Origin of the sequence: Pedobacter sp. N23S346, assembly GCF_048515415.1 — a bacterium.
Classification (GTDB): Bacteria; Bacteroidota; Bacteroidia; order Sphingobacteriales; family Sphingobacteriaceae; genus Pedobacter.
In genome coordinates, this window is sequence record NZ_JBLYEE010000013.1 from 115,344 (window position 1) to 160,922 (window position 45,579).

Sequence of the window (45,579 nt, forward strand, 5' to 3'; positions counted from 1 at the left end):
TGCTCTTTCTTCATCAATAGGAAAGAAATTCATTATGGGTATTACAGGTATATTCCTGATACTCTTTTTAATTGTACACTGCGGTATTAACGCATTAATTTTTATTAACGATGGCGGTTTAACCTTCAATGTTGGAGCCCACTTTATGGCAACCAACTGGATCATCAGAGCTGGTGAAATTGTATTATTTATCGGTTTATTAGCTCATATTTTTCAGGCGTTAAGACTAACGCTACAAAATCAAAAAGCAAGACCAGAAAAATATGCAGTTTATGATGGCAAGGCAAATAGTAAATGGTATAGCCGTTCTATGGGATTATTAGGTACACTATTGCTGATCTTCTTAGTGGTTCACTTGAAAGACTTTTGGGTAGTATCGCGTTTTACCGGAATCCCAACAGTTGATGCGAATGGGCATGAAGATTTGTATGCTGTGATGAAAGATAAGTTCCAAGACCCGGTACGTGTAATCGTTTATATTTTAGCTATGTTTTCTCTGTGCTACCACTTATTACATGGTTTCGCTTCGGCTTTCCAAACGATGGGTTGGAATCACTCCAAATATAACGGTATCATTAAAGGCGCAGGTGTTTGGTATTCGATCATCATTTCGATTCTATTTGCCTTAATGCCAATAGCAGTTTATACCGGTTTAATTAATTAGTTTTTAGCACAAAAGAGATATGTCAGATATTAATTCAAATATACCAGAAGGCGAATTAACCAATAAATGGACAAAGTTTAAGTCTTCGGTGCCGTTGGTTAATCCATCGAACAAAAGAACTATTGAAATAATTATTGTTGGTTCAGGTTTAGCAGGTGCTTCAGCAGCAGCTACTTTAGCCGAAATGGGTTATAAAGTTAAATGTTTTTGTTTTCAGGATTCACCTCGTAGAGCACATTCTATTGCTGCTCAGGGTGGAATCAACGCAGCAAAAAATTATCAGAACGATGGCGATAGTACTTATCGCTTGTTCTATGATACGATAAAAGGTGGCGATTACCGTTCCCGCGAAGCCAATGTGCATCGCTTGGCTGAGGTAAGTGTTAACATTATTGATCAATGTGTTGCTCAAGGTGTTCCTTTAGCGCGTGAATATGGTGGCTTATTAGATAATCGTTCATTCGGTGGTACGCAAGTTCAGCGAACATTCTATGCTGCGGGGCAAACAGGTCAGCAACTATTACTAGGTGCGTATTCTGCTTTAGAACGCCAGATTGGTATGGGTAAAGTAGAAATGTATACCCGTCACGAAATGCTTGAGGTGGTTAAAATCGATGGCAAAGCCCGTGGTATTATTGCACGTAACTTAATCACTGGTGAAATCGAGCGTCACTTCGGCCATGCAGTTGTATTAGGAACAGGTGGTTACGGAAACGTATTCTATCTTTCTACCAACGCAATGGGAAGTAACGTTACGGCTGCATGGAAAGCGCATAAACAAGGTGCTTACTTTGCAAACCCTTGCTATACACAAATTCACCCAACCTGTATTCCGGTTTCTGGGGATCATCAGTCTAAATTAACTTTGATGTCAGAGTCGTTACGTAACGATGGAAGAATCTGGGTGCCTAAAAAGAAAGATGATAACCGTAAAGCTTCGGAAATTCCGGAAGATGAAAGAGATTATTATTTAGAACGTCGTTATCCTGCTTTCGGTAATTTGGTTCCACGTGATGTTGCATCGCGTGCTGCTAAAGAACGTTGTGATGCTGGTTATGGTGTAGGTAAATCTAAATTAGCTGTTTATCTTGATTTTAAAGCAAATACAGAACGTTACGGTAAAATAGAGGCCTCTAAATCGGGTATTCATAATCCGGATAAAGAAACTTGTATGCGCCTGGGTACTGAAGTAATCAAAGCGAAATACGGTAACCTTTTTGACATGTATGCGCAGATTACAGGAGAAAATCCTTACGAAACACCAATGCGTATCTATCCTGCAGTTCACTATACAATGGGCGGACTTTGGGTAGATTATAACCTGATGACTAGCGTTGAAGGCTTGTACTGTACGGGTGAGGCTAACTTCTCCGATCACGGAGCTAATCGTTTAGGCGCATCTGCTTTAATGCAGGGCTTAGCAGATGGTTACTTCGTTTTACCTTATACCATTGGTGCTTATTTATCGAAAGAAATTTCTGTAAAAGCAATTTCTACAGATCATCCTGCATTTGTTGAGGCTGAAGAAAGAGCAAAGGGCATTTTAAATACTTTGATTAATATTAAAGGAACGAAGTCTGTAGATCATTTCCATAAACGTTTAGGTCACATTATGTGGGAGAAATGCGGTATGGCCCGTAGCGAGAAAGGCTTGAATGAAGCTATCGCAGAAATCAGGGCGTTACGTGCTGAATTCTGGAGCAATGTTCGTGTACCTGGATCAGCAGATGAGTTAAATACAGAGCTGGAAAAAGCAGGCCGTGTAGCAGATTTCATCGAACTAGGGGAACTAATGTGTATTGATGCATTAAACCGTAATGAAAGTTGTGGTGGTCACTTCCGTGAAGAATATCAAACTGAAGAAGGTGAAGCTTTACGTGATGATGAAAACTATGCATACGTAGCCGCCTGGGAATTTAAAGAAGGTGTAAACTTTGAGCTTCATAAAGAAGAGCTGAATTTTGAAAACATTAAAGTAGCACAAAGAAGTTATAAATAGTGGCAATAAATAAGTATTAAGATTTAAGTATCAAGACGGTTAACAATCTTGATACTTAATACTCACTACTCGATACTAATAGTTGATACTTAAATCTCAATATCATGAGTACAGGAAATATGAACTTAACGCTAAAAGTTTGGCGTCAAAAAAATAACAATACCAAAGGTGCTTTGGTAGATTATAAATTAGCAGATATTTCTCCAGATATGTCTTTCCTGGAGATGTTCGATGTGTTAAACGAAGATTTGATTACCAAGGGTGAAGAACCTGTGGTATTCGATCACGATTGTCGCGAAGGGATTTGCGGAATGTGTTCAATGTTCATCAATGGTCGTCCGCATGGACCAAAAGACTTGGTTACCACTTGCCAGTTACACATGCGTTCTTTCAAGGATGGCGATACTATTGTTGTTGAGCCATGGAGAGCAGCAGCTTTTCCGGTAGTAAAAGATTTAACTGTAGATCGTTCTGCCTTCGATAGAGTTATTGCCGCAGGTGGATTCATTTCGGTAAATACGGGTAATGCGCAAGATGCTAATGCCTTGCCTATTCCAAAAATGCAGGCAGATGCAGCTTTCGAGGCAGCAGCTTGTATCGGATGTGGTGCTTGTGTGGCGACATGTAAGAATGCTTCAGCTATGTTATTTGTGTCAGCTAAGATTTCACAACTGGCCAGATTGCCTCAAGGGCAGCCTGAACGTTACCGTCGCGTACAGAGCATGGTGGCACAAATGGATGCAGAAGGTTTTGGTAACTGTACCAATACCGGAGCCTGTGAAGCTGAATGTCCTAAAGGCATTTCATTAGAAAATATTGCCTTAATGAACCGTGATTTTGCAAGTGCAAAATTCATTTCAGAAGAAGCACTTTAAAAATATACTGTGCATTCAGTTTAATAACTGAATCTTAAGCCTCAGACCTAGTTTGGGGCTTTTTTATTTTCTCTAAAACTGCGCTGCACAGTTATTCCAAAATCCTATGAAGCTGTTTAAATTTCCTGAATGACGATCAACTTGCGAAATTCTTCAGCGCACAGGATTTTGAAATTTCGTAAGCTGATAAATTATAATTTAGACAGCTTCTAACAAATTAATGTTTGTAATAAATTGGTACTATGAAACGTTAATAATGTAGTTCTCAAAACATAATGAAAGCTATAGGATATCAATCGAAACGTTTCATTTCGAAAAGCTAACGAAATATAAGTTTGCCAATTTGCAATATTCTTATGTTAGCATATCAAAAAAATTCTTTTTGAAAATTATATTTTGTAAAATTTGCATATACATTAAAAAATTTATAAATTTAGTCTTCCGAGACAGGAGAGAAAACATAAAACCCCGGCTATTTTTTAGCAGGGGTTTTGTGGTTAATGTGTTTTTGAGTTTGTTAATTTTCCTAATATGTTTAGCTCAGGGTAAAGTTGATAGCCATTTGATATTTTGTTGTGACTGGCCGACCGTCGTTTAGGCCTGGGTCCCATCGTGGTGTGGATTTTAATACGCGTAAGGCTTCATTATCTGTTTCTTTAGAAAGCCCTTTCATTACTTCGATATCTGTTAATGTGCCATCTTTCTGAACATTGAATGAAAGGTAAACTTTTCCTTCTATTCCATCTTTTTTAGCTTTAGCTGGATATTTCAAATTCTTCGCTAAGTAAGCGTACATTTTGGTTTGTCCTCCAGGGTATTCCGGATATCTGTTCATAGGCTTTGTAAGATTTGCTTTTTGATCAGCACCATTATTATTCAGATTGAAATTTACATTAATGTTGTACTTCACCCTTACCGGCTTGCCGTCGATTAATCCTGGATTCCATTTTGGTGATTTTTCAAGCACTCTTTTTGCTTCAGCATCAGTTTCCTTGCTCAAACCACGGGTTATTTCAACATCAGTTAATTTACCATCCTTTTCTACGATAAAAGAAACAAATACCTTTCCCGCTGTTTTGTCTTTTACTGCCTGGGCAGGGTATTTAATTTCGCCACCAAGGTATTTATAAAAGTTAGCGATGCCACCGGGGTACATCGGTTGTTTTTCTACAGATACAAAGTCATAAACCTTTTGTGCTTGTGCCGAAATACTAAGCAAGGCAATGCCTGTTAGGGCTAAAAATAGCTTTCTCATAATGATATTTTTTATATAGTTAAGGATTAATTAATTCTTTTCTGGATTTACCTTTTTGCCTTTAGTGGTAATTAAGATCACGCCGTTTTTGCCTTTATCTTTATAAAGCGAGGTAGCAGAAGCATCTTTCAAAATAGTAACTGATTCAATTTTATTTTGATCCATTGTATCGATATTCGTAGTCTCTTTCCCATCTACAACATATAACGGTTTAGCTTTTGGATCAGAATCTTTTTGAAGTAAGTTCCTGGTTATAATGGTGGGTCTTTTGTTCGGTTGAAACTTAAAAATGTTTATCGCACCATCAATCTTGCCAGTATCTATTTCTTTGTTGGAAATTCCAACTAGCGGATTTTTAGTTTTAATCTCAATCACGCCGTTATTGCCATCGGCACCATACTTTCCTATGGCAGAAATATCTTTCAAAATGTTTATCGATTCTATATTTTTTGGGTCAATGCTGCTCGCGGCAACCAAACCCCTCAAATATTGTATGTTTCCGTCAATTACAATTAATGGTTCAGTTGATTTTTGACTGTAAGGCTGCTCAATAGTTAATGAGGATGTTTTAACCGTATCCGTTTTTTGTGCTTTGGTATGCAGGGCGAAAGCCAAAGTAAATACCACCAATAATATCTTTTTCATTTTCTATAATTTTATTTAGAATCTTTTACCAATCTGATCAAATGTTGATTTTTTTTCTATTGTCAATTCAGCTCTTTCCGGATTTCTGAACAGACCACTTTTGATCTTTTTAGTGGTAATAAGTATTACGCCATTTGTTGCCTGTAAACCATAAAGGCTTGTTGCCGAATTATCTTTTAATACAGTTACAGATTCAATATCATTTGGATTAACCGTATTTAAAATCTTATTATCTGTTGCTTTCACGCCGTCGATAATTAAAAGACCGTTGAAATTGCTTAAATCTGTTAGGGATTTGGATGGTTTCAAATTTATTTTTGTGGGTTGATCAATTTTTGATTTGTCTACAGTAGGTGTTAAAGTAAAGTTCACATTAAGATTATACTTTACCCTTACTGGTTTATCTTCTGCAATTCCAGGGTTCCATTTAGGTGAATCTTTTATTACTCTAATGGCTTCTTCGTCTGTTCCGCTGCCTAATCCTCTCGTCACCTGGATATCTGATAATTGACCATTCTTTTCTACAATAAAACTCAAAAACACTTTTCCGCTAACATTATTATCTACGGCCATTTTTGGGTATTTGATATTTTTCCCCAGGTATTCATAAAATTTGGTAATTCCTCCGGGAAATTCAGGTTGTTTATCAATTGAAACAAAGTCATACACTTTTTCCGTATTATCGGTTGACCCGGGTCTTGAATACCCTACCACAGTAATTTCAGATAATTTTTGATAACCCGGTAGGACCATCGCTTTCGTGTTTTTAATTTTGGCCTCGTTACCTGAAAGTTTAAATCCCACTTTTAAACTATATTTACCATTTGGCAAATCTTTAAAGTTTTTGAACGACAATAGCGCTTTCATTACCTCTTCATCGCAACCATCGCCCAAATCTAAAACCGTACTTACATTAATTACTTTATTGTTTTGAAGCGTAAACTTGATTTGGGTATTGCCTTGCAAGTTATTTTTCTGTGCTTCGGAAGGATACTTTATAGATCTCCCCATAAAGCGATAAAAGGAACTCCAGTTTCCTTCAACTTTTTCAGTTGAAGGACCAATAATACTTTTTGAAGATTCTCCATCAGTCAATTCAGGCGCTGTTATTACCATATCCTTAACAATTTCTATAGGTTTTTCTAAAGGAATTTGATCGGAGAGGGCCATCAGTTTCTTATTTTTCCGAATGGTTGCTGAAGAGAAAATGATAAGTATTGCAAATAGTGGAATGAATACACCATATTTCATGATGGCTGTCTTTTTAGATTTCTCTTTTTGCAACATGAAAATTCTTTTTTTGATGAGCGATTTATCGAAAAAGCCATTTGTTAAACTATTCGGAGAGATACCAAAAGACTGGCTTAAAATCAGCAGGGCATATTCGGCTTTATCACCTTGAAATTCTGCAGCTTGCTGATCTGCTAAAAATTCATGAATGTTTTTTATTGATTTTTTATATAAATATATGATTGGATTAATCCAGGTTAAGATGCCCAATACCTCAAAAAATAAAATATCTACCGTATGCCACTGTTTAATATGAACATCTTCATGCACGTCTATAACATTCGCTAATGGTAGGTTTTTATCTATAATTTTTCTGCTAAAAAATGAAAATGCTGAACCAGATTTAGCTGTATTAATTAATTTTTTTACTGCAAATAAATTAAACATCAGCCTCCCCAGGAAAAACAAAATACCAGCGCAATAAATGAAAACAAAGGCATTTGCCCAGTTTAAAACAGATTCATCGTCCGTTACTATCGTTGCTTGTTGCAAAACAGCATCCCAATTTACGGATGTATAAACTTTTTTAGCAGCCTCTTGCTCCGTAATCCATTCCAAGCGGATAAAAGGTATGCACAAGGACAATACTCCAGCAGCTACTAAATAAATGCGATTCAGGATGAAATAGGTCTCTCTATCTAATAGTAATTTATAAAATCCATAAAATACGATCAGATATAAGTTTACCTGTAGGAGGTAGTGGGCAAAACTCATTTTGGATTCCGTTTAATGTTATTGATCATTTTCAAAATCTCATCTACATCACTTAAATCCAATTTTTCCTCTTTAACAAAGAAAGAAAACATGCTTTCAACCGAATTTTCAAAGTAATTGCCAAGAAGTTTCTCCGTAGCATGGCGCTTATATTCTTCTTTGCTAATTAAAGGATAGTATTGATGTGCTTTTCCAAAGGCTTCATGACCAATGAAACCTTTAGTTTCAAGAATACGGATAATGGTTGAGACGGTATTATAGGCAGGTTTAGGTATTGGTAACTCATCTATAACATCTTTAACAAATGCTTTTTCCAATTGCCACAGCACCTGCATAATCTGTTCTTCGGCTTTGGTTAAATCTTTAATTTCCATAATAATTTTAAAATAAGTACGGATCAACAATGGTTGCCGTAACTAAAATTAAAACTAATTATTTAGTTATCCAAATAATTTATGAAAATAAATAGATGTTATTCTAAACGAACTATATGGTAATCAGCTTGTTTTTGATTGCATAAACCACTAAGCCCGTGCGGGATTTGATGTTTAATTTAGCGAAAAGTGATTCGCGGTAGTTATCAACCGTACGCGGACTAACATTCATTAAGTCTGCAATTTCTCTATAAGTTAGTTCACTACTGCAATGCTGTAAAAATGTTAATTCTCTTGCACTGAAAACAGGTTTAGTATCACCGTCTTTAAGCGCTACAAGAAGCCGACCAGAAACCAGATCATTAACATAAAAACCTTTTTCAACGATCGCTTTAATTGCTATAAGTAGGTCAATAGGTGTAGACTCTTTTAGCATATACCCGCCAGCGCCCGCCTTTAACATCCCTATGATTGCCTTTTCATCTTCGAGCATGCTTAAAGCTAGTATTTTAACGTCCGGATAGTTATCTTTGGTCCATTTTGTAGCTGCAAAGCCATCCATTACAGGCATGCTGATGTCCATTAAGATCAGTTGTACATCGGGATGATTTTTAATCTTTTGTTGTAAATCCAGACCATGAATTCCTTCAAATACAACTTCAATTTCATCAAATTCATCTAATAAACTTGCCAAACCTGAACGGAAAAGTGTATGATCATCAACGATAGCAATAGAGATAGACTGAGCGGGCATGATTAAGGATAGGGGATTTCGATTAATATAATTGTACCGTTATTTGGTGACGAATTTAATATTAATTTTCCATTGATTATTTCTATTCTTTTGTAGATAGAATTTAATCCCATTCCGGCTCTTGATGTTGTATTTTTTTCATAATCGAAACCAATGCCATTTTCTTTGATGTTGAGATGAAGTATTTTATCCTCATAAAAAGCATCGAAGGTTATTGCTGTTGCATTGGCATGTTTTATAATATTATTAATGATTTCCTGCAACAGGCGCAGAATAATAAGGTCTTTATCCGGCGATCTTTCAGCCACATTAATAAGGCCATTATTGTTTTCTATTTCATAGGCTCCTGTTTTGTTTAGCCAGTTGATTTCCTGATCAATCGCATATCCTATACCATTTTCAACAATCTGTTCCCCATGCAACAGCTTTGCCAACTCCCGAATTTCTTTTATTGATTTATTAATTAAAGTGAGCGAATTTCCTATTTTTTTTTCTGCCTTTTCGCTATCATTCAAGTTTACCGAATTGAGTGTTAAAGTTGTTAAGCTGAGCAATTGGCCGATATTATCATGTAATTCAGTGGCTATAGTTTGCATGGTTTGATCCTGTACTTCAATCCTGGCCTGCAAAATTTCTGATTCGAACTTTTGCTGCATGTGCTGCTTTTCTAAGTGATGGTTTTTTTTATGCCTCGCGTAAGACCTGATGTAGAGAATCAGAAATAGCGGCATTAATAAAAAGATCAGTGTTGTGATTACAATTAAGATTGCAATTTGCGTTGTTTGGCTCTGCATATGTAGCTGTAAATCCAGTTACTGTAAAGAATGGCATTGGTAATGTAATAAATAAATAAGCGAAGCGGAATATGTTCGAATACCTTGATCTTAAAAAGATCGTAGGTAAGATTAGTCGCCGTACTGCCAAAATAGTAGAACAATACGCCGTTAACCCACCAGAATTCCGGATGATGTTTAAGATCCAGCGTTTCCTCGTCATTCAAAAGTTTGTAATAATAATAAAGGCAATATAGTACAAATATAACGGACATTACATTAACCGTATTATCGTTGAAGATGTCGTTGTAAGCATGGATTCCATTTTTGAAGGTGAAAATGGCAAAAATGATAAAACAGATGCCAAGGCCAGAAAAAATTATTGGCCTTGGATCCATGTATTTTTTTAGACAATAATACATCCCATAAGAAATAAATGTGATTTCAAATAGTAAAAATGTATTATATAACCCCAAATTATGATGATGTAGAAGTGCCAGATATGCCCCTCTTGCTTCTGTAGATAGTGCAATAACCAGGTAGGCAATATTAATCTTCCAGAAAGAGATTTTATCTTTAAGAAGAAAGAATAATGCTGCAATCAGACAAATTATTTCGGCAATAATGATAGGGTTAAAAAAATTCATACCCTATAATTCAGCTCCATCACACATTGAAGGGCAAAGTGTGCCTCTGTTTTCTATATCAGTAAGATCATCCTCATGGTCTTTTGTGGCTGCGCCAAGGTGGTTGGTGTTTCCAGCGGAAAAAGTTGGAACAAGTAGGACGGTGTTACGCCCCCTATGTGATTCTGGAATCTCACTCCAGGATTCTTCTACGTATTTAGCAAAGTAAATCCGTAAGCCATCGTGTTTACCCTCTTTGATTTTTTCGGCCATTTCCAGAATTTGTTCTGCCGGGAACCAAACTGCTTTGGTATAGGAATGTGCATTCGTATTGGTAGCTTCTACGCCAAATGCTTCGACCATTTTTCGTGCTACGTTTACATTAATAGGCTCAAATTCATTTGCTTTTTCCATAATAAATTATTAATTGGTTTATTTCCCTAAAGTCGTGATTTAGATATTAACAGGCAAGAGGGATTTTGACTTTCGATACCGTAAAAACACCTTTTAATTTAGGGTGTTTTCCACTACTCATAAATCGGTAGAGCTGCTTACTTTTGGATTATAGAAACCGTATAACATAATTGCAGATATGATAAACAACCTACCAGTTAAAGAAAACAGCAGTTTGATAACTGATCGGGAAGTGGAAATTGTACGTCTTTTATCAAACGGTTATAACAGCAAAGAAATTGGCGATATGCTTTTTATTAGTGAGCATACCGTAAATACACATAGAAGAAACATGGTAAGAAAACTTGATTTACGCAATTCTTATCAGCTCATTGTATGGGCCTTCAAACAAAGAATTTTGTCCTTTTAATAAGGAATAACGCTCTCCCTTTAACGCAACTCTCTCTCTCTAAACAACAAAGCCTGCCTTTTGATAATCAGTTATCAAAAATGCAGGCTTTTGTGTTTTCAGGGTTTTTATTAACTCGAATAAGATAGAAAGTAATTTATGAAGCTAAAGGAGCTGAATAAATGCTGCAATGTTTCCCGAAGCTTATTTAATACTTTTTTTAATCACAATGAAATAGCCCAAAATAAAAAGCACGGCTGCATAAATTAAGCTGGTGTAGATTTCCTGTGTGAAGATTGGAAAGGTTGATGGGTCTGTAGCCGATTTACTGCTATTTAAAACTAAGGCAGGATGGCTGTAAGGAATTAAGTAGGCATATTTCCATCCAACATTCCCTGTGATGATCCCCATAATTGTACCTACAAATCCAATCCCCATTGGTTTTAAAAAATCTCCCCAAAGCAGACTTAATAGAAACTGAATGGATAAAATTCCCAGGGAGGATAAAAAGAGTTTGGTATAGAATTTAATTAATATCAATGATGGATCGTACTGATCAAAGTTATACTTTGGCACCAGTAGTTGTAATAAATGCCCGAATGCAAAAGTAAGACTGGCGAATAGCAGCAGCGATAGAAATATGAGGATTACCGCATAGATATACTTTGCTGCGTAAATGGAGAATTTATGGAGTGGTTGTGCAAAGAGCGATTTCCATGTATCATTTTTATGCTCAATGTTGTTTACCGAAAACGCCATAAAAATTACGTAAAATGGTAAAATTAATATACCCATTACGCCAAGTGCCGAGCCTATGTAACGAATCCAAAGGATCATTGGTGGTTGGTGCAGGCCTAGTATTTTTTCTGAACTACTATAAAAGCCAAAAGTGATTAATCCGCAGATGATGAGCGGCAGTAGGATTGATGCCCAAAATGCAAGTGTTTTTCTGGATTTATAAAATTCTGAGTAGATTGAAATATATAAAGAGCGCATTTTAGTTTGTTTTAGTGATATCGAGGAATAGGTTTTCGAGATCTTTTCTTTGTTGTGAAAGGCTGGTTACTGTAAAGCCGTTTTGTATCAGTAGGGTATTAATTATTCCGCTTTCTGTTTGAGATACAAACGGAATACTAATTTTTGAATCGGTTTTGGTTACGATTTCGTATCCTTTCTCCTTGATCAGAATTGAAGCATCTTCAATATTGTTTACTTCAATTTCAAGCAAAGGTTTATTGAGGAGTTGTAACTCCTGAATGGTGCCCTGAAAAAGTAATTGTCCTTTGTTAATGATGCCTACGTGGGTAGCGGTTCTTTCTATTTCAGCTAAAAGATGGCTGGAAACCAATATCGTTTTATGGTGTTTCGTGGTGAGCTCGATCATCAGGTTTCTAATCTCGATGATGCCGTTTGGGTCTAAACCATTTGTGGGTTCATCTAAAAGGAGCAACTCAGGGTCTGAAACTAAAGCCAGGGCAATACCCAGACGCTGTTTCATACCTAAGGAATATTTATTTGATTTTTTGTCTGCAGCATCTGTTAAACCAACTAGCGCCAACATTTCATCGGCTTTACTTTTTTTGATACCTAAAAGCAAACAGCGGTTAATTAAGTTTTCCTTTCCGCTGAGGTGGCTGTAAATTGCAGGTTGCTCTACTAAGGAGCCCACACGTTTAAGGATAGCAATGCGATTACTGTTGATTTCTTTACCGAAAATGAAAACCCGATCGGCAGGAGATTTCAATAAGTTTAACAGAATTTTTATGGTAGTAGTTTTTCCAGCTCCATTAGGGCCAAGAAAGCCATAAATGCTTCCTTTTGGAACCTGTAGAGATAAATCTTTAACAATGGCCTGGTGGCCAAAATTAAAATTCAGTCCAACGGTTTCTATTGCAAAACTGCTCATTATCCTATTTGAAAATAGCGGTAGCCTGTTTCACAATAGAAGTAGAAGTTTTAGCTGGTTTTACCACAATCTCAGCATCATTTTGATTCGTGTTAACGGTAAGCGTTAAAATGATCATCATAAAAACTGGCAATAATAAAAGTAAGAATGGCGAGGTGTTGGCTAATTTTTTCATAACAGTTAGTTTAATTTGAGCGGTTGTGAAAGTTTCATCAGTAATTACTGTTTGATTTGTGAAATTGATTGCTGATGAATTTTTCATGGTTGTTTTGTTTTGATGATTCAAAGAAACTGAAGAAAAGCAAGCTGCTAAAATCTATTATACCAAGTGTTCAAGATTCTAGATCAACGGGTAATTTTGGCGTTGGTCGATAAATTTTGGCGTTTGGGCCGTTCGTAGAAAAAAAAAGCCAGTTGGTAGATTGTGTTGGGTTAAAAAGGAAACTTTATTTACTTTGGATGCACAGATCGAAGCATTGATCCGGTTTGACATAAGCTACAAATAATGACAAAAAGCAAAGGACCAATTATACTGCATGCAGTGTATTGGGTATTTATAGTAATCATCATTGCATTAAATATCTTTTTTGATTCTGAAACCAGTAATATCAAGCATTTTTTATTATCGCTTGTATTGTTCGGGATCATTAATGTTTCACTTTTCTACATCAATTACCTTATTTTAATTCCTCAATTTATTAAGCACAAAAAAAAATATTTCCTTTATATTTTTATCTTCCTGTTGCTCCTCGGTGTAACTGCATTTATAAAAACGGCAGTGGCGGTTTTGAATCCGAAGGATATGATGGAGTATATGATGGAAGGCAAGCGAAAAACAATATCTGCCGACAAGTATTTTGTTGGACAATTGTTTTTGTGTGGTTTTTTCCTGGTTTCCAGTTGTTTAATTAAAATTGCGGCAGATTGGTTTGCTAATGAACGCATTCAACGCAATCTGGAAAGCGAACGCAGGGAAATGGAACTTCAATTTTTAAAGTCGCAGCTAAATCCTCATTTTCTTTTTAATTCACTGAATAATATTTATTCGCTGGCTTATCAAAAATCTGATAAAACTGCAGATGCGATTATGAAACTTTCGGAGATTATGCGCTACATGATTTACGAAAGCAATACGCCAACAGTATCTTTAAGCAAGGAAGTTGATTACCTAACCAATTACATTGATTTACAAAAAATCAGGTTTAAGGATGGTGCCTACATCGAACTCATATTAAACGGAGAAATAGATGATCAAAAGATTGTTCCATTGATGTTGATTTCTTTTGTAGAGAATGCTTTCAAACACGGTGTGGTTAACGACCCTGAGCACCCGGTTAAAATTAACATCATAGCCAATCAGAAAATACTTCATTTCAGCGTAATTAATAAGAAAAACAATCAGAATAAAGATGCACAGGGTGGAGTGGGTTTAACCAATGTAGAAAGAAGATTACAATTGGTTTATCCAGACAGATATAAATTAAATGTTGTAAATTCGGCTACTCATTACACCTGCGAACTGATGATTGATATTTAATTCGGGAACCAAAAACCAGCGAATTTTATTGAAATTATTGATTAAAACAATAAACCTACAATGAACTTAAACTGTATTGTTGTTGATGATGAGCCATTAGCGCTCGATATTCTGCAAGATTATATTTCTAAAGTACCCTTTTTAAATTTTGTTAAAAGGTGCGAAAATCCAATAGAAGCTTTGCAAATTGTTCAGGCCGGGGGTATTGACCTGGTTTTTCTGGATATTCAAATGCCAGAATTAACGGGGATTCAGTTCCTGAAGATTGCAGGAAACAAGTGCCATTATATTTTAACTACTGCTTACCCACAATATGCTTTAGAAAGTTACGACCTTAACGTTTCTGATTACCTTTTGAAGCCAATTGCCTTCGATCGTTTTTATAAAGCCGTAGAAAAAGTTCATAATCAGTTTAAGCCGGTTGAAGCACCTGCGAGTGTCGCCCAGCCTATCGTTACACCCGCACCATTTTCGGCTCCTGCAAATCCGGTTCAGGATTATATTTTTGTAAAAACGGAACATAAAATTCAAAAAATTTATTTGCACGATATCCTTTTCATCGAAGGATTGAAAGACTATATTTCTATTTTTACGAAAGCTGAGCGCATTATTACGCTTCAGAGTATGAAGAAGATGGAAGAAGCATTACCCCAAAGTCAGTTTATCCGTGTGCATAAATCTTATATTGTAGCCGTAGATAAAATTGAAAGTATCGAACGCAGCAGAATCACCATTAACCAGAAAATTATTCCGGTTGGAGATACTTATCGTGATGAGTTTTTCAAGGTAATTGGGAATAAGAATATTTAGTTTGGAGTCTGAAGTCAATAGTATCAAGTCCAAAGTCTAGAATAACAATAGGTCTCGATACCTAATACGTTAGTCTTGATACCTGATACTTTAATCTTGATACTTTCTTCTTGATACTTCTATTGCCCAAGCACCTTTCTGATTTCCGTTTCTACTGCCAAAGTAATTTCGTTTCCTGTTTTATCGCTGGGCTCTAAAGGCTTTAATACGGTCCATCTTAAGGCGTGCCCGGTGGTGAGCGGGAACATTCCAAAACGAACTATTTTCCATGAATTTTCAATTGCTATCGGTACAATCAGTGCATTTGGCACGGCCTTCAATATTGTAGCAATTCCACCAAACTGGAATGTTTTAACCCTTCCATCTTTGGCCCTGGTACCTTCCGGGAATATAACGGTACTCCAGTTGTTTTCTTTCATCCTGCGACCAAGCTTAATGATTTCAGAAATCGCTTGTTTATTGTCTTTTCTGTTGATGTTCGCGCCGCCGCCTAATCTTAGGTTTATGGAAATGGATGGAATGCCTTTGGTAAGCTCTATTTTAGAAATAAACTTTGCACTATGTTTTCTCAAAAACCAGATCAGGGAAGGGATATCATACATGCTCTGATGGTTGGCAGCGAAGATGATTGGTCGATCTGTAGGGAGATTGAAATCGTTTTTAAAAGTAACCGAATTCAATAAAAATACCTGACAATAAGTGAGAAAGAAATTTAGGATATCAACCGAAACCTTATGTGCCTTATAGCCGAAAAATTTATAGCAAACCCACTGTATGGGGTGGAAAATACAAAGCGTTAAGCCAAAGAAAAAATAAAAAACAGGACTTAAAATATATCCGATCAGCTTGCTCATTGATTAAATTATTAATGCGGCAAAGATAATCATTAGATTTCGCCGTTTAAAATCATGAGTTTTACTTTCATAATCGCGGCAACACTTACCGAATCGGTAATTTCGCCCTTTGCCACCAGTTGATAAACATCTTCGAAAGGCAACTTTTTAACAACCAGTTGCTCGGTTTCTTCGGGCATTGCTATGCCCTGAATCAGGTTTGTGGCGAGGTAAATAATATTCAGCTCATCGCTTACAGAATTAGAGAGGTGCATGCGCTGAATTTCCTTCCAGTTTTTAGCGCTTAAGCCGGTTTCTTCTAAAAGTTCTCTTCTGGCACTTTCAAGTGGATCTTCATGAAACGGTCCACCGCCTTCCGGAATCTCCCAGCTGTATGCTTTCAGTGGGAAACGATACTGTCCAACTAGCCAGGTGTTTTTTTCTTCGTCAAGTGGTAAAATGCCAATAGCAAAGTTTTTAAAATGGACTTCACCATAAATCCCGGTACCACCAGATGGATTAATGACCTGATGCTCGGTAACCCGAATCCAATTATTATCGTATTTAACTTCGCTTTCTAATGTTGTCCAGGGGTTTTGATCTTCCATCGTGCAAGATAATAAATATCATTTTCACACTCCATATTTAAACAAAAAAGGCGTTTCGATATTCGAAACGCCTCGCTGTATTAGAATGATCCCTCATCAGGTCGATTTTCCTGCTGATCGTCTTTTTTCTGTTTCTTTACGTTACTAAATGTGGTTTTTCCGAAGCGGTAAGAGAAAGTTAAATTACCCATGGTTCCCTGCATCTGGCGTTCAAAATCTACAATCGTAAAATCGTCTTCAGTAGTCATACTCCACCTCCTGGTATTAAATACATCCCTCACATTAAAACTTAATGAAGCCTTTTTGTTCGGGAAGTCGTATTTTGCACCACCATCAATTCCGTACATCGCATTGCGTTTCCCTTGCGCCATTACTTCTGGAGCGCGGTAATCGCCACGAACTTGAACTGATACGTTTTTAACCACAGTTAAATTTGCGGTTACGTTTCCATTCCAGCTGAAGCCGTTGCTTGGTTTAATGTTGAATCTTTCATCGCCATCAAATTTCGCCTGGTAAAGGTTTACGTTGGTAGTGAAGTTTAATGCCTTTACCAAATCAAAACGGCCAATTAACTCTAAACCACTATTAATCTGGCGTGATAAATTCTGAGGTGTGGTGGTGATAATTCCATTAACTGGCGAGCTTCTTACCCTTTGAATAACATCATTGGTTTGGCGGAAATATAAGCTGGAAGTTAAGGTTACTTTTTTCCAGTATTTGCTATATCCTAACTCAAAGGAGTGTACATCCTCTGGCAATAGGTTCGGATTACCACCTCTGTAATTGAACGGTTCTGAAACATCCAGGAATGGATTGGTATCCCACGGGCGCGGACGGTTTACACGACGGGTATAGCTGAGCTGAACTTGATTATCGCCTTTGAGTTTCTGTGTTAAAAATACACTTGGATACAATCTTTTGTAGCGAATATTTCCTTCACTAGAAGTTAATACATTGTTGGTATAGCCATCTAAGTGGGTGTCTAAACGCGCATCCTCTGCTCTTAAACCCAATTGATACCCAAAATCTTTAATTTGATTCTGATAGTTCACATAAAGGGCATGCACCTGGTCTTTGCTATTAAAATTATTGATCAGTTTGTTGTTTTCTATATAAACGCTGGTGTTTGTTAAAATAGAGTCTGCATATTGGTTGTTATCAGCTAAGCGAATCTGGCTGCGGTAGCCGGCCTCCACTTTACCCGCTTTGCCAACAGGTACGCTATAATCTGTTTGGATATTGTAGTTTGAGTTATCGCCCCTATTAAAAACACGTTGCAAACTTAAGTTTTCGTTAATCGGAACATTGTTTCTATTGGTTGTAGTGGTACTGTAAGTTTGATCGTTATTGTTATCTCCATTTGAATAACCAAAATTAAAAGTCAATTCTTCTTTAGGTTTTTTAAACTTCTGTACGTAATCCAAATTTAAATCATAACTGCTTCCATAGCCATCATTTAAATTGGTTCTGTTGCTCAAAGAAACAGGTGTTTGTGCACGGTTCAATTGTCTGATATCCAATAATTCATTTCGCTCATTTTCTCTTGAATTGAAACCACCAGATAAACTGATTACGCTTTTAGGTGCCAGGTAATAATCTAACCCAGCCTTGGCATTATGCCCTTTCTCCAAAGTATTTGAAGTGGTTGCCTGATTGGCAAACGCAGTTCTTGCAGAGTCACCTTTATAGGTAATGTCCTGAAAACCTCCACCAATCCTGTTTCCGTAGCGGTAGCTATAATTTCCGTAAAGATTTACCTTACTGTTTTGGAAACTTAAATTGGTATTCGCATTGTAATTGTCGCGGTTACCGGCAGTTATGGCGGCAGATCCATTAAAACCTAATTTGGTATTTTTCTTTAATACAATGTTGATAATTCCGGATTGGCCTTCTGCATCATATTTGGCAGATGGATTGGTAATCACCTCCACACTTTCGATGGAGCTGGCTGGGATTGAAGCTAAAATCTGCGCCACATTTCCTCCGGCAATTAAAGAAGGTTTGCCATCAATCAAAACCCTTACACCTGTAGAACCACGCAAACTTACATTACCATCCATGTCGGTAGAAACAGAAGGAACATTTTGCAATAAATCAGTTGCCGAGCCACCTTCACTAATCACACTTTGATCTACAGAAAATACTTTTTTATCAATGCCCATCTGCATGCCTTGCTTCTGGCCGGTTACCGTTACCTCGCTTAAAATATTCCCTTTAGCCGCGTTCATCTTAATGTCGCCGAAGTTTAAAGTGCCTGTTGCTGCGGTAATGGCAATGTTATCTCTTACCATGGTTTGATACCCAACAAAACTGATTTTGAAGGTGAAGTTTCCTTTTGGTAAATCAGTCATCACAAATGCACCATTAACATCTGTTTGGGCTATTTTTACATTCTTGGCGGTGGTTTTATCAATTAAAACTGCAGTTGCAAATGGAATGGTTTCTTGTGTTTTAGCATCTTTTAGCGTGCCGGTTATTTTCGCTTTGTTACCAGTTTGGGCAAAAAGATTAAAGGTTAAACTTAAAAGTAGGAGGATTATGGGAATCGTTCGCGATTGTAAAAGTCTCATTAAAAATTAAAATTTGTGTGTGTTTTGTAAAGGGAGACAAAGTAACGGCAACTTAGTTTAATTAGCGAGGCGTAACTATTTTATTACAGCCGTTTTAGCGTAATATTTTTGTGAGTTTTTTTGATGCTGAAAGGTTTAAATAAATAAGGCCTCTATGGGGGTAGAAGCCCTACAGAAAATGTTACTTTTGTTTGAATTTAAAAGTTTCGAAAATAAATTTACAAATGAAAAAAATATTAATTGTTGACGATTTACACCCGGTTTTTAAGGAACGGGCTATTGAAATGGGTTATGTGGTTGATGATGAACCTCAGATTACGCGTCAGCAAACGCTTGAAAGAATTAAAGATTACGTTGGAATCGCCGTGCGGACAAAGTTTAGAATTGACGCTGAAATTTTTGCTGCTGCACCGAATTTGAAGTTTGTAGCCCGAGCGGGTGCTGGCTTAGATAATATAGATGATAAAATTGCCTTTGAAAGGAACATCGAACTGATGAATGCACCGGAGGGGAATTGTGATGCGGTTGGAGAGCATGCTACTGGATTGTTATTGTCATTAATGAACAACTTTCGCAGGGCAGATCAGGAAATTAGAAACGGGGTATGGGATCGTGAAGGCAATCGGGGTTATGAGTTGAAAGGTAAAAAGGTAGGGATTATAGGTTACGGCTTTATGGGACAAAGTTTTGCGAAAAAACTGGCTGGCTTTGAAGTGGATGTAATGGCTTATGATAAATATAAAACTGGTTTTAGTGATGCTTTTGCCCGTGAAGTAAGCATGGAAGAGATCGTTAAACATAGCGATGTGCTTAGTTTGCACGTTCCTTTAACCGCAGAAACGAAATTGATGGTAGATGATGAATATTTCTTTCACTTTAAAAAACCAATCTTCTTTATTAATACGGCAAGAGGGGAAATTGTGAGTATTCAAGCGGTATTAAATGCCATCAAATCGGGGAAAATTTTAGGTGCTGGTTTGGATGTACTGCAAACTGAAAAATTCCCTGCATTAGGCGAACAAGGTTGGTACAATGATTTAAAAACTAATGATAAAGTACTATTAACACCGCATGTAGGTGGCTGGACGTTTGATTCTTACCGGAAGATTTCGGAAGTACTTGCGGATAAGTTACAGGGCTTTTCTTGAGAGGGATTTGAAGGAATTATGGTAGAGCGATAAAATCGCTGTTTTCATTCATCCTCATGATGTACGTTCTAATTCTAAATTAAAAAGAGTTTGGATTCCTTTTTAAGAATTCAGACCAAAATTCCTAAATTGGATTACAAAATCTAACTAAATTATATCATGCCGAAAGATCATTTATATTCAACAACCATTACCTGGACGGGCAATAAAGGCTCAGGGACAATGGATTATCGCTCTTACGATCGCGATTATATTATCACTGTAGATGGAAAAGCCGATATTTTGGGTTCATCAGATTCTGCTTTTTTAGGTGATAAATCTAAATATAATCCTGAGGATTTGCTTTTATCGTCCATTTCGAGTTGCCATATGCTTTGGTATTTGCATCTGTGTTCTAAAAATGAAATTATAGTAATTGATTATAAGGATAAGGCCGTTGGAATAATGGAGGAACTGGCCGATGGCAGTGGCAAATTTAAAGAAGTTACCTTGCATCCCGAGGTTTTAATCGCGGATAAGGCTCATTTTGAACTTGCAGAATCGCTACATAAAGAAGCCAATAAAATGTGTTTTATTGCCAACTCACTTAATTTTCTTGTTAAACACGAAGCGACTTTCAAAGCGGAGAACAATTAGCCGTTTAAGCAGGGAATAGGGAAATGGAAATAGAGAATAGAAAGTTGGCAGTTTTCAATTTGAAAACTGCCAACCTTAAAGTGCTAACTATTTTACAACATAAACATTGTCTTTTGGTGTTGCATCTACGTAAATGCCATTATCCAGCGTAACTGATGTGATTTTCTTTGCCGATGGTATATTGATCACCACTTCTTTTTGATTGACTTTCCAAACTGAAGGTGTTTGATGAATGGTTTCTTTTTTACCATCTGCATAAATTACCACCACATCAAAAGGAATGGCGAAACCACCAATATTTTTAACGGTAACTAGCGATTTTCCTTTAGCAGCAGCCACTTTTCCAATGGCTAAATCCAGGTAATTATTGGTGAAAAACCAGTTCTGAAAAAACCAGTTTAAGTTTTGTCCTGAACCTGAATTCATTGAGTTAAAGTAATCCCACGGAATAGGATGTTTGCCATTCCAGGTGTTCATGTAATGATGCAATGCTTTTTTAAAAGTTGCATCGCCCAGCATATCTTTCAAAGCCAGGTAAGATAAAGATGCTTTTCCGTAAGAATTATTACCATAACCTGCACCAGAAACCTGATCAGACATAGAAATCACGGGCTGATCTTCTTCCGCTGATTTGTCATTGATGTAGTTGTTTACTCTGAATTTTTTGTAAAAATCATCTGCGGCCTGTTTGCCATGTTCTGCAATGCCGATTAAATATTCAAAGGTAGTTGCCCAACCTTCATCCATATAAGCATAACGCGTTTCGTTAATGCCCATGTAGAAGGGAAAATAAGTATGTGCTACTTCGTGATCTTGTACGAGTTGGGCAAAAACAGGATCTCCAAAGTTGGAATCATTCACCATCATCGGATATTCCATATCTGCAAAACCCTGGAAAGCGATTGTTTTAACATAAGGGTACGGAATGCCAGGCCAGTTATTTGAAAACCATGATAAGGCATTGATATTGTATTTAACAGAGTTTATAAAATCTTTTCCGGTTGATGGATTATAAGCCGCCTGTGCACTCGCCCTTCGGCCAGTTTTAGCATCAACGATTACACTTCCGCCATCCCAAACGTAGTGATTGCTTAAGGCAAAAGTAACATCTGTAATGTGATCTACTTTAAACTTCCAGGTATTCCAATCTTGTTGAGTGGTTACTTTTCCAGTTTTTAACTCCTCTTCTGTAGCAATGTGAACAACCTCATCCGTGTTGTATGATTTTTTTAAGCGTGCAGCAATTTCTGGCTGAAGCACTTCATCAGGATTTAAAAAATCGCCAGTGGCATAAACCACATAATTTTTCGGTGCCTTTACGGAGAAAACATAATCGTTGAAGTCGTTGTAAAATTCGGCTCTATCGGTGTGTGGAATCCGGTCCCAGCCATTATAATCATCATAAACGGAAATGCGGGGGTAACTGTAAGCCACGAAAAATGAATTAGGGTCAATCTGTCCTTCGCGACCACTTTCTTTTGATAAAGGATAATCCCAGGCAATTTTAACCGTAATTTTAGATTTAGGGTTTAAAGGCTTTTTCAATTTTACACTGCCAATCGTACCCCAGTTTTTCGAATCAACTTTGTAGGTTTCGCCATCTACAGCAAACGAAGAGATATTAAGTCCGCTGGATAAAAAATCTTCGCTAACAGCTCCACTACGTGGTGAAGTTGGCTTATGTAAATTATTTACAAAACGGATAGCCAGCGTTTTTAAAGTATCGTTACTGTTGTTGCTGTAAATAATTTCTTCCTGTCCGCTTACTGTTTTGGTTTCGGCATCTACTTTAATATCCATGTTATATTTTCCATGGTTTTGCCAGTAATTGGGGCCGGGTTGACCACTCACTGATCGCGTTCCTTTTGCGTAAGCTACTTTTATGTTTCGGGGCATATAAAGCTCTTGCGCTGAGAGTGTATAACTGCCCAAACCAATAAGCAGGGCAATAGAAAATAATTTTTTCATTTTTTTAGAATAATTTTAGCTAAAAGTAAAAAATAATGAAGGAATTATTAAATGAAAGAATGATTCGATTAAATGTGTGATATGTTGCCCGGATAAGTTATCAACGATAGGATCTAATACATTCAGTATCTATGTGAAAAGATAAACATCCTGCGTATTGATGAGCCTTATAGTTTTTGAGATCAGCGTCATAACAGAATCCTGTATATCCTAAATCATAAAAATCCTGCGTATTTATTTGCTTTTGTAATTTTCAGATTTTATCTTCGTTATAATTGAAGCAAGACTATGTAGAAACCAACTATGTAGTCTTGTTTGTTTTTTATAGCGTTTGAAAAAAAATTAATAGAGCAATGACAGAGGTAACGTACTATACACAAGAGGGATTAGATAAATTAAGAGAGGAAGTTCATTATCTAACAACCACAGGGCGTCAGCTAATATCTAAAGCAATTGCTGAAGCAAGAGATAAAGGTGATTTATCGGAGAATGCAGAATATGATGCCGCGAAAGAGGCACAAGGCTTGCATGAGGCGAAAATTTCCAAATTAAAAAACACACTGGCGAATGCGCGCTTAATTGATGAATCGAAATTGGATTTAACAAAAGTGTTGGCATTGTCTATCGTAAAAATCAAAAATGTAAAGAATGGTGCAACCATGACTTATCAATTGGTTGCCGAAACTGAAGCAGATTTAAAAACTGGAAAAATTTCAGTAAAATCGCCGATTGCTCAAGGTTTATTGGGTAAATCTGTTGGCGAATTTGCCGAAATTGAAGTGCCGGCAGGTAAAATGCAATTTGAAGTTTTAGAAATATCCAGATAAAAACGTTACGAGTTGTGGGTTGCGGGTTGTAAGACCAGACCTTTAACTTATAACTCACAACCTACAACTTACTTATGACTATCTTTTCAAAAATTGTTGCCGGCGAAATCAGCGCACATGTTGTAGCTGAAACGGTAGAATATTTAGCTTTTTTAGATGTTCAGCCTTTAACTGCTGGCCATGTCTTAGTGATTCCAAAAATTGAAGCGGATTACATTTTTGATATGGATGAAGATCTGTTTGTTGGCCTTTGGATGTTCGCTAAAATTGTAGCTAAAGGTGTTAAGACTGCCTTTCCATGTAAAAAAGTAGGTGTGGCTGTAATTGGTCTGGAAGTGCCACATGCGCATATTCACCTCATACCAATGAATACGGTAGGGGATATGAATTTTAGCAAAGAGAAGCTGAGCCCAACTCAGGAAGAGCTGGCTGAAGCTGCGGAAAAAATAAGACAGGCTTTGTTGGAAGAGTAATGATAACTCCCTGGTCGGTGATGTATCGAACAGTGTCGAAGAATAGTTAATTAAGTTGGCTGGTGTGTCACCAGCCAAAGGTTGAAATTTAACCTGGTTGGTGAGCCACCAACCAGGAAATATAATAAAAGAAAAATTATACCAATTCTGCTAAAGCTTCTTTACTGAAACCTTTCAATTCATCTGTACGGTTGTTTTTAATTTTTTCTACCCAGTTTGCATCGGATAATAACGGACGGCCCACAGCAATTAAATCAAAATCACCACGATCCATTCTACGCACCAATTCATCTAAGGAACTTGGTTGTGAACTCTGTCCGGCAAATGCGCCAAAGAAATCTCCATCTAATCCAACTGAACCCACAGAAATAGTGGCTTTGCCAGTGATTTTCTTCGCCCAGCCTGCGAAATTTAAATCTGATCCTTCAAATTCTGGTTCCCAGAAACGACGTTGTGAACAATGCAAAATGTCGACCCCGGCATCTACTAACGGCGTTAACCATTGCTCCATTTCGGCTTCATTCTTTGCTAATTTGAAATCATAAGCAGCAGGTTTGAATTGTGATAATCGAATAATTAAAGCAAAATCTTCACCTACACGTTTACGGGTTTCTTTAATTACTTCAACAGCGAAGCGTGTCCTTTCTGCAAGGGTTTTACCGCCGTAAATGTCTGTACGGTTATTGGTTGCATCCCAGAAAAACTGATCAATTAAGTATTGGTGTGCGCCATGAATTTCAACAGTATCAAAACCTAAAGCCTTTGCATCAGCAGCAGCCTGACCAAAAGCTGCGATGGTATCTGCAATAGCAGCATCTGTCATCGGTACGCCGTTTTCAAACCCCGGGCTATTTAAGGAAGATGGACCTTCAAAAGGTGTACTTGGTACCCAACCAGAAGCATGATTGGCATGAATGCCCTGGTGCCAGATTTGCGGTCCCATTTGTGCGCCAGCGGCATGAACATCGTCAATCACTTTTTGCCATCCAGCCAAAGCCTGATCGCCATAAAAGTGTGGGATATCAGGGTCTGCAGAGGAAGATGGACGGTTAATTACTGTTCCTTCAGATAAAATTAATCCTACTTCTCCGGCAGCTCTTTTTGCATAATATTCTGCAACGGCATCGGTTGGAACGCCCCCGGGAGAGAAAGATCTCGTCATGGGTGCCATTACAATTCTATTTTTGGTGTTTAATGTTTTTAAGCTAAAAGGCTTAAATAAACTATCTGTATTCATATATTTCTGTTTTTATAATTCTGTACTAATGATTTGATTTAACATTTTGATTCCTTCTTCACTGCGTTTGTAATAAGTCCATTGACCCACACGGGTAGCACAAACCAGATTGGCACGCTGTAAAATGGAAAGGTATTCGGAGATGGTACTTTGTGATAAACCTGCCTTCATTTGAATCTGACCAACGCATACGCCCACATTTTCAAAATCAGGATTAAGTTGTTCGGGGAAGTTTGTAGCTGGTTCTTTAAGCCAGTTTAAAATCTGCAAACGGGTTTTGTTCGATAAGGCTTTAAAGATTTCTACTTGATCCATGATACAAATGTATATCGACTTTTCCCGATATGCCAATTATAAGAATGAAGTTTACAATTCTGTGTAAATGCTTGATTGATTTTTCTAATGCATAGATATTTTTAAATACTTCAACTATCTGAAAAATAAGATGCTTGATTGGCTGTTGATGATCAAAATTTGATCATGTTCTAAAAATGATCATGATCAAATTTTGATCATAAAAAAATAATTGTTACTATTGCTATGCATTGGGCATAGCGGTTTAATATACTAAGATATATGAACAATCAGGTCTTTAATTCTAAAGGTGCTGAAATTGAGATTGAAGCTTTCCATCCAGGAGAGTTTTTATTAGAAGAAATTGAAGCTAGACAAATCCTAAAGAAAGATTTTGCGAAAGCTTTAGAAATTCTTCCTAATAACTTAAGCCAGATCTTTGTTGGCAAAAGAAATATTTCCGCACAACTTGCAATAAAAATTGGCAAAATTTTAGAAACCAGTGCCGAATACTGGTATGGAATGCAGACGGCTTTTGATTTACAAAAGGCTAAAATGGAAGAAAAGGAAAAGGAATATGCGTAAAAAATAGTTTTACGGATAATTTATCTTGGTCTATACATTCTTACTGAAGAAGAAATACTTTAATTTAGTTATTCGTCTTTAGATAGGCTACCATTTGTTGATTTGTTTCCTGTAATCGCCATTAAACTGACGAAGTTCTCCTTTCGCACACAGGCTGGCTAAACTTAGTAAGTTGATTTGGCATTTAAAACTGACGAAGTTTCCCCTTCGCTATAGGCCAGCTAAACTTCGTAAGTTGATTTGCTTTTATAATGAGTGCCAGGTAAAACAAGAAATACCAAAAAAATCTTTAAAAAAAAGAACGGGGATAAATCATACCGACCTATCCCCGTCATCTAAATTAACGCTCTCATATACATAAACAGCCAAAAAGATGTTTTATTATATGGAGGTGAAAATTTTTTTTATTTTTTTGCTGCAGGCTTCTTAGTTGCTGCTTTTGGTTTATTAATTTCAGCTGAAGCATCTTCTGCTTTCTCAACTTTCTTCTTAGCCGGTGCTTTAGTTTTTTTCACTTCAGCAACTGGCTCTTCTATCGTTTCAGCTTTTTTCTTAGCTGGTGCTTTTGTTTTCTTTACTTCGGCAACCGGCTCTTCCACTGCTTCAATTTTCTTTTTCGCTGGAGCTTTTGCTTTTTTAGGTGCTTCAGTTTCTTCAGCTGCCTCAGCTTCTTTTTTTGCTGTTACTTTTGGTTTCTCTACTTTAGTTTCTGGTACCTTTACCACTTCTTCTTTTACTTCAGCAGCTTTTGGTGCATCTGCATTTTGTAAGTAGTTGGCTAAAACTTGTTTCAAATAAATCTCTGGCTTAGGCATGTTGATGATAGAACCCTTTTCTTTATCCTGAGATTGCTTGATGTAAGCTGATTTAATCTTTCCCCAATCTTTAGAGTAAAGTCTGATAAACATTTCAACAAATTGTTCATCTGTATATTTTTTAGGCAACCTACCCAGCACTGCCTGAATTTTTTCTTCTTTTTTATGTAATACCGCCATCGATTTTATTTTGTGCAAAGATAGCCTAAAATTATCATTTATAATTTTTACGAATTTTGTAGACTCAAAGGTTACAATTTTAAAGATGTTTATAAATTAAATCTAATAAGATGTTGCTGCAATATGATCCGCTAAATCCCCTTATTTCTTCCAGCCTTCCTTCATCTTTTTATAAGCTTTTCTGCTTACTTTGGATTTCTTTTTCGAGCGAGATTTTCCTTTCTTTTTGCGGGCATTGATGTTGTTAACAAGAGAATTTTTTACTCCAAGTTTATTTTTCTTCGAGCTTCCTTTTTTCTTTTTATCCTTCTTTTTGCTACCTTTTTCTTTTTTCTTCGTCGGTTTTTTCTTTTTCTCTTTTGCCATGATCTGTATTAGGTTAGTACACCATCATAACCATCAATCTTAAAGAAATGTTCGGAAGTAAAGAAAGATTCACTTCAAGAAGCTTGTAAACAAGAAAAGTTGATCTTCAGCGGTATCGCTTTAAATCAACTTACGAAATTTTCAAAGCCTGAGCGCTGAAGAATTTCGTAAGTTTTGAAGATAGTACAATAAAAGTTTCGAGGTATTCCCCCAAACAAAGGCCACCAAAACTTCGCAAGTTGATTTTTATTTATGAAACTTAAACTGCTTCTAAAAATAGCGAACTATTTAAATACTGTTTTTATGGCATCTCCAACTTCATGTCCGGCAGCTGCCTTAAAATCAAAGCCCAATAGCATAGATATGGTTTGCGCCAGTTGTTTGTGGTAAATTGTTGTTGGTGTTTTTAATTCGCCGGTTGGAGGTGTGTCCGGACCTAAAACCGCAAACCAGGTATTTTCAGAGCCTTTAACATCCGTTCCATGGCTACGCCACTGATCTATAGGAACATCGCCACGGCCATGATCGCAGGTGATGAGCAATGTGGTGTTGTTTTTATAAAATGGATCTGCCTGGATCATTTCCCATAAATTTTTGATGTAGTCATCCTCCTGTTTGGCCCGATCGAGATAAAATTTATAGTTACCTGCATGTGCCATATCATCAGTTTCATCAAAAGCAATATACGTTACCCTTGGTTTATATTGTTTAATGTATTCCTTACTAAATTCATAGGTAATGAAATCAAGCCTGGTAGAATCGCCAAGGTAATGTGGTACATGGTGTTGAAGTTCGTTCAGGTACTTTAATCTGGCATTGGCATCAGCATTCTTTAAATCTGCATAGCCAGAATATACCGGTAAGCCTGAACGGGTGGTATTTAAGATTTGTGGAAAGCGCTCCCATGATGAAAACGTAACTACTTTATCTTCAAACCCTTTTTGCTTGTTCAGGAATTCCAATACATTCATATTCGGGTTGGCAACGGCATCATTGGTATTCATTTTCACATCAGGAAAGCCTGTGAAAATTTCATTATATCCTGGATAAGAGAAATGATAAGGATTGGATAACTCTTCTTTATTGCCCAGGTCTCTGTTTCCATAAATTTGTCCTTGTTTGGCCAGGGTGTTCCATAAAAATGGAAAGAGCAATTTTCTCCTGTCCTCCAAAGATGCAGTCCAGTATTTTTTTCTCACTTCATTCTTGTCTTCGGTGTATTTGGAATTAATCATGGCAGAATCTGCTCCCCTGAATACTTCCTGCCAGCGCATTCCATCAAGGGTAATGATGATCAGGTTTTTTGTTTTTTTGGTTTGCGCAAAGCAAGATGTTGCTCCAATGGTTAAGGCAAAAATTAATATCAGCTTTTTCATAATAGTGGTGTAATAAAGGCAAGGCCAATAGTTAGCCCTGCCTGAATAGATCTTATTTTAAAATCCACATGATGCCATTGATGTCATCATTGCCATTAAACTGGCTGGTAATTGCTGCCTGATAATTTTTAGCATTGGCAGTGCGCTCTGCTGAAGGATATTTGAAGCGCTGTGCGATACGATTTCCATTTCCTGTTCCAGGTCCTGTTGTAAAAGCAGGAACCCCGGTGCGGCGGTACGTAAAGTAAGATTCTAAACCAGAGTGCCTGAATAATGCCAGGTATTTCTGTTGTAAAATCTGTGTGATGCCGTTAGCACCAGCAGTATATTTTACAGCCGCCTGGTTGTAGTAGGTATTGAAATCCACAGGGATAATAAAGGTGTCGTAATTGGAGGCGTTCGTTACATTTGTTGATCCCGGACGGTAAAAATAGGCAGTATAGTTACCACTTTCAGGAATGCCATAAGCACTCATGGAAGCTTTTATCCCCGCTATATAGTATGTTTCCGCATTTCCGGCTGCCCAGCCTCTGTTAATGCCTTCGGCAATGTTGAGCATGAGTTCTGCATAACCAATTTGTATACTTGGCTCACCGGTGTAAGTGGAATAAAAACGTTTACGGTTGATGAACGAATATTTCTGTAAACCTGCATTGTTGTACATCACACCCAAATCCAATCCTGCATCAGCGCCAACAAAAGAAGCAAAATCTGTAGCGCTTTGCTTGGCGTTATCTACTAAATCTCTTGAAGGTTCGGCAGTGGCGTAAACCCTTGGGTCTCTAAGGCGGGTAAGCAAACTGATGTAAGTTGCAGATGAATTTTTTCTCGATCCGCTCTGCCCGAAATTATTCGGATTTTGAGGATAAAAATTATTCGGTGCCACAAAGGTGTATTGCAGGTTATCGGCTCCACTCGTCATTAAAGGATATTTAGCTGGATTGCTAATGATGCTTGCAAACTGAGTAGCTACGTTTAAATCGGTATCTGATGTTTTTTTGCTTAATTGGAGTAATAGTCTGATTCGTAAAGCATTTACCGTTTTTTGCCACTTACTTAAATCATTATTGAAATAGATATCGTTGCTTAGCGTTGCACCTACACCAGTACCAAAGTTAGCAGGGTTTTTGATTAACTGATCCAGGTCGCTGTTAGCACTTTCCAGCCAGGCTAGCGACTGCTGCATCACGGTTTTTTGTGAATCGTATACCGGCTCCAGCGCATCCAGCCCATTTAAGGCCTGCGTCATTGGGATATCGCCCATCTCCATGCTCATTTTACTGAAGAAATAGGCCTTGAAGAATTTACCTAATGCCTCGTATGGATTGATGCTGGCTCCACCAGTGGCAGCAGCACGTTTTTCCATTTCAACTACGTTTTTAAGCGCAGTGTAATAGTCGTCGCCGCCACCTAAATCGTATCGGTTGTTACCATAATAATCGTAATTGTTCAGGTAATATTGGCTATACGTTTCTTTTGAGCCATCTGGCAGATCTGGTAAATTGTTTAATACACCATTAAACAGGAGGGATGCAGAAACGGCATTTGGCTTATTGGTGTTTTCAGTGAGGTCTTCAAAACTTTTTTTACAACCCGTTGCCAGGATGATTAGCATCAGGGGCAGCAGGTATATATTGACTATTTTTTTCATGATCTTTCGTGTTATCAAGGTTAGAAGGAAACGTTAAGGTTAATACCAAAGCTGCGGACAGTTGGTGATTGTAAACCGGTTGATGCCGTTGCATAGTTATACTGATCAAGATCTACATCCTTAAAACGTTTATCTTTATAGAAGTACAATAAGTTTCGGCCGTAAAGGGAGAAGGATGCTTTTCTGATAAAGGTTTTCTCCAGAAGTTCTTTAGAAAACTCGTATCCAAGGGTAACTTCACGCAGCTTGGTGAATGTTTTACTCATCAGGTTCGCCTCATCAACATTATAATATTTACTCACATAATCCTGTACAAAGGCAACCTGGGTGTTTGGCGCATATTGTAAAGCGGAATAATTAAGCACTGCGCCCGTGTTGGAATCGTAGTTGATCGAAGTGCCATTGGATATTACCACACCTTCTCCAACGTAACTGCCATTATAACCCGCCTTACCGAAGTTTGACCAATCCTGGTATCTTGCAGCGCCCAATGCGCCTTCAGCGGTTTCTGCATTAGCGCCTCCACGCATGGTTTTGTTGTGCATATAATCTACAATTACCCCACCTACATTGCCATCAAACTGTACCCCGAGGCTCAGGTTTTTATATTGGAATTTATTGTAAATACTCCAGTTGAATTTACCAATTTCATTGCCTAAAAATTGTGCAGTTGGGTTAACCAGTGGCTTGCCTGCTGCATCGTTAATGATTTTTCCTTCCGGCGTTCTTACAAATGCACTTCCATATAATTTATCTGTGCGGTCTCCCGCTTTAAAGAATGTGGCATAAATGCTTTGTCCTTGAGGAAGCTCTTTATAAACTTCTTTATATGTAGAAATATTGGTTAAAATGTTCCAGCTAAAGCCATCTGGTTTCTTGAAAACATCACCACTTAATGAACCTTCGTATCCTGTTTTTTTGGTTTTAAGTGCATTCAGGTATTCGATGGTATAACCTGTTGCTGTTGAAATGGCATTCGGTAAAATTCTTGGTCCATCAATGTATTGGAAAGCTGTTCCGCTAAAGGTTAACCTGTTTTTCAGAAACCTGATGTCAAAGCCTTCTTCATAGTTTACCCGGGTTGATGTTTTGATACCATTCTGGTATAAATAATCAGAAGCGTAACCTGCAGTTTGACTGTTATATGGTTTGCTGGTGGCGTAAGAAGTATTTAATGAATAATCAGGGCCATTGTATGGTGAACTATAAGTAGTACCATAACCCAATGGATTATTAAATAATGAAGGACCAGTGCTTCCACCAAAAGCAGTAATTGAACTAAATGGGGCAGGGCCTATGGTAGTAGAAGTTGCATCAGAGCGGATATTTGAATATGATGCCCTTACTTTTAAGAAGCTGATGAATTCGGGCATTTTAATGTAATCCGATACCACAGAGGCTAACGATAAACTCGGATAAAAATAAGTGGTAGGCACCTGAAAAGCAGAAGATTTATCTAAACGACCGGTACTGGAAATGGTTGCGTATTTGCCAAGACTTAAATCTAATGAGTAATACGCACTTAATACGCGCATGCCAGAATTGAAACTGGTTGACTGGATTGGGTTTTTGGAGTTGCTAAAGGCGTAAACTTCAGGGACATTCAGATAATCTGTTGATGTCCAGCTCGAATTGTAAGACATATTACGCATGTTTCCACCAATTAAACCAGAGATGTTGAAGAACTTTTTAATGGTATAATCATAATTCAACATCAATTCTGTATTGTTGTCAAACAAGTCGCGGCGGTCTTCACGGTAATCACCTTCATTGCCTTCACGTCCGTAAGGGTGAGCAGAAAAAGGCATTTTCTCGGTACGCAGGATGTTGTAAGTATCAATCTGTGAACGTATGGTGGCATTCAGGTTGGTATTGATTTTGTAATTGGCCAAAAGGTATCCGGTGGTATTCGTTTTACGATGACCACGGGTCCATTCTTTTACCATAAACCATGGATTGTGGTAACGGGTGTATTCTGCAAATTGCTGCTGAATACCTTCTTTACCAGGTTGCCAGATGGCTTTAATGTCTGGCGCATTCACATCCCAATCTGCACCCGTCCAAATGGCCAGGTTATAGATTAAGCTGTTCGGGCCATATTGTACATCTGGAAAATTATCAGTGGTTTGACGGTTAAAATTAATGTTACCTTCAAATTTCCAGCGTGGGCTTGGGTTAAATGAAGCGTACATATTGGCATTGGCAATGTCCAGGTATTGTTCCGGGATATAGCTATCCTGGTGTTGTTGCGAAGCAGAAAAACGGATGGTGTGATTTTCGCCGTTGGAGGTTAAGGCAATATTATTATTGGTTTGAACCCCTGTGCGTAAAAAGTTATTCAGGTTATTTGCACCACGTGCCGTGTAAGGTGTTGGCTGGCGTACGCCGTTTACAATAGGGCTATCGTACTGGGCAATTAATTGACCGTTAAAGAAGGGTCCCCAGATATCATAATCAGCATCCACACCGCCCGGTGCACCACCTTTACCATCAACAAACTGATAAAAAGTATTTTCACCTGCACCATAAGCACGCTGTACTCTTGGGAAAGCTAAAAAGCCCTTGTTAATTACGGTACTGCTATTCACATCAATGGTTAAGCCTTTTTTGTTTTTGTTACCTTTTTTTGTGGTGATGAGGATTGCACCATAAGATGCCCTGTTGCCATAAAGCGCCGCGGCTGCCGGGCCTTTTAGTACGGTGTAAGTTTCGATATCATCCGGACTGATATTATAAGTGTCCGTATTAATTGGAAAACCATCCACTACGTATAAGGAAATGGTATTTCCACGGATGGCTACATTGGGTGCGCCAAGCAATTCGGCCGAAGGGCCTACTGATAATCCGGCCACTTTACCAATTAAGCCCGTTACCGGATTTGGATCGCGGGCAAGGGTGAGGTCTTCTCCTTGTACCGTAGAAACTGCATAACCGATTTTACGGTTATCCTTTTTTACACCTAAAGCCGTCACCACTACTTCATTAAGTGTTTGGTTATTTCCTTTTAAGGTAATGGTAAGGGGATCGGTAGTGTTTTCAAGAATAACTTCCTGACTGGTAAAGCCTACAAATTGAAACTGAAGCGTTTGCCCGGTGTTAGCGGTTAGGATAAAACGCCCGTAATTATCTGTAGTTGTTCCGTTTTTAGAACCTTTGATCATTACACTTACACCGGGAAGAGGCTGATTGGTCTCATCATTCACGGTGCCTGAGATCTTGGTTTGCGCCAGTAAAATTAGCGGAGAAAGGAAGCACATCACCAGGAGTACAAGCCTTTTTAAATTGGGGTAAAAAGCATCCATAATTGCCAAATAATTTGAGTTAAGATTATTTGGCAATACTAAACTTTGTTTATTATTTGTAAACTAATTTTAAGTTAATTAAACTTTAAAAATTTGTTCACTTATCGTTAATAGTTTTTGGTTTTGGTAACTAAACCAATACAATTAAGTTAAAATGATTTAACACTGTGGCAATAATATTCACTTTTATCAACTCAAATGTTTAATTGCCATAGCCTTAAGACTTTGTAAGTTATCTATAGGGATTGCTGTTAATTTGGCTTCATCATCCCAGAAACGCATGCGGATAATGATATCAATATCCGGATCTTCTTCAAACACCGTAGCTTCCTGCGCAGTCATAGGCCCGCCCTGAAAGCCTAAGGTAATGCGGCTGGCCGGAGAGAGCTTATCATAATATTCAGGATATTTATAAGTGAGGTAGCGCTTGGCAATTACGTGGCCATTTACCAGTTTGGCCAAACGGGGAGAGAAACCACGCGCCAGCAAATAATCTGCTCCGATCTGCTCGTGATTTACATTACCCATGCCATTCATGCTTCCTACCTCGGAACTGGCGGCGCATAAATGTCCGATATCATGAAAAAATGCCGCAAGTACCACTTCATCATCATAGCCTTCTGACAGGGCCAGACTCGCCGCCTGCGACATGTGTTCGAGCTGGGAAACGGGTTCTCCGATGTAATCATCATTTCCATGCGCTTCATATAAAGCAAACACTTCGTTAACTATAACCTCGGGACTTATTGGTTTTTCTATCATTTAATATTAAAAATGCAAATAAAAATAATTCATGTTAGGTAAGAATTAAGTTTTTGTGATCTCCTCGCTAATCCCTAAAATATCTTAAAAGCCTTGCCATGCTAGAATTTATTCTCTAATTTCCGCCTTTACCAAAAATCAGATCAATGGAAGATGATGTACTGATCCAGATCAGTAACCGTATTAAAGACAGGCGCCGCGAAAAGAATATTACTGTTCAGGAACTGGCTATCAGGGCGAATGTAAGTAAGGGATTAATTTCGCAGATTGAAAATAGCCGTACTGTACCTTCGTTAATTGTGTTAATCGATATTATTAAATCTTTGGAAATTGATTTAAACGTATTCTTTAAAGATATAAAATACAATGGCAGGAATTTTCCGCTTCTCATCCGCAGAAAGGAAGACTACGAGCATTTTGAAAAAGAAGATGCTGCTGGTTTTAGTTACCAACGTATATTTACCCAATCCATTAAAAAATCTACCGTAGATGTGGTCATTCTGGAACTTGAGCCTGATGCACAAAGGCCACAGATCCAAACTGAAGCTTTTGAGTACAAATATATACTTAGTGGTACTGTTGATTATCATTTTGGGGAGGATATATATCAATTAAAGCAAGGTGATTCGATGCTGTTTGACGGCCGGATGCCACATACACCAAAAAATTCTGGGAAGGAGAAAGCCAGCATGCTGGTGATTTATTTCTTTGAAGAAAACAGCTAAATTTAAATATATCTTAACATTAAGGTAGTTTTGTAATAATAAACTAAGTTTACTTTTGCTAAACAAAATGTTTTAGCAATGTCCATTAAACTTGTAGTGTTCGATATGGCCGGTACCACGGTCAAAGATGAAAATAAAGTTACGCAAACTTTTAAAAATGCCTTGCAGGAGTATGGTTATGATGTTTCTGATCAGATTATCAATCCTTTAATGGGTTATAAAAAGATTGTGGCGATTACCAAAATGCTTCACTTGTATGAAGCTGATCTCTCCAAGATTACGTCAGATCTTATTCATCAGATCCATGAAACCTTCGTGCGCCTGATGATTGAATACTATCAGCAAGCTGACTTTCTGGAAGCCTTACCAAATGCAGAATCTACCTTATTATCCTTAAAAAAGGCAGGTATTCAGATTGGAATTAATACTGGTTTTTCGAAAGACATTGCAGAAGTTATTATCAAAAGACTGGAATGGCGGGAGAAAGGTGTATTTGATTTTTTAGTTTGCTCGGATGAAGTTGCTGAAGGACGCCCAAATCCTGGAATGATTAACCGTTTGAGGCAACTTGCCGGTATTTCTGAAGTGGATGAAGTGGCGAAGGTTGGCGATACCGAAGTTGATATCCGTGAGGGACAGAACGCAGGTTGCAAATATGTAATTGCAGTAACCACCGGCGCATTTACCCGTGCCGAGCTGGAGCCTTATCACCCAACGCATATTATTGATGACATTGCTGATGTGCTCAACATCGTTTTATAAATAAAAGCTATGGGCTTAGCAAAAATTTTAAGGGCAAAAATAGCCAATTGGCCTTATGCACTTACTGCATTTATATCTGCTTTCGCTGCTTTTGGTGCGTATTCTTCTATGTATGCCTTCCGCAAAGCCTTTGCTGCGGGTACTTATTCCGGCCAACAATATCTTCACATAGATTATAAAGTTTGGCTGGTTATTTTTCAGATAGTGGGCTATACGTTAAGCAAATTTTATGGTATCCGTTTTATTGCCGAACTAAATGGCAAAAATAGGGGAGTAACGATACTTTTACTGGTAGGAATCTCCTGGTTGGCGTTGCTTGGGTTTGCACTCGTTCCGGCTCCATACAATATGATTTTTTTATTTGTGAATGGCTTTCCATTGGGGTTAATATGGGGCCTGGTATTCGGCTACCTGGAGGGGCGCCGCTCTACCGAATTTATGGCGGCCGTATTGTCCATTAGCCTGATATTTGGTTCTGGTTTCGTCAAAACGGTTGGTCAAACGCTCCTTCATGCCTACCATGTAAATGAATACATGATGCCGTTTTTAACCGGAGCATTGTTTGTAATCCCCATCATATTTTTTGTGCTCGTGCTCGAACTGATGCCGTTACCAACTGAGCAGGATAAACTGATGCGTACCGAGCGTAAACCGATGACTGCTTTGGAAAGGAAACAATTTATCAGCCGATTCCTTCCCGGAATTATCCTAACGTTAGTAATCTATGTATTGCTTACTGTGATGCGTGACATCCGGGATAATTTTGAAGTAGAGATCTGGAATAGCCTGGGAATTACCGATAAGAATATTTATGCAAAAATAGATAGCCGCATTTCTATCATTGTACTTGTGGCCATGAGCTTACTTTTTCTGATTAAAAGAAATTTAAGAGCTTTCAGTATTATCCACCTGTTAATTATCGGCGGATGCATTTTAATTGGAGCATCTACCATCTTGTTCAGTTTACATATGATTGGCCCTGTAGCCTGGATGACTATGGCTGGCTTGGGGCTTTATCTCGGCTACGTGCCTTATAATGCCATCTTTTTTGAACGCATGATTGCTACCTTTCACTATAAAAGTAATGTTGGCTTTGTGATGTACCTGGCCGATTCTCTTGGTTACCTGGCTAGTGTAAGCGTATTAATCGTTAAAGAATTCGGAAAGCCAGCTATTAGCTGGGGCAACTTTTTTAAAGAGGGCGTTATATTGGTTGCCGTGATTGGAAGTATTTGCGGCACCTTATCCTTAATCTATTTTTTCCTGTCTGCTCGTAAAATCAGTATACGGGAGAAAACTCAGTTAAAATTTTCTACTATATGAATAAACCATCTGCCATCGTAATTGGTGCCGGCATTGTGGGGCTTGCAACAGCCCTGGCGCTAGCAAAAAGAGGATTTAAAGTAACCGTGTTTGAGCGTAATGAACGTGCCGTTGGTGCCTCTATCCGCAACTTTGGGATGGTTTGGCCAATAGGACAAGCTACGGGGCCGCTCTTTGAGCGTGCAATGTTATCGCGAAGCATCTGGAAGCAAATTTGCCTGGAGGCTGATATCTGGCATGATGAGGTGGGCTCGTTGCACATTGCCAATAGTGAGGATGAACTTGCCGTAATGACGGAGTATGTTGAAATGAATCAGGCTTATCGCGAATGCCTGTTGCTTACACCCAAGCAAACTTTAGCAAAATCAGATGGTGTAAATCCGGCTGAACTGAAAGGTGCCTTGTGGAGTGGTACTGAAATGATTGTGGAAGCCCGGGTAGCTATTGGTAAAATAGCAAGTTACCTGGAAGAAAAGTATGCGGTAGATTTTCATTGGAATACCGCCATCAGCCAGGTAGAAAGTTCAACCGTAAAATCAGGATTGCGAAGCTGGCAGGCAGATGAAATCTTTATTTGTAGCGGTGCCGAATTTGAAACATTGTATCCTGAACTTTTTATACAGCAGGAGATTACCAAATGCAAGTTGCAAATGCTGCGGATTAATAGCCAGCCAAACGGATGGCGGATTGGACCTGCCCTTTGTGGTAGTTTAAGTATGATTCATTATCCGGGATTTCACGCTACACCATCGCTTTCCAGCCTGCGTAAACGTTACGAAGAAGAATATGCAGAATACCTTGAATGGGGAATTCATGTAATGGCGGCCCAAAATCATACCGGAGAAATTACCATTGGCGATTCGCATGAATATGGCCTTGTTCATGATCCATTCGATAAAGATTTCATCAACCAGATGATTATCAAATACCTTAATACCTTCACTAATTTTAAAGACAATAGCATTGTCCAAACCTGGAATGGCATCTACCCGAAAATGAAGAACGGAGAAACTGAACTGATTTTCCAGCCAGAGACAGGGATTACCATCATTAATGGCCTGGGCGGTAATGGTATGACCTTATCTTTTGGCTTGTGTGAACAAACTATAGGTGCTAAGTTTGATTAGTTTTTTAAATACGAGGTAAGTAAAGCATAAAGCTGAAAGCGAAAAGATGAGCGCTCAAGACAAAGCGAAAAGACCAGCGCTTAAAAACGTAGCATATAGTTCCCATGTCTTGCTACTCGCTACTCAATATTTGCTACTCAATACTAACTGCCTATAACTCATATCTCCTAAAAATAACTTCGTAATAAGTAAAATTACCCTATAAAAAAAGGTGATTTTACCCGACTCTATTTTTTCTGTAAATCAATTTTAATCTGTAGTATTGTAATATAATTAATTGTTTTCTGTAGTTGTATTTCTCGTTTGAATACTTAATAAAAAATACACTCTTATACTGGTTGCCTTTATCCAAAAATTACTTGTCAAATCCCTATTTGTAAATCTAAGATAATCTGATACGCGCTCACTCAAACACTTCATACCACCTTATATCTGCTCTTCCAATCCCGTTAACAGGTTACTTTCGTTTTTAGTTTTTTTATAAGTATTAGATAAAATAAGATCATTTTACTATACCATTATAATTTTAAATTAAACCTTAACTCAAACAATTGTGAAAAATTTACTATCAATTATTCTTCCTGTGCTCGAAGGAATGGAAGAATCGCCATTAAAGCACCAACTTTTAGCGTACTTTCCGCAACAGGCAGAACACTTTGCTACAGTAGAAAAAAGTTTTACCAAGCTAACAGCAATCCCTCATGACAGAGATCAGCTTAAGCCTTTTTTTCACAGCTGGAGCCAAACCAACAATAGTGCAGTTACTGTTGCCGGATTAAGTAATCGCATGACAATGCTGATCCATAAAAATACATTTGTGCCGGATGAAGCACAATTGTTCAGATCGGTAGCAAACCTGAACAGAATTGTTGATGAAGATTTGGCTGTTGTGGGAAGAGTATTGCATTCTGATCTTTTTTATACTATGGCGACTAATACTTGTGGCGATGACGGATGGTTACTAAGACAATACCTTGATCCAAGTGCCCGGGCCTTTAAATATTGGAAAGACCAAAATTCATTGCGCAACAAAGATCTGTTAATTGGTCTTTTAACCACATTGGTGCATGAAATTTATACACATGGCGAAGTAGAGTTTATCCTGCCTAAGTTTACACGCTGGCTAGAAGATGACTATGGTTTTGATAAAGATACCTTAAAACATACTTTGGCATGGATCACAGTACATTGCGGTCCAACAGAAAAAAACCATTTCTTTTATGCCGTTAATGCCATCAATCATTATGTAAAGGCCATGAATGTAAACCTGGCTGATTATGACCTTAGCGAAATTGTTGCCGATTATTTAAGTAAAAAAGCATCGGTAATGGAAATTATTAGTGCGGGTTTAGATCCGGTTATGGCTGAAGAATTCCAATAACGATGATGGGTGAGCTTATAGAAGAACATACCATCTGTAGTAAGGATGTGCTGAATGAATTGCTATTGAAATATCTGGGCGAAATCCCCTGCAACGGTGCAGATTCTTTTTCGCCGGTACCTGTTGTGGTGGAGCGGAAGGAAATAGCCAGAATGGAAAAGTTATGCCAACTGTTAAACAAAGCATTAGCCAGTGTTGTAAATGCCTATTTTAATAATGAAAGCATCCGTTCCATTTATAACTTCGATGAAGATTTAAACCGCATATTAGGCATGGCACAAGCACAACCTTATGAGGTGGGCATGTATCGGCCTGATTTTTTACAGGCGGAAGATGGCGGAATCAAAATTTGTGAAATAGGGGCCAGGTACCCCATTAATGGATGGATGATCAGCTATTACCTGAATGTGATTACTAAGGAGAATGAAACAATAGGTTTACCATCACTGGAAGCTGTTCCTGCTCAACAAGATTTTATTGAAACTATTTTCAATCGTTTTAATAGTAGTGAGCCCATTGTACTGGTACATGAAAAAGAAAAAGGCACCGAGGTATTTTACTTATTAAATGAATTTGGTAAGCGGGGTTTGGATTATGTTTCTGCAAGTCCTGCGCAATTCACTCATCAGAATGGTGAAGTCATGTTAAATGGTAAGCCTGTGAGTCAGTTTATTCTGGAAATGGATCGGGAAGAACTGCGTAAATTTGATCCTGAAGTATTGAAGCTGATCATCAGCCAGGGGAATTATTTTAACGATGTTCGCACACTGATTCTGGTTCATGACAAACGCATACTGGCTGTTTTGTATAATGAGGAAATCATGAGAAATTATCTTTCTGAGGAGGAATACCTTTTTTTACGATCATTTCTGATTCCGACTTATGCCTTAAATACTTCAGAAAAACGAGCAGAGGTAAGTCACTCGCTATTAAACTGTGTGTTAAAACGCAATAGTGGTGGCCGCGGGATTGATATGTATGTAAAAAGTGATTGCGAAGCTTCTCTGTGGACTGATATTATTGCCAAACAATGGCCGGAATATATGGTGCAGGAATATGTACCGCAACGCTGGTTTAAGCATGTCAATGGTTCTGAGGATTCGCTAATCAACCTGGTAGGCATGTTATTGTGTTATAATGATCAATCTTTTGGCCCGGGCTTGTTCCGAGGTTCGGCAGAGCATGTGGTTAACGTTCACCAGGGTAGGGGAGTAATTTTCCCGGCCATGATGTCTGAATCGTAACATGACGCATACCGTTATCATCCCCTTATTTAATAAAGCAAGTTATATTGCTCAAACGCTTCATTCACTCCTCCGTCAGCACAAAATGCCGGAGGAGTTGATTATTGTTGACGATGCCAGTACGGATCACAGCCTTTCCATTACCCATGAATTTTTACGTAATCATGCAGCTGAATTTGGACATTGCAGGATACAAGTGATTGAACTGAGTGAAAATAAAGGCCCGGGCAATGCACGTAATATTGGTTTTGCGGCCAGCAGCTGTGAGCTGATTAGCTTTCTTGATGCAGATGATGAATATCACCCGAGCTTGCTTGAAATTGTTGCAGAAGCATTCAACAAGCATCAACTTGATTTTATGGTGCTTGATATTACTTTTATGCCCTGCAGGGAAATATACCCAAATCTGGAACCCTTAAAAAAATACCTGGAACCGATTGCGGCTGATCTTTACCTAATCAAAGATCCATTAGGGGCTGTAAGCTCACCACACTTCATTATGGGCGTGGGGAGTAATGTGATCACCAAAAGAAAATGGATCGCTGCCCACCAGTATATCGCTGAAGCACAATTAAACGAAGGAATTGATTTCTGGTACCGGGTGCTAAAAGGAATCCTGAACAGTGAGCCAGGCAAAATTGCATTGCAAACGGGTGGTTACCTGTATGTGAATGAAGTGCCAGGTAGCTTATCTAGGAAACACTATTCCCATTTTAAGCAGATTGAGCTGCCACCAGTTATTTTAAGGTATATCAACAGTAAGGATAAGCATGATCGTTTATTGATGGGGATGATTGGTGAACGCTGGTACAGACATGCCTTAAAAAATTTGATCTCTAATCATCAAAAAGTGTACTTCATGTGGCATCATCGGCGTTTTTTGACACCATACCTTGGCTATCTGCTTCTTAAAATGAATGTTAGATCATGATTGATAACTTTCTTCAACAGTACTATCAGATTGTCCGGCAGTCGGAACTTTTCAAATCCTACTATCAGGATCATGACGATTATCAAAATGCCCCGCTGATGGGTAAAAAAGAATTGATCAGTCAGTTAAATGATCACTTTGATTTGCATCGGGAGAGCAGTGGTGTTTATTTAGTGCGTTCTGGCGGATCTACCCAAAAGCCGTTGGTTTTTCCAGTAGATATTGCCGAAAACCTGGAGCAACGAGCCGTATTGTCTGCCGCGTTAAAAAAGGCCGGAGTATTTACACCGAAAACCATTGCGCTGAATATGTTTGGCTACATGGAAATGTATCGCACCGCTGCAATTATGGATGACCTCCTGGAAAGATGTAGTGCAACTACTTTGGTGGCCAGCGCCAGCTTACCTTATGAAGATGCCTATCATATGGCTCAAAATTTTAAACCTAATTTATTATTGGGTACGCCTTCTAAGTTATTTCTCTTTGCATTATATCTTAAAAAAAATCAACTTAGTTTATCCATAGAAAATCTTTTATTTGGGGGTGAGTTTTTGCCGACATCGCATGTTGATGTTTTTGAAAAGATTTTCGGTACCCGGCAAATTTATTCGCTGTATGGCTCGGCAGAAACAGGAATCTGGGCCTGGTGTGACTATAGCCGATCGCCTTCTTTATTCAGGGTGATTGATGGTTTGGTGGTTGAAGTACATATGCCAGATGCGGACGGCTATGGGAGCCTGCTGGTGAGTAATTTGTTCCGAAAGCGCTTTCCTATTTTCAGGTATAATACGGGTGATATTGGGAGATGGATTGAAATTGATGGAATATCTTATCTTGAATTAAAGGGAAGGGAAAGCCACTCGTTTATGTTTAATGAGTGCAATTATGAGCTGGATGATTTTAACCTCATTTTAGCAGATGTGGAAAGGTTTCAAATCCAAATCATGCCACATGAAGGGCATACCATACTAAAGTTTTTGTTGATTACTGATTTATCGGATATTGTCAAAGCACAATACATTGAACTGAAGCTTAAACAACTCTATGAAATATTTGGTTACGAAGTGAAAAATTTAGCGGTTTTAGCGGGTGCCGATCTCCAACTTTATACGAACCAAACTACAGGTAAGACACCGGTGATTGTTGATAATCGTCTACGATGATTATTAGTTGGTGGTTTATAATCTGAGTTCGATAATTAATTTGATTAAAAATTGTAATCATGCTAGTAAATATTTATATATAAGTTACTGATATTCATGTGTTTGTAGGCGCGTGATTATATGCAATAAAGTTGCGGATATTTTCTGAATAGTAGACCGAATTTTGCAAGAACTTTGATAAAAACACTATAACTTCATTCCAGGGAAGCCTTCTCGACGTTGACTTACGATGTCTTATTATTTAATATTTGGGCTGGATTGGTAGTATACAGTTTCTTCTCTAAATAACAATCAATCAAACTGTAAAAACTAATCAATTGTACGCATTTTAATCATCGAGCACAGGTTATAATGCTTTGGTGGAAGATCCAAAAATGGAAATTTTTCCCTGGTTTTTCCGTTATGGGCGGAACCAATGATAAAAGATGGTTTGATCAGGATGTGCCCGAAATAGATTGGAAGGTTCTTCGTGATTACCTTATCACTGGATAGACGATATCGGCCAGTTATCATTTAGATCTACAGGCAGACTTAAGTGATATACAAGGTAAGTATAGCGAGATCATGGACTTGAGGTGGGGTAAACGTGGAATGAAGGTGGACTAAAGAAATCAATTTCTTGACACACTACCTTAAATATAGGGAGAATAATTAAATTAATTCTATAACCTGAGCGTTCGATTAATGATATGCCTTACCATACTATTTGAACAGGTTATTGCTATGAGTTAACCCCTATCCGCCTATCGGCATCTTTCCCCTGAAAGGGAAAGGGCGTAAAAAAGGTAGCAGACCGGGGTGTTAAAATCAATTAATTATCGAATTTAGGTTTATCGTTTCATTATTTAAGCTTAGTTCTATTAAGCAGAAAGCGAAATTTTATTTAAAGGTTAGTTTTAATATTTTATAAATTGTTTTTTAGGAACGAATGTTATTACCATAGTCATTTTAGTTTTTAACCTTAACGCAAACCACCATCCGCTAAATTAAAGGTTCTAAGGTATCTCTACTTTAGAATCATGATCCTTCACTACAATATTGGTAAATGGAGCAGTTTGTCTGAAGGCTACCGTATCTGCAGGAGTATTGGCTACAAAAACAGCTAATTTTCCATTGGTAAAACTGTCATTATGGATGGTAGATGGCTTAATGGCTAGTGCTGATCCATCGGAAGGGATCCTAAAAGTAGTAAATCTAATTTGGGGATTACTCTTATCTGTAGCTTCTACCTTACGCCCCAGTGTAACCTTCGCTTCACAAAAAACCTTTCCATTTGTGGTTGGTTTTGGTAGAAAAATATGTGGGAAAGGATGGTGTTCCACAAACATACCACCACCACCAATAGGCGATAGGGCATAGTTGCGGATGTAATCAGGTAAAGAAGTGTGATATTCCATTCCGAACAAAGTATCTTTAAAGCCCAGGTAGAATGGTTCTTCCGGCTTTAGTAGTTTAGCTCCATAAAAAGCGAGTGTTTCTTCATAATCAGGATGTGTAACATCAAGTACAGGGAAAATGATAGCATTTTCATTCACATATAAGGAGCCGGTTGCGCCAAATACGTTTGATGAAGGATCAAGATTAGGTAAATTTCCACCATTTTCACTGCTTACCCAATTGGAATGGACCAAAACAGCATTACCTTCCTTGATGTATTTGTGATTTTCAGCCAAAGCTTCCAATTGCTCGATCAGGGTTATTTCAAGCGGATCCGTTGGGATGACCTTTACACCAGTACCTTCATTTGGCGTTAATATAACTTTATCACTTTTCTTAATAGGGCCATAAATTCCAGTGGTCGTCATTAGAGGAACACCCTCGCGACTTTCTCTTAAAACAACGGCATCATTTAAAAAACGGATGTTATTTATGAGATCTTCATGGGAGATTTTAATCTCAACGGTTTGCCATTTTCGTTGACCGAGAATTTCTTTTAATTTATCCTCTGATACTGGTTCTAAGTCCGGTGAATAGGATGTTCTGAATACGGAGCTCATGAGTTGCGTTTTTAGATGGAGCGTATGTTAATTATTTAGTCTATGAGATTAGCAGGATAGGGCTAGTCTGTTTTTCTAAATAAAATTAGACTTAAAAATATAATTATTCACTACTACCAGAAAATAATTATTAAGTTCTATTTCGGATCAAGCGGGATTCTTGGGGGGAAGAAATAATTTTCTTTTTTTTGTATTCGAATTACAGCCCTATCCATTTTTATTTTGAGCGACGCCGGCCACATCCTAATCAGTCTATTACTTCCAGAAGGTA

At 37.9% G+C, this 45,579-nt stretch carries 43 protein-coding genes (1 of these 43 cut by a window edge); 19 read left to right on the forward strand and 24 right to left on the reverse strand.

Annotation, left to right across the window (positions count from 1 at the left end; genetic code table 11):
- The 3 genes from ACN1CD_RS19910 to ACN1CD_RS19920 all read left to right on the forward strand — a co-directional run.
- Window positions 1–664: the 3' portion of a succinate dehydrogenase cytochrome b subunit gene (locus tag ACN1CD_RS19910; RefSeq protein ID WP_419132160.1), read on the forward strand. The gene continues 17 nt to the left of window position 1, outside the view; the window shows 664 of its 681 coding nt (coding positions 18–681); its start codon lies beyond the left edge, outside the window; it ends in the stop codon at window positions 662–664.
- 19 nt (window positions 665–683) lie between these two features.
- Entirely contained in the window at window positions 684–2,663 is a 1,980-nt protein-coding gene (locus tag ACN1CD_RS19915; protein ID WP_419132161.1) for a fumarate reductase/succinate dehydrogenase flavoprotein subunit, read from the forward strand.
- A gap of 104 nt (window positions 2,664–2,767) precedes the next feature.
- Window positions 2,768–3,538 (forward strand): succinate dehydrogenase/fumarate reductase iron-sulfur subunit, encoded by a 771-nt coding sequence (locus ACN1CD_RS19920; RefSeq protein ID WP_419132162.1) that lies wholly within the window; start codon window positions 2,768–2,770, stop codon window positions 3,536–3,538.
- Between the two features lie 535 nt (window positions 3,539–4,073).
- Here ACN1CD_RS19920 and ACN1CD_RS19925 read toward each other — a convergent pair.
- The 8 genes from ACN1CD_RS19925 to ACN1CD_RS19960 form a co-directional block, all read right to left on the reverse strand.
- Window positions 4,074–4,793 carry an energy transducer TonB gene (locus ACN1CD_RS19925; protein ID WP_419132163.1) on the reverse strand — a complete coding sequence of 240 codons (720 nt, stop codon included), beginning with the start codon at window positions 4,791–4,793 and terminating at the stop codon, window positions 4,074–4,076.
- A gap of 30 nt (window positions 4,794–4,823) precedes the next feature.
- Entirely contained in the window at window positions 4,824–5,438 is a 615-nt protein-coding gene (locus ACN1CD_RS19930; RefSeq protein WP_419132164.1) for a hypothetical protein, read from the reverse strand.
- Between the two features lie 15 nt (window positions 5,439–5,453).
- A complete protein-coding gene (locus ACN1CD_RS19935; RefSeq protein ID WP_419132165.1) occupies window positions 5,454–7,442 on the reverse strand; it encodes a TonB family protein in 1,989 nt (662 codons plus the stop codon).
- Complete coding sequence (locus ACN1CD_RS19940) at window positions 7,439–7,816, reverse strand: BlaI/MecI/CopY family transcriptional regulator (protein ID WP_419132166.1); 378 nt, start codon at window positions 7,814–7,816, stop codon at window positions 7,439–7,441. Before ACN1CD_RS19940 ends, ACN1CD_RS19935 begins: the two co-directional genes overlap by 4 nt.
- 112 nt (window positions 7,817–7,928) lie before the next feature.
- The gene (locus ACN1CD_RS19945) at window positions 7,929–8,570 is read right to left on the reverse strand and encodes a response regulator (RefSeq protein ID WP_419132167.1); all 642 of its coding nucleotides are present in this window, start codon (window positions 8,568–8,570) and stop codon (window positions 7,929–7,931) included.
- A gap of 2 nt (window positions 8,571–8,572) precedes the next feature.
- Window positions 8,573–9,364: a sensor histidine kinase gene (locus ACN1CD_RS19950; RefSeq protein ID WP_419132169.1), complete on the reverse strand. Its 792-nt coding sequence runs from the start codon at window positions 9,362–9,364 to the stop codon at window positions 8,573–8,575.
- Complete coding sequence (locus ACN1CD_RS19955) at window positions 9,331–9,990, reverse strand: hypothetical protein (protein WP_419132170.1); 660 nt, start codon at window positions 9,988–9,990, stop codon at window positions 9,331–9,333. The genes ACN1CD_RS19950 and ACN1CD_RS19955 overlap by 34 nt, the downstream gene beginning before the upstream one ends.
- Window positions 9,991–9,993: 3 nt before the next feature.
- The gene (locus ACN1CD_RS19960; RefSeq protein WP_419132171.1) at window positions 9,994–10,383 is read right to left on the reverse strand and encodes a hypothetical protein; all 390 of its coding nucleotides are present in this window, start codon (window positions 10,381–10,383) and stop codon (window positions 9,994–9,996) included.
- Window positions 10,384–10,561: 178 nt separating this feature from the next.
- Between ACN1CD_RS19960 and ACN1CD_RS19965 the strand changes: the two genes are divergently transcribed.
- Window positions 10,562–10,792, forward strand: coding sequence for a response regulator transcription factor (locus tag ACN1CD_RS19965; protein ID WP_419132172.1), 231 nt, complete (start codon window positions 10,562–10,564; stop codon window positions 10,790–10,792).
- Between the two features lie 183 nt (window positions 10,793–10,975).
- On the opposite strand, the gene ACN1CD_RS19970 is transcribed toward ACN1CD_RS19965, so the two are convergent.
- The 3 genes from ACN1CD_RS19970 to ACN1CD_RS19980 are packed head-to-tail and all read right to left on the reverse strand — an operon-like array spanning window position 10,976 to window position 12,939.
- The gene (locus tag ACN1CD_RS19970) at window positions 10,976–11,767 is read right to left on the reverse strand and encodes an ABC transporter permease (RefSeq protein WP_419132173.1); all 792 of its coding nucleotides are present in this window, start codon (window positions 11,765–11,767) and stop codon (window positions 10,976–10,978) included.
- A 1-nt stretch (window position 11,768) separates the two neighbouring features.
- Window positions 11,769–12,677 (reverse strand): ABC transporter ATP-binding protein, encoded by a 909-nt coding sequence (locus ACN1CD_RS19975; protein WP_419132174.1) that lies wholly within the window; start codon window positions 12,675–12,677, stop codon window positions 11,769–11,771.
- A gap of 4 nt (window positions 12,678–12,681) precedes the next feature.
- Window positions 12,682–12,939, reverse strand: a complete 258-nt coding sequence (locus ACN1CD_RS19980; RefSeq protein ID WP_419132175.1) for a hypothetical protein — start codon at window positions 12,937–12,939, stop codon at window positions 12,682–12,684.
- Window positions 12,940–13,182: 243 nt separating this feature from the next.
- Here ACN1CD_RS19980 and ACN1CD_RS19985 point away from each other — a divergent pair, with 243 nt between their 5' ends.
- On the forward strand, window positions 13,183–14,214 hold the full coding sequence (locus ACN1CD_RS19985; protein WP_419132176.1) for a sensor histidine kinase: 1,032 nt from the start codon (window positions 13,183–13,185) through the stop codon (window positions 14,212–14,214).
- 60 nt (window positions 14,215–14,274) lie between these two features.
- Window positions 14,275–15,024: a LytR/AlgR family response regulator transcription factor gene (locus tag ACN1CD_RS19990; protein WP_419132177.1), complete on the forward strand. Its 750-nt coding sequence runs from the start codon at window positions 14,275–14,277 to the stop codon at window positions 15,022–15,024.
- Window positions 15,025–15,143: 119 nt separating this feature from the next.
- Here the strand turns inward: ACN1CD_RS19990 and ACN1CD_RS19995 are convergent, their stop codons facing one another.
- The 3 genes from ACN1CD_RS19995 to ACN1CD_RS20005 form a co-directional block, all read right to left on the reverse strand.
- Window positions 15,144–15,878 (reverse strand): lysophospholipid acyltransferase family protein, encoded by a 735-nt coding sequence (locus ACN1CD_RS19995; RefSeq protein WP_419132178.1) that lies wholly within the window; start codon window positions 15,876–15,878, stop codon window positions 15,144–15,146.
- Between the two features lie 32 nt (window positions 15,879–15,910).
- Window positions 15,911–16,465: an NUDIX domain-containing protein gene (locus ACN1CD_RS20000; protein WP_419132179.1), complete on the reverse strand. Its 555-nt coding sequence runs from the start codon at window positions 16,463–16,465 to the stop codon at window positions 15,911–15,913.
- A gap of 80 nt (window positions 16,466–16,545) precedes the next feature.
- Window positions 16,546–19,035: a TonB-dependent receptor domain-containing protein gene (locus ACN1CD_RS20005; RefSeq protein ID WP_419132180.1), complete on the reverse strand. Its 2,490-nt coding sequence runs from the start codon at window positions 19,033–19,035 to the stop codon at window positions 16,546–16,548.
- Between the two features lie 224 nt (window positions 19,036–19,259).
- Here ACN1CD_RS20005 and ACN1CD_RS20010 point away from each other — a divergent pair, with 224 nt between their 5' ends.
- Window positions 19,260–20,183: an NAD(P)-dependent oxidoreductase gene (locus ACN1CD_RS20010; protein ID WP_419132181.1), complete on the forward strand. Its 924-nt coding sequence runs from the start codon at window positions 19,260–19,262 to the stop codon at window positions 20,181–20,183.
- Between the two features lie 159 nt (window positions 20,184–20,342).
- Complete coding sequence (locus ACN1CD_RS20015) at window positions 20,343–20,819, forward strand: OsmC family protein (RefSeq protein ID WP_419132182.1); 477 nt, start codon at window positions 20,343–20,345, stop codon at window positions 20,817–20,819.
- Between the two features lie 87 nt (window positions 20,820–20,906).
- On the opposite strand, the gene ACN1CD_RS20020 is transcribed toward ACN1CD_RS20015, so the two are convergent.
- The gene (locus tag ACN1CD_RS20020; protein WP_419132183.1) at window positions 20,907–22,787 is read right to left on the reverse strand and encodes a M1 family metallopeptidase; all 1,881 of its coding nucleotides are present in this window, start codon (window positions 22,785–22,787) and stop codon (window positions 20,907–20,909) included.
- 353 nt (window positions 22,788–23,140) lie between these two features.
- On the opposite strand from ACN1CD_RS20020, the gene greA reads away from it, so the two are divergent.
- Together greA and ACN1CD_RS20030 are read left to right on the forward strand one after the other, a co-directional pair.
- Complete coding sequence (gene greA, locus ACN1CD_RS20025; RefSeq protein WP_132533900.1) at window positions 23,141–23,614, forward strand: transcription elongation factor GreA; 474 nt, start codon at window positions 23,141–23,143, stop codon at window positions 23,612–23,614.
- Between the two features lie 74 nt (window positions 23,615–23,688).
- Window positions 23,689–24,087, forward strand: coding sequence for an HIT family protein (locus ACN1CD_RS20030; protein WP_419132184.1), 399 nt, complete (start codon window positions 23,689–23,691; stop codon window positions 24,085–24,087).
- A 136-nt stretch (window positions 24,088–24,223) separates the two neighbouring features.
- Here ACN1CD_RS20030 and ACN1CD_RS20035 read toward each other — a convergent pair whose 3' ends face one another.
- Window positions 24,224–25,324: an NADH:flavin oxidoreductase gene (locus ACN1CD_RS20035; RefSeq protein WP_419132185.1), complete on the reverse strand. Its 1,101-nt coding sequence runs from the start codon at window positions 25,322–25,324 to the stop codon at window positions 24,224–24,226.
- A gap of 12 nt (window positions 25,325–25,336) precedes the next feature.
- Window positions 25,337–25,639, reverse strand: coding sequence for an ArsR/SmtB family transcription factor (locus ACN1CD_RS20040; protein WP_419132186.1), 303 nt, complete (start codon window positions 25,637–25,639; stop codon window positions 25,337–25,339).
- A gap of 261 nt (window positions 25,640–25,900) precedes the next feature.
- Here ACN1CD_RS20040 and ACN1CD_RS20045 point away from each other — a divergent pair, with 261 nt between their 5' ends.
- Window positions 25,901–26,203 carry a HigA family addiction module antitoxin gene (locus ACN1CD_RS20045; RefSeq protein ID WP_419132187.1) on the forward strand — a complete coding sequence of 101 codons (303 nt, stop codon included), beginning with the start codon at window positions 25,901–25,903 and terminating at the stop codon, window positions 26,201–26,203.
- Between the two features lie 404 nt (window positions 26,204–26,607).
- Here the strand turns inward: ACN1CD_RS20045 and ACN1CD_RS20050 are convergent, their stop codons facing one another.
- The 6 genes from ACN1CD_RS20050 to ACN1CD_RS20075 all read right to left on the reverse strand — a co-directional run bounded on the left by ACN1CD_RS20050 (window position 26,608) and on the right by ACN1CD_RS20075 (window position 34,655).
- Window positions 26,608–27,198, reverse strand: coding sequence for a hypothetical protein (locus tag ACN1CD_RS20050; RefSeq protein WP_419132188.1), 591 nt, complete (start codon window positions 27,196–27,198; stop codon window positions 26,608–26,610).
- A gap of 141 nt (window positions 27,199–27,339) precedes the next feature.
- Window positions 27,340–27,564: a hypothetical protein gene (locus ACN1CD_RS20055; RefSeq protein WP_419132189.1), complete on the reverse strand. Its 225-nt coding sequence runs from the start codon at window positions 27,562–27,564 to the stop codon at window positions 27,340–27,342.
- 284 nt (window positions 27,565–27,848) lie between these two features.
- Window positions 27,849–28,940 (reverse strand): alkaline phosphatase family protein, encoded by a 1,092-nt coding sequence (locus tag ACN1CD_RS20060; RefSeq protein WP_419132190.1) that lies wholly within the window; start codon window positions 28,938–28,940, stop codon window positions 27,849–27,851.
- A gap of 52 nt (window positions 28,941–28,992) precedes the next feature.
- Window positions 28,993–30,591: a SusD/RagB family nutrient-binding outer membrane lipoprotein gene (locus ACN1CD_RS20065; RefSeq protein WP_419132191.1), complete on the reverse strand. Its 1,599-nt coding sequence runs from the start codon at window positions 30,589–30,591 to the stop codon at window positions 28,993–28,995.
- A 20-nt stretch (window positions 30,592–30,611) separates the two neighbouring features.
- The gene (locus ACN1CD_RS20070; protein ID WP_419132192.1) at window positions 30,612–33,893 is read right to left on the reverse strand and encodes a SusC/RagA family TonB-linked outer membrane protein; all 3,282 of its coding nucleotides are present in this window, start codon (window positions 33,891–33,893) and stop codon (window positions 30,612–30,614) included.
- A gap of 189 nt (window positions 33,894–34,082) precedes the next feature.
- A complete protein-coding gene (locus ACN1CD_RS20075; RefSeq protein ID WP_419132193.1) occupies window positions 34,083–34,655 on the reverse strand; it encodes an HD domain-containing protein in 573 nt (190 codons plus the stop codon).
- Between the two features lie 146 nt (window positions 34,656–34,801).
- Here ACN1CD_RS20075 and ACN1CD_RS20080 point away from each other — a divergent pair, with 146 nt between their 5' ends.
- From ACN1CD_RS20080 to ACN1CD_RS20115, 8 genes are all read left to right on the forward strand, one after another.
- Window positions 34,802–35,380 (forward strand): helix-turn-helix domain-containing protein, encoded by a 579-nt coding sequence (locus tag ACN1CD_RS20080; protein ID WP_419132194.1) that lies wholly within the window; start codon window positions 34,802–34,804, stop codon window positions 35,378–35,380.
- A gap of 78 nt (window positions 35,381–35,458) precedes the next feature.
- Window positions 35,459–36,142 (forward strand): HAD-IA family hydrolase, encoded by a 684-nt coding sequence (locus tag ACN1CD_RS20085; protein WP_419132195.1) that lies wholly within the window; start codon window positions 35,459–35,461, stop codon window positions 36,140–36,142.
- Window positions 36,143–36,151: 9 nt separating this feature from the next.
- On the forward strand, window positions 36,152–37,465 hold the full coding sequence (locus ACN1CD_RS20090) for a DUF5690 family protein (RefSeq protein ID WP_419132196.1): 1,314 nt from the start codon (window positions 36,152–36,154) through the stop codon (window positions 37,463–37,465).
- Window positions 37,462–38,592 (forward strand): TIGR03364 family FAD-dependent oxidoreductase, encoded by a 1,131-nt coding sequence (locus tag ACN1CD_RS20095; protein WP_419132197.1) that lies wholly within the window; start codon window positions 37,462–37,464, stop codon window positions 38,590–38,592. Before ACN1CD_RS20090 ends, ACN1CD_RS20095 begins: the two co-directional genes overlap by 4 nt.
- A 553-nt stretch (window positions 38,593–39,145) precedes the next feature.
- Complete coding sequence (locus ACN1CD_RS20100; protein ID WP_132533872.1) at window positions 39,146–39,973, forward strand: hypothetical protein; 828 nt, start codon at window positions 39,146–39,148, stop codon at window positions 39,971–39,973.
- A 2-nt stretch (window positions 39,974–39,975) separates the two neighbouring features.
- Window positions 39,976–41,217, forward strand: coding sequence for a hypothetical protein (locus ACN1CD_RS20105; protein ID WP_419132198.1), 1,242 nt, complete (start codon window positions 39,976–39,978; stop codon window positions 41,215–41,217).
- Window position 41,218: 1 nt separating this feature from the next.
- Window positions 41,219–42,148 (forward strand): glycosyltransferase family 2 protein, encoded by a 930-nt coding sequence (locus ACN1CD_RS20110; RefSeq protein ID WP_419132199.1) that lies wholly within the window; start codon window positions 41,219–41,221, stop codon window positions 42,146–42,148.
- Window positions 42,145–43,311 carry a hypothetical protein gene (locus tag ACN1CD_RS20115; RefSeq protein ID WP_419132200.1) on the forward strand — a complete coding sequence of 389 codons (1,167 nt, stop codon included), beginning with the start codon at window positions 42,145–42,147 and terminating at the stop codon, window positions 43,309–43,311. The genes ACN1CD_RS20110 and ACN1CD_RS20115 overlap by 4 nt, the downstream gene beginning before the upstream one ends.
- A gap of 995 nt (window positions 43,312–44,306) precedes the next feature.
- On the opposite strand, the gene ACN1CD_RS20120 is transcribed toward ACN1CD_RS20115, so the two are convergent.
- On the reverse strand, window positions 44,307–45,308 hold the full coding sequence (locus tag ACN1CD_RS20120) for a hypothetical protein (RefSeq protein ID WP_419132201.1): 1,002 nt from the start codon (window positions 45,306–45,308) through the stop codon (window positions 44,307–44,309).
- Window positions 45,309–45,579 lie beyond the last annotated feature (271 nt).

Bases quoted from the DNA above. Each gene is read 5' to 3' on its own strand.
- ACN1CD_RS20065 (WP_419132191.1), bottom strand. From the start codon at position 30,591: ATGAAAAAAATAGTCAATATATACCTGCTGCCCCTGATGCTAATCATC.
- ACN1CD_RS20040 (WP_419132186.1), bottom strand. From the start codon at position 25,639: ATGGATCAAGTAGAAATCTTTAAAGCCTTATCGAACAAAACCCGTTTG.
- ACN1CD_RS19925 (WP_419132163.1), bottom strand. From the start codon at position 4,793: ATGAGAAAGCTATTTTTAGCCCTAACAGGCATTGCCTTGCTTAGTATT.
- ACN1CD_RS19930 (WP_419132164.1), bottom strand. From the start codon at position 5,438: ATGAAAAAGATATTATTGGTGGTATTTACTTTGGCTTTCGCCCTGCAT.
- ACN1CD_RS20010 (WP_419132181.1), top strand. From the start codon at position 19,260: ATGAAAAAAATATTAATTGTTGACGATTTACACCCGGTTTTTAAGGAA.
- ACN1CD_RS19950 (WP_419132169.1), bottom strand. From the start codon at position 9,364: ATGCAGAGCCAAACAACGCAAATTGCAATCTTAATTGTAATCACAACA.
- ACN1CD_RS20110 (WP_419132199.1), top strand. From the start codon at position 41,219: ATGACGCATACCGTTATCATCCCCTTATTTAATAAAGCAAGTTATATT.
- greA (WP_132533900.1), top strand. From the start codon at position 23,141: ATGACAGAGGTAACGTACTATACACAAGAGGGATTAGATAAATTAAGA.
- ACN1CD_RS20070 (WP_419132192.1), bottom strand. From the start codon at position 33,893: ATGGATGCTTTTTACCCCAATTTAAAAAGGCTTGTACTCCTGGTGATG.
- ACN1CD_RS19980 (WP_419132175.1), bottom strand. From the start codon at position 12,939: ATGAAAAATTCATCAGCAATCAATTTCACAAATCAAACAGTAATTACT.
- ACN1CD_RS20050 (WP_419132188.1), bottom strand. From the start codon at position 27,198: ATGGCGGTATTACATAAAAAAGAAGAAAAAATTCAGGCAGTGCTGGGT.
- ACN1CD_RS19970 (WP_419132173.1), bottom strand. From the start codon at position 11,767: ATGCGCTCTTTATATATTTCAATCTACTCAGAATTTTATAAATCCAGA.
- ACN1CD_RS20000 (WP_419132179.1), bottom strand. From the start codon at position 16,465: ATGGAAGATCAAAACCCCTGGACAACATTAGAAAGCGAAGTTAAATAC.
- ACN1CD_RS19935 (WP_419132165.1), bottom strand. From the start codon at position 7,442: ATGAGTTTTGCCCACTACCTCCTACAGGTAAACTTATATCTGATCGTA.
- ACN1CD_RS19990 (WP_419132177.1), top strand. From the start codon at position 14,275: ATGAACTTAAACTGTATTGTTGTTGATGATGAGCCATTAGCGCTCGAT.
- ACN1CD_RS19940 (WP_419132166.1), bottom strand. From the start codon at position 7,816: ATGGAAATTAAAGATTTAACCAAAGCCGAAGAACAGATTATGCAGGTG.
- ACN1CD_RS20020 (WP_419132183.1), bottom strand. From the start codon at position 22,787: ATGAAAAAATTATTTTCTATTGCCCTGCTTATTGGTTTGGGCAGTTAT.
- ACN1CD_RS20080 (WP_419132194.1), top strand. From the start codon at position 34,802: ATGGAAGATGATGTACTGATCCAGATCAGTAACCGTATTAAAGACAGG.
- ACN1CD_RS20075 (WP_419132193.1), bottom strand. From the start codon at position 34,655: ATGATAGAAAAACCAATAAGTCCCGAGGTTATAGTTAACGAAGTGTTT.
- ACN1CD_RS19920 (WP_419132162.1), top strand. From the start codon at position 2,768: ATGAGTACAGGAAATATGAACTTAACGCTAAAAGTTTGGCGTCAAAAA.
- ACN1CD_RS19985 (WP_419132176.1), top strand. From the start codon at position 13,183: ATGACAAAAAGCAAAGGACCAATTATACTGCATGCAGTGTATTGGGTA.
- ACN1CD_RS20115 (WP_419132200.1), top strand. From the start codon at position 42,145: ATGATTGATAACTTTCTTCAACAGTACTATCAGATTGTCCGGCAGTCG.
- ACN1CD_RS20005 (WP_419132180.1), bottom strand. From the start codon at position 19,035: ATGAGACTTTTACAATCGCGAACGATTCCCATAATCCTCCTACTTTTA.
- ACN1CD_RS19915 (WP_419132161.1), top strand. From the start codon at position 684: ATGTCAGATATTAATTCAAATATACCAGAAGGCGAATTAACCAATAAA.
- ACN1CD_RS19960 (WP_419132171.1), bottom strand. From the start codon at position 10,383: ATGGAAAAAGCAAATGAATTTGAGCCTATTAATGTAAACGTAGCACGA.
- ACN1CD_RS19975 (WP_419132174.1), bottom strand. From the start codon at position 12,677: ATGAGCAGTTTTGCAATAGAAACCGTTGGACTGAATTTTAATTTTGGC.
- ACN1CD_RS20015 (WP_419132182.1), top strand. From the start codon at position 20,343: ATGCCGAAAGATCATTTATATTCAACAACCATTACCTGGACGGGCAAT.
- ACN1CD_RS20045 (WP_419132187.1), top strand. From the start codon at position 25,901: ATGAACAATCAGGTCTTTAATTCTAAAGGTGCTGAAATTGAGATTGAA.
- ACN1CD_RS20035 (WP_419132185.1), bottom strand. From the start codon at position 25,324: ATGAATACAGATAGTTTATTTAAGCCTTTTAGCTTAAAAACATTAAAC.
- ACN1CD_RS20095 (WP_419132197.1), top strand. From the start codon at position 37,462: ATGAATAAACCATCTGCCATCGTAATTGGTGCCGGCATTGTGGGGCTT.
- ACN1CD_RS19965 (WP_419132172.1), top strand. From the start codon at position 10,562: ATGATAAACAACCTACCAGTTAAAGAAAACAGCAGTTTGATAACTGAT.
- ACN1CD_RS19995 (WP_419132178.1), bottom strand. From the start codon at position 15,878: ATGAGCAAGCTGATCGGATATATTTTAAGTCCTGTTTTTTATTTTTTC.
- ACN1CD_RS19945 (WP_419132167.1), bottom strand. From the start codon at position 8,570: ATGCCCGCTCAGTCTATCTCTATTGCTATCGTTGATGATCATACACTT.
- ACN1CD_RS20085 (WP_419132195.1), top strand. From the start codon at position 35,459: ATGTCCATTAAACTTGTAGTGTTCGATATGGCCGGTACCACGGTCAAA.
- ACN1CD_RS20030 (WP_419132184.1), top strand. From the start codon at position 23,689: ATGACTATCTTTTCAAAAATTGTTGCCGGCGAAATCAGCGCACATGTT.
- ACN1CD_RS20060 (WP_419132190.1), bottom strand. From the start codon at position 28,940: ATGAAAAAGCTGATATTAATTTTTGCCTTAACCATTGGAGCAACATCT.
- ACN1CD_RS19955 (WP_419132170.1), bottom strand. From the start codon at position 9,990: ATGAATTTTTTTAACCCTATCATTATTGCCGAAATAATTTGTCTGATT.
- ACN1CD_RS20055 (WP_419132189.1), bottom strand. From the start codon at position 27,564: ATGGCAAAAGAGAAAAAGAAAAAACCGACGAAGAAAAAAGAAAAAGGT.
- ACN1CD_RS20120 (WP_419132201.1), bottom strand. From the start codon at position 45,308: ATGAGCTCCGTATTCAGAACATCCTATTCACCGGACTTAGAACCAGTA.
- ACN1CD_RS20090 (WP_419132196.1), top strand. From the start codon at position 36,152: ATGGGCTTAGCAAAAATTTTAAGGGCAAAAATAGCCAATTGGCCTTAT.
- ACN1CD_RS20105 (WP_419132198.1), top strand. From the start codon at position 39,976: ATGATGGGTGAGCTTATAGAAGAACATACCATCTGTAGTAAGGATGTG.